At 71.5% G+C, this 56,316-nt stretch carries 52 protein-coding genes (1 of these 52 only partly in view); 28 read left to right on the top strand and 24 right to left on the bottom strand.

Going from position 1 to position 56,316, the window contains the following annotated elements; all coding sequences use genetic code 11:
- Positions 1 to 508 precede the first annotated feature (508 nt).
- Complete coding sequence (locus ABGB10_RS29090; RefSeq protein ID WP_347664188.1) at positions 509 to 1,186, bottom strand: hemolysin III family protein; 678 nt, start codon at positions 1,184 to 1,186, stop codon at positions 509 to 511.
- Between the two features lie 108 nt (positions 1,187 to 1,294).
- On the opposite strand from ABGB10_RS29090, the gene ABGB10_RS29095 reads away from it, so the two are divergent.
- The 3 genes from ABGB10_RS29095 to ABGB10_RS29105 are packed head-to-tail and all read left to right on the top strand — an operon-like array spanning position 1,295 to position 3,631.
- Positions 1,295 to 2,038, top strand: coding sequence for an allophanate hydrolase subunit 1 (locus ABGB10_RS29095; RefSeq protein ID WP_347664189.1), 744 nt, complete (start codon positions 1,295 to 1,297; stop codon positions 2,036 to 2,038).
- Entirely contained in the window at positions 2,035 to 2,898 is an 864-nt protein-coding gene (locus ABGB10_RS29100; RefSeq protein WP_347664190.1) for a biotin-dependent carboxyltransferase family protein, read from the top strand. The genes ABGB10_RS29095 and ABGB10_RS29100 overlap by 4 nt, the downstream gene beginning before the upstream one ends.
- Positions 2,882 to 3,631 (top strand): 5-oxoprolinase subunit PxpA, encoded by a 750-nt coding sequence (locus ABGB10_RS29105; protein WP_347664191.1) that lies wholly within the window; start codon positions 2,882 to 2,884, stop codon positions 3,629 to 3,631. Before ABGB10_RS29100 ends, ABGB10_RS29105 begins: the two co-directional genes overlap by 17 nt.
- A 54-nt stretch (positions 3,632 to 3,685) precedes the next feature.
- Here ABGB10_RS29105 and ABGB10_RS29110 read toward each other — a convergent pair whose 3' ends face one another.
- The 7 genes from ABGB10_RS29110 to ABGB10_RS29140 form a co-directional block, all read right to left on the bottom strand.
- The gene (locus tag ABGB10_RS29110; RefSeq protein ID WP_347664192.1) at positions 3,686 to 5,524 is read right to left on the bottom strand and encodes an NHL domain-containing thioredoxin family protein; all 1,839 of its coding nucleotides are present in this window, start codon (positions 5,522 to 5,524) and stop codon (positions 3,686 to 3,688) included.
- A 208-nt stretch (positions 5,525 to 5,732) separates the two neighbouring features.
- The gene (locus tag ABGB10_RS29115; protein WP_347664193.1) at positions 5,733 to 8,504 is read right to left on the bottom strand and encodes a hypothetical protein; all 2,772 of its coding nucleotides are present in this window, start codon (positions 8,502 to 8,504) and stop codon (positions 5,733 to 5,735) included.
- Between the two features lie 343 nt (positions 8,505 to 8,847).
- Positions 8,848 to 8,985, bottom strand: coding sequence for a hypothetical protein (locus ABGB10_RS29120; protein WP_167393602.1), 138 nt, complete (start codon positions 8,983 to 8,985; stop codon positions 8,848 to 8,850).
- 219 nt (positions 8,986 to 9,204) lie between these two features.
- Positions 9,205 to 10,692, bottom strand: a complete 1,488-nt coding sequence (locus ABGB10_RS29125; protein ID WP_347664281.1) for a dihydrolipoamide acetyltransferase family protein — start codon at positions 10,690 to 10,692, stop codon at positions 9,205 to 9,207.
- Positions 10,693 to 10,697: 5 nt separating this feature from the next.
- Positions 10,698 to 11,687, bottom strand: coding sequence for an alpha-ketoacid dehydrogenase subunit beta (locus ABGB10_RS29130; protein WP_347664194.1), 990 nt, complete (start codon positions 11,685 to 11,687; stop codon positions 10,698 to 10,700).
- Positions 11,687 to 12,862 carry a pyruvate dehydrogenase (acetyl-transferring) E1 component subunit alpha gene (pdhA, locus tag ABGB10_RS29135; protein ID WP_347664195.1) on the bottom strand — a complete coding sequence of 392 codons (1,176 nt, stop codon included), beginning with the start codon at positions 12,860 to 12,862 and terminating at the stop codon, positions 11,687 to 11,689. The genes ABGB10_RS29130 and pdhA overlap by 1 nt, the downstream gene beginning before the upstream one ends.
- Before the next feature lie 636 nt (positions 12,863 to 13,498).
- Positions 13,499 to 14,245 (bottom strand): hypothetical protein, encoded by a 747-nt coding sequence (locus ABGB10_RS29140; protein WP_347664196.1) that lies wholly within the window; start codon positions 14,243 to 14,245, stop codon positions 13,499 to 13,501.
- Positions 14,246 to 14,371: 126 nt separating this feature from the next.
- On the opposite strand from ABGB10_RS29140, the gene ABGB10_RS29145 reads away from it, so the two are divergent.
- Positions 14,372 to 14,995: a phosphatase PAP2 family protein gene (locus ABGB10_RS29145; protein WP_347664197.1), complete on the top strand. Its 624-nt coding sequence runs from the start codon at positions 14,372 to 14,374 to the stop codon at positions 14,993 to 14,995.
- A gap of 160 nt (positions 14,996 to 15,155) precedes the next feature.
- Here the strand turns inward: ABGB10_RS29145 and ABGB10_RS29150 are convergent, their stop codons facing one another.
- The 3 genes from ABGB10_RS29150 to ABGB10_RS29160 are packed head-to-tail and all read right to left on the bottom strand — an operon-like array spanning position 15,156 to position 19,960.
- Entirely contained in the window at positions 15,156 to 16,379 is a 1,224-nt protein-coding gene (locus ABGB10_RS29150) for a hypothetical protein (protein WP_347664198.1), read from the bottom strand.
- 57 nt (positions 16,380 to 16,436) lie between these two features.
- Positions 16,437 to 18,122 (bottom strand): GTPase, encoded by a 1,686-nt coding sequence (locus ABGB10_RS29155; protein ID WP_347664199.1) that lies wholly within the window; start codon positions 18,120 to 18,122, stop codon positions 16,437 to 16,439.
- Positions 18,119 to 19,960 (bottom strand): ABC transporter, encoded by a 1,842-nt coding sequence (locus tag ABGB10_RS29160; RefSeq protein WP_347664200.1) that lies wholly within the window; start codon positions 19,958 to 19,960, stop codon positions 18,119 to 18,121. Before ABGB10_RS29160 ends, ABGB10_RS29155 begins: the two co-directional genes overlap by 4 nt.
- A gap of 220 nt (positions 19,961 to 20,180) precedes the next feature.
- Here ABGB10_RS29160 and dnaK point away from each other — a divergent pair, with 220 nt between their 5' ends.
- The 5 genes from dnaK to ABGB10_RS29185 all read left to right on the top strand — a co-directional run bounded on the left by dnaK (position 20,181) and on the right by ABGB10_RS29185 (position 24,904).
- The gene (dnaK, locus tag ABGB10_RS29165; protein WP_347664201.1) at positions 20,181 to 22,043 is read left to right on the top strand and encodes a molecular chaperone DnaK; all 1,863 of its coding nucleotides are present in this window, start codon (positions 20,181 to 20,183) and stop codon (positions 22,041 to 22,043) included.
- Between the two features lie 48 nt (positions 22,044 to 22,091).
- On the top strand, positions 22,092 to 22,850 hold the full coding sequence (gene grpE, locus ABGB10_RS29170; RefSeq protein WP_347664202.1) for a nucleotide exchange factor GrpE: 759 nt from the start codon (positions 22,092 to 22,094) through the stop codon (positions 22,848 to 22,850).
- Between the two features lie 85 nt (positions 22,851 to 22,935).
- Positions 22,936 to 24,114, top strand: a complete 1,179-nt coding sequence (gene dnaJ, locus ABGB10_RS29175; protein WP_347664203.1) for a molecular chaperone DnaJ — start codon at positions 22,936 to 22,938, stop codon at positions 24,112 to 24,114.
- A 30-nt stretch (positions 24,115 to 24,144) separates the two neighbouring features.
- Entirely contained in the window at positions 24,145 to 24,585 is a 441-nt protein-coding gene (locus ABGB10_RS29180; RefSeq protein WP_347664204.1) for a helix-turn-helix transcriptional regulator, read from the top strand.
- Positions 24,586 to 24,721: 136 nt separating this feature from the next.
- The gene (locus ABGB10_RS29185; RefSeq protein ID WP_347664205.1) at positions 24,722 to 24,904 is read left to right on the top strand and encodes a hypothetical protein; all 183 of its coding nucleotides are present in this window, start codon (positions 24,722 to 24,724) and stop codon (positions 24,902 to 24,904) included.
- A 164-nt stretch (positions 24,905 to 25,068) separates the two neighbouring features.
- On the opposite strand, the gene ABGB10_RS29190 is transcribed toward ABGB10_RS29185, so the two are convergent.
- Positions 25,069 to 25,500: a hypothetical protein gene (locus ABGB10_RS29190; RefSeq protein WP_030332093.1), complete on the bottom strand. Its 432-nt coding sequence runs from the start codon at positions 25,498 to 25,500 to the stop codon at positions 25,069 to 25,071.
- Positions 25,501 to 25,672: 172 nt separating this feature from the next.
- Between ABGB10_RS29190 and ABGB10_RS29195 the strand changes: the two genes are divergently transcribed.
- The gene (locus tag ABGB10_RS29195) at positions 25,673 to 26,131 is read left to right on the top strand and encodes a GNAT family N-acetyltransferase (RefSeq protein WP_347664206.1); all 459 of its coding nucleotides are present in this window, start codon (positions 25,673 to 25,675) and stop codon (positions 26,129 to 26,131) included.
- On the opposite strand, the gene ABGB10_RS29200 is transcribed toward ABGB10_RS29195, so the two are convergent.
- The 3 genes from ABGB10_RS29200 to ABGB10_RS29210 all read right to left on the bottom strand — a co-directional run bounded on the left by ABGB10_RS29200 (position 26,120) and on the right by ABGB10_RS29210 (position 29,224).
- Positions 26,120 to 27,334, bottom strand: coding sequence for a cation:proton antiporter (locus ABGB10_RS29200; RefSeq protein WP_347664207.1), 1,215 nt, complete (start codon positions 27,332 to 27,334; stop codon positions 26,120 to 26,122). The two genes, ABGB10_RS29195 and ABGB10_RS29200, sit on opposite strands and share 12 nt — an antisense overlap.
- Positions 27,335 to 27,339: 5 nt before the next feature.
- A complete protein-coding gene (locus tag ABGB10_RS29205; protein ID WP_347664208.1) occupies positions 27,340 to 27,840 on the bottom strand; it encodes a cation:proton antiporter regulatory subunit in 501 nt (166 codons plus the stop codon).
- Positions 27,841 to 28,087: 247 nt separating this feature from the next.
- Positions 28,088 to 29,224, bottom strand: coding sequence for an epoxide hydrolase (locus ABGB10_RS29210; RefSeq protein WP_347664209.1), 1,137 nt, complete (start codon positions 29,222 to 29,224; stop codon positions 28,088 to 28,090).
- Between the two features lie 85 nt (positions 29,225 to 29,309).
- On the opposite strand from ABGB10_RS29210, the gene ABGB10_RS29215 reads away from it, so the two are divergent.
- The 5 genes from ABGB10_RS29215 (at position 29,310) to ABGB10_RS29235 (ending at position 34,816) form a co-directional block, all read left to right on the top strand.
- Positions 29,310 to 29,954 carry a helix-turn-helix domain-containing protein gene (locus tag ABGB10_RS29215; protein WP_347664210.1) on the top strand — a complete coding sequence of 215 codons (645 nt, stop codon included), beginning with the start codon at positions 29,310 to 29,312 and terminating at the stop codon, positions 29,952 to 29,954.
- 86 nt (positions 29,955 to 30,040) lie between these two features.
- Positions 30,041 to 32,632, top strand: coding sequence for an ATP-dependent chaperone ClpB (gene clpB, locus ABGB10_RS29220; RefSeq protein ID WP_347664211.1), 2,592 nt, complete (start codon positions 30,041 to 30,043; stop codon positions 32,630 to 32,632).
- 101 nt (positions 32,633 to 32,733) lie between these two features.
- On the top strand, positions 32,734 to 33,114 hold the full coding sequence (locus tag ABGB10_RS29225) for a hypothetical protein (protein ID WP_347664212.1): 381 nt from the start codon (positions 32,734 to 32,736) through the stop codon (positions 33,112 to 33,114).
- 69 nt (positions 33,115 to 33,183) lie between these two features.
- Entirely contained in the window at positions 33,184 to 34,035 is an 852-nt protein-coding gene (locus ABGB10_RS29230; RefSeq protein WP_347664213.1) for a hypothetical protein, read from the top strand.
- Positions 34,036 to 34,225: 190 nt separating this feature from the next.
- Entirely contained in the window at positions 34,226 to 34,816 is a 591-nt protein-coding gene (locus ABGB10_RS29235) for a DUF4178 domain-containing protein (RefSeq protein ID WP_347664214.1), read from the top strand.
- A 120-nt stretch (positions 34,817 to 34,936) separates the two neighbouring features.
- On the opposite strand, the gene ABGB10_RS29240 is transcribed toward ABGB10_RS29235, so the two are convergent.
- Complete coding sequence (locus tag ABGB10_RS29240) at positions 34,937 to 35,230, bottom strand: hypothetical protein (RefSeq protein WP_347664215.1); 294 nt, start codon at positions 35,228 to 35,230, stop codon at positions 34,937 to 34,939.
- Between the two features lie 450 nt (positions 35,231 to 35,680).
- Between ABGB10_RS29240 and ABGB10_RS29245 the strand changes: the two genes are divergently transcribed.
- The 5 genes from ABGB10_RS29245 to ABGB10_RS29265 all read left to right on the top strand — a co-directional run bounded on the left by ABGB10_RS29245 (position 35,681) and on the right by ABGB10_RS29265 (position 39,144).
- A complete protein-coding gene (locus ABGB10_RS29245; protein WP_347664216.1) occupies positions 35,681 to 36,442 on the top strand; it encodes a hypothetical protein in 762 nt (253 codons plus the stop codon).
- A gap of 72 nt (positions 36,443 to 36,514) precedes the next feature.
- Positions 36,515 to 37,180, top strand: coding sequence for a hypothetical protein (locus ABGB10_RS29250; protein ID WP_347664217.1), 666 nt, complete (start codon positions 36,515 to 36,517; stop codon positions 37,178 to 37,180).
- A gap of 10 nt (positions 37,181 to 37,190) precedes the next feature.
- A complete protein-coding gene (locus tag ABGB10_RS29255) occupies positions 37,191 to 38,000 on the top strand; it encodes an SDR family oxidoreductase (protein WP_347664218.1) in 810 nt (269 codons plus the stop codon).
- Positions 38,001 to 38,169: 169 nt separating this feature from the next.
- On the top strand, positions 38,170 to 38,709 hold the full coding sequence (gene pyrE / locus ABGB10_RS29260; protein ID WP_238643249.1) for an orotate phosphoribosyltransferase: 540 nt from the start codon (positions 38,170 to 38,172) through the stop codon (positions 38,707 to 38,709).
- A gap of 57 nt (positions 38,710 to 38,766) precedes the next feature.
- On the top strand, positions 38,767 to 39,144 hold the full coding sequence (locus ABGB10_RS29265) for a metalloregulator ArsR/SmtB family transcription factor (protein ID WP_030332125.1): 378 nt from the start codon (positions 38,767 to 38,769) through the stop codon (positions 39,142 to 39,144).
- A gap of 169 nt (positions 39,145 to 39,313) precedes the next feature.
- On the opposite strand, the gene ABGB10_RS29270 is transcribed toward ABGB10_RS29265, so the two are convergent.
- Entirely contained in the window at positions 39,314 to 40,138 is an 825-nt protein-coding gene (locus tag ABGB10_RS29270; protein WP_347664219.1) for a DedA family protein, read from the bottom strand.
- A 236-nt stretch (positions 40,139 to 40,374) separates the two neighbouring features.
- On the opposite strand from ABGB10_RS29270, the gene ABGB10_RS29275 reads away from it, so the two are divergent.
- Complete coding sequence (locus ABGB10_RS29275; protein WP_347664220.1) at positions 40,375 to 40,854, top strand: SigE family RNA polymerase sigma factor; 480 nt, start codon at positions 40,375 to 40,377, stop codon at positions 40,852 to 40,854.
- 2 nt (positions 40,855 to 40,856) lie between these two features.
- Complete coding sequence (locus ABGB10_RS29280; RefSeq protein WP_347664221.1) at positions 40,857 to 41,918, top strand: LCP family protein; 1,062 nt, start codon at positions 40,857 to 40,859, stop codon at positions 41,916 to 41,918.
- Positions 41,919 to 41,995: 77 nt separating this feature from the next.
- Here the strand turns inward: ABGB10_RS29280 and ABGB10_RS29285 are convergent, their stop codons facing one another.
- Complete coding sequence (locus ABGB10_RS29285) at positions 41,996 to 42,208, bottom strand: hypothetical protein (protein ID WP_347664222.1); 213 nt, start codon at positions 42,206 to 42,208, stop codon at positions 41,996 to 41,998.
- 123 nt (positions 42,209 to 42,331) lie between these two features.
- On the opposite strand from ABGB10_RS29285, the gene ABGB10_RS29290 reads away from it, so the two are divergent.
- Positions 42,332 to 42,715, top strand: coding sequence for a phage holin family protein (locus tag ABGB10_RS29290; RefSeq protein ID WP_269681659.1), 384 nt, complete (start codon positions 42,332 to 42,334; stop codon positions 42,713 to 42,715).
- A 136-nt stretch (positions 42,716 to 42,851) separates the two neighbouring features.
- Positions 42,852 to 43,877: a class II fructose-bisphosphate aldolase gene (fbaA, locus tag ABGB10_RS29295; RefSeq protein WP_124771129.1), complete on the top strand. Its 1,026-nt coding sequence runs from the start codon at positions 42,852 to 42,854 to the stop codon at positions 43,875 to 43,877.
- Between the two features lie 49 nt (positions 43,878 to 43,926).
- Here fbaA and ABGB10_RS29300 read toward each other — a convergent pair whose 3' ends face one another.
- On the bottom strand, positions 43,927 to 45,120 hold the full coding sequence (locus ABGB10_RS29300; protein ID WP_347664223.1) for a hypothetical protein: 1,194 nt from the start codon (positions 45,118 to 45,120) through the stop codon (positions 43,927 to 43,929).
- A gap of 247 nt (positions 45,121 to 45,367) precedes the next feature.
- Here ABGB10_RS29300 and ABGB10_RS29305 point away from each other — a divergent pair, with 247 nt between their 5' ends.
- Positions 45,368 to 45,796 carry a DUF3151 domain-containing protein gene (locus ABGB10_RS29305; protein ID WP_347664224.1) on the top strand — a complete coding sequence of 143 codons (429 nt, stop codon included), beginning with the start codon at positions 45,368 to 45,370 and terminating at the stop codon, positions 45,794 to 45,796.
- Between the two features lie 83 nt (positions 45,797 to 45,879).
- Here ABGB10_RS29305 and ABGB10_RS29310 read toward each other — a convergent pair whose 3' ends face one another.
- Both ABGB10_RS29310 and ABGB10_RS29315 read right to left on the bottom strand, forming a co-directional pair.
- Positions 45,880 to 48,048, bottom strand: coding sequence for a chromosome partitioning protein (locus tag ABGB10_RS29310; protein WP_347664225.1), 2,169 nt, complete (start codon positions 48,046 to 48,048; stop codon positions 45,880 to 45,882).
- A gap of 93 nt (positions 48,049 to 48,141) precedes the next feature.
- The gene (locus ABGB10_RS29315) at positions 48,142 to 49,215 is read right to left on the bottom strand and encodes a hypothetical protein (RefSeq protein WP_347664226.1); all 1,074 of its coding nucleotides are present in this window, start codon (positions 49,213 to 49,215) and stop codon (positions 48,142 to 48,144) included.
- Between the two features lie 124 nt (positions 49,216 to 49,339).
- Between ABGB10_RS29315 and ABGB10_RS29320 the strand changes: the two genes are divergently transcribed.
- The 3 genes from ABGB10_RS29320 (at position 49,340) to purD (ending at position 53,090) form a co-directional block, all read left to right on the top strand.
- Positions 49,340 to 50,629 (top strand): adenylosuccinate synthase, encoded by a 1,290-nt coding sequence (locus ABGB10_RS29320; RefSeq protein WP_347664227.1) that lies wholly within the window; start codon positions 49,340 to 49,342, stop codon positions 50,627 to 50,629.
- 174 nt (positions 50,630 to 50,803) lie between these two features.
- Positions 50,804 to 51,739, top strand: a complete 936-nt coding sequence (locus tag ABGB10_RS29325) for a type IV toxin-antitoxin system AbiEi family antitoxin domain-containing protein (protein ID WP_347664228.1) — start codon at positions 50,804 to 50,806, stop codon at positions 51,737 to 51,739.
- Between the two features lie 85 nt (positions 51,740 to 51,824).
- Complete coding sequence (purD, locus tag ABGB10_RS29330) at positions 51,825 to 53,090, top strand: phosphoribosylamine--glycine ligase (RefSeq protein WP_347664229.1); 1,266 nt, start codon at positions 51,825 to 51,827, stop codon at positions 53,088 to 53,090.
- Here the strand turns inward: purD and ABGB10_RS29335 are convergent.
- The 3 genes from ABGB10_RS29335 to ABGB10_RS29345 all read right to left on the bottom strand — a co-directional run.
- Positions 53,081 to 54,643 (bottom strand): AMP-binding protein, encoded by a 1,563-nt coding sequence (locus ABGB10_RS29335; RefSeq protein WP_347664230.1) that lies wholly within the window; start codon positions 54,641 to 54,643, stop codon positions 53,081 to 53,083. The genes purD and ABGB10_RS29335 overlap by 10 nt on opposite strands.
- 193 nt (positions 54,644 to 54,836) lie before the next feature.
- Positions 54,837 to 56,051, bottom strand: a complete 1,215-nt coding sequence (locus ABGB10_RS29340) for an acyl-CoA dehydrogenase family protein (protein ID WP_347664231.1) — start codon at positions 56,049 to 56,051, stop codon at positions 54,837 to 54,839.
- 1 nt (position 56,052) lies between these two features.
- Positions 56,053 to 56,316, bottom strand: partial view of an SCP2 sterol-binding domain-containing protein gene (locus ABGB10_RS29345; protein ID WP_347664232.1) — the 3' portion only. 189 nt of this gene lie beyond the right edge of the window; the window shows 264 of its 453 coding nt (coding positions 190–453); its start codon lies off the right edge, out of view; the stop codon is at positions 56,053 to 56,055.

Raw genomic sequence — 56,316 nt, forward strand, 5'->3', positions numbered from 1 at the left:
GCCCCGCCACGCCGCCCCGCCACGCCGCCCCGCCACGCCGCCCCGCCACGCCGCCCCGCCACGCCGCCCCGCCACGCCGCCCCGCCACGCCGCCCCGCCACGCCGCCCCGCCAAGATCCGCGCACTTTCGGTGAAACTGCTGCCTGAGGGCGCGTTGAGGTAGCAGTTTCACCGAAGCTGCGCGGATCTTGAGGGTGCGTGCCCGATGCTGGGCGCGGCGATCGGCCGGTGATCGTGCTCGATCCGGGAAACAGGGCCTTCGAGGCCTGATCGAGGCCACTGCGTCCTTGATAGAGCACGATCATGGCGGCTGCCGCCGTGACGTTTCTCGCCGAGCGGTGTTGCCGGACCAGGCAGCCGGGGTGCGTTCGCTTGGCCGCGCCTGCGCCTCGGCTGTTCGGGCAGGGCGGACAGTCTCGGCTGTTGGGCAGGGCGGACAGTCTCGGCTGTTGGGCAGGGCGGACAGTCTCGGCTGTTTGGGCAGGGCGGACAGCCCTGGCCGTTTGGGTCAGGCGAACAGCGCGAAGTAGATCGCGATGTGGTGGCAGAGTGCCGCCAGCAGGGTGCAGGCGTGGAAGAACTCGTGGTGACCGAAGACGGTCGGCCACGGATTGGGCCGCCGCAACGCGTAGAAGATCGCGCCGACGCTGTAGATCGCGCCGCCGACGATCAGCAGCACCAGCGCCGCGACACCGCCGCCGTGCAGGATCTCCGGCAACATGGCCACCGCCACCCAGCCCAGCGCCAGGTAGAGCGGCGCGGACACCCAGCGCGGCGCGTGCGGCCAGACCACCTTGAGCGCCACGCCGGCCAGTGCGCCACCCCAGACCAGGGCCAGCATCACGGTGGCCGGCCGGGGCGCGAGCAGCATCACGCAGAGCGGTGTGTACGTGCCGGCGATGAACACGAAGATCATCGAGTGGTCCATCCGGCGCATCACCTGGTAGCCGCGCTCCGACCACACTCGACGGTGGTACAACGCGCTCGTGCCGAAGAGCCCGCAGACGGTCAGGCTGTAGATGAGGCAGCTCACCAGGGGTGCCCACCCCGGGCGGGTAGCGGCGATCGAACAGAGCACGATGCCGCACACCACCGCGACGAAGAAGGCGTACGTGTGCAGCCAGCCGCGCATCCGGGGCTTACCGATGTCGACCGGCTTCAGGCGAAGCGGGGCGGAGGTGGTCACGACAACCAGGTTACGGCACCGTAGGTTACTTTCAAGTAGTCGTCTCGGTGACGACCGGCACCGTCAGCGTGAACACAGCGACCCCAGGCCATCGGCGAAGATGAGCCGATGCGGATCCGGCCCGTCGGGGCACACGCCCTGCTGCTCGACTGCACCACCGACGACGACGTGCCCGAGGTCGACCTGGTCGAAGCGTGGCGGGCCGAGCTGTGGCGGCGTCGGGAGCAGGGCGACCTGGTCGCCGTCGAGATCGTGCCGGCGGCCAGCACCGTCCTGCTCGACGGTCTGCCCGACCCGACCGCCGTGGCCGAACAGTTGACCCGGTGGGCACCCGCCGTCGTCGCCGCGACGATCCGCGCCGCCACAGCCGACGTCGACCCCGCAGGCACCGACCAAAACGCTGTCACCACAGCCGACGTCGACCCCACAGCCACCGACCATGACGCCGTCGCCAAAGCCGCAGACCGCGACGCCAGGGAAGTCGTCGTCCCGGTCTCCTTCGACGGACCGGACCTGCCTGCGGTGGCGGAGCACTGGAACGTGGACGTGCCCGCCGTGCTGCGTCGGTTGACCGGCACCCGGTTCCGGGTCGCGTTCTGCGGCTTCGCCCCCGGCTTCCCCTACCTGACTGGGCTGCCCGCCGAGCTGGCGCTGCCCCGACTGGCCACACCCCGCCCCCGGGTGCCGGCCGGCTCGGTCGCCCTCGCCGGCCCGTACGCGGGCATCTACCCGGGCACGTCCCCCGGCGGCTGGCAGCTGGTCGGCCGCACCGACCTGGTCCTCTTCGACGTCCACGCCGATCCGCCGGCCCGGCTCGGCCCGGGTACCTCGGTCCGGATGGTGGCGACGTGACCAACCCGGCCACCATCGAGGTGCTCCGCGCCGGCGCGCTCACCACCGTGCAGGACCTCGGCCGGCCCGGCTGGGCGCACCTGGGCGTACCCCGTTCCGGTGCCCTCGACCCGGCCGCCCTGCGGCTGGCCAACCGGCTGGTCGGCAACCCCGAGCACGCCGCCGGGCTGGAGATCACCCTGACCGGTTGCACGCTGCGGCTGACCCGGGCCACCACAGTGGCGCTCACCGGCACCGAGGTCACGGTCCAGGCGGGCGCTCGCCCCGCCGACACCGGGTGCCCGGTCACCCTGCCGGCCGGGACGGTGCTGCGGATCGGCCCCGCCCGACAGGGCGTACGGAGTTGGCTGGCGGTGGCCGGTGGCATCGACGTGTCGCCGGTGCTCGGCAGTCGAGCCACCGACACCCTCTCCGGGCTCGGCCCGCCCCCGCTGCGCGACGGCGACCGGCTGCCGCTCGGCGACCCGCTCGGCGCACCCGCGCCGGTGGATCTGACCGTGAGCCCCACGCCCCTGCCCGAGCTGCGATTGACACTGCGCCTCGGCCCCCGCGACGACTGGTTCACGTCGACCGCGCTCGACCGGCTGTTCGGCACCGCGTACACCATCAGCCCGGTGAGCAACCGGGTCGGCGCGCGACTCGCCGGCGCGCCGCTGCCCCGCGCGGTCGCCGGCGAACTGCCCAGCGAGGGGATCGTGCTCGGCGCGGTACAGGTGCCCGCGGACGGACAGCCCCTGATCTTCCTGGCGGACCACCCGACCACCGGCGGATACCCCGTCATCGGGGTGGTCACCGACGTGACCCCGCTCGCGCAGGCCCGGCCAGGGACTACCGTCAGATTCCATGGACCTCAACGCTGACCTGGGCGAGGGATTCGGCATCTGGCGACTCGGCGACGACGAGGCGCTGCTGAGTCTCGTCACCTCCGCCAACGTCGCCTGCGGCTTTCACGGCGGCGACCCGTCCACCATGCGACGGGTCTGCGAGGGCGCCGCGCGGCGCGGGGTCGCGGTGGGCGCGCAGGTCGGCTACCGGGACCTGGCCGGCTTCGGTCGACGGCACATCGCGTACGACTTCGCCGAGCTACGCGACGAGGTGACCTACCAACTCGGGGCGCTGAACGCGTTCTGCCGGCTGTTCGGCACCCGGGTCCGCTACCTCAAGCCGCACGGGGCGCTGTACCACGCGACCAGCACCGACGAGTCCCAGGCGGCGGCGGTGGTCGCCGCGGTCACCGGTTACGACCCCGAGCTGCCCGTGCTCTGCCTACCCGGCTCGACGCTGGCCCAGCTCGCCGTTGGCGCGGGCCTGCCGGTCGTCGCCGAGGCCTTCGCCGACCGCGCGTACCTGCCGAACGGGGCGCTGGTGCCCAGAGGCACACCGGGCGCGGTGATCACGGACCCGGAGCAGGTGGCCGAACGGGCGGTGCGGATGGCCGTCGAACGGATCGTGGTGGCGGTGGACGGCACCGTCATCCCCTGCTCGGTCGACTCGATCTGCGTGCACGGCGACACCCCGGGTGCGGTCTCCGCCGCCGAACTGGTCCGCGCCACCCTCATCGACGCCGACGTGTCCCTGGCCCCGTTCGCGTGAAAGGAAGGGCCCCTTGTTATCGGATTTTGCATAACAAGGGGCCCTTCCTAACAGCTAGGCGTCCAGGCCGCGGAGCACCAGCGGGAGCCGGGTCACCGCGCCGTCGACCACCCGGACCGGTACGCCCCAGTCCTGCCGGGTCAGGTGGCACGCCGCGTGTTCGACGTCCGCGTCGCAGGTCGCCGCCTGAGCGGTCACCTGCAACACCCCGGCGGTGACCTCGCTGTTCAGCACCAGTCGACGGGACAGTTCGGTGCCCGTGCCGGCACCGTCCACCAACAGTTCCGGCGGGGACGCGGAGACCACCAGCCGGGTCGACGGCCCGTACGTCTCGTCCAGTTTCTGCCCCGGCGCCGGGGTGAAGACGATGTCCAGGGTGACCTCACCGGCCGAGACGTCGGTCGGCTTGCGCTCGGTGCGGTGCCGGGGCCCGTCCACCGTGCTGGCACCCGCTGCCGACAGGGCACCCGGAGCGAGCCGGGTCAGCCGGTGCGCGGCCGACTCCACCACCAGCACCTCACCGGCCGGGGTGAGCACCAGGTCGCTGGGCTCCGCCAACCCGTCGGCGACCGTGGAGACCTGGTTGCTGTCCGGGTCGAAGCGGCGCACGGCCCCGTTGTACGTGTCCGCGATCAGTACCGAGCCGTCCGGCAGCGCGCACACACCCAGCGGATGCTGGAGCACCGCCGACTCCGCCGGGCCGTCCACGTGCCCGAAGTCGAACAGGCCCTGCCCGACGGCCGTGCCCAGCACACCGTTCTCGACGTAGCGGATGGCGCTGGTCTCGCTGTCGGCGACCCAGAGCCGGGTGCCGTCGGCGGAGACGGAGAGCCCGGACGGCTGCGCCATCCAGGCCTCGGCCAGCGGGCCGTCGCGCAGCGCCTCGACGGTGGTGCCCGCGTACATGCCGGCGGTCCGCTTGATCGGGTCGAACCACCAGAGCTGGTGGATGCCGGCCATCGCGATGATCAGCTTGTCGTCGTACCAGGCCAGGTCCCACGGAGACGAGAGATCCACGGCGAGCGCGTCGTGGGCGTGGTCGTCGACCTCGGCACGCCACTGCCGGCCACTGCCGGCCACGGTCACCACCTCGCCGGACTCCAGCCGTAGGCCGCGCAGCAGGTGGTTGACCGTGTCGGCCACCACCAGGTCGTAGCCGGCGACCTCGGCGACATGCGTGGGCAGCAGGCACACCCCCTGCGGCTCGGAGAACGTCGCCGCGGCAGCCGGTCCGTCGGCGCGGCCCCGCTCGCCCGAGCCGATCCGGCGCACCGGCGTCTCGCCGTCCGGAGCCACCTCGACCAGGGAGTGCCGGGCCGAGTCCGAGACCAGCAGGTTGCCGTTCGGCAGCTGCGCCGCCTTGCCCGGGAAGCGCAGCGCGGTCTCCGGTGCCGGCGGCGGCACGTACGGCCCGTCGCCCCGGTGCAGGGTGCCCTTGGTCTCGTGGGTGGCGATCAGCTCGTCGATCAACCGGGCCAGCCCCTCGGCGTGCCCCTCGCCCGCCATGGTGGCGACGACGTACCCCTCGGGGTCGATCACCGACAGCGTCGGCCAGGCCCGCGCCGCGTACTGCTGCCACATGTCCATCTCGGGATCGTCGAGTACGGGGTGGTGCACCCCGTACCGCTCGACGGCGGCGGCGAGCGCGTCCGGGTCCTTCTCGTGCTCGAACTTCGGGGAGTGCACACCGATCACGACGAGCACGTCGCCGTACTTCTCCTCCAGCGGGCGCAGCTCGTCGAGGACGTGCAGGCAGTTGATGCAGCAGAACGTCCAGAAGTCCGCGATCACGATCTTGCCGCGAAGATCCTGCAAGGTCAGATTCCGGCCGCCGGTGTTGAGCCACTGCCGGCCCCGCAGTTCGGGCGCCCGTACACGCGCTGTCGTTCCCATGCCCTCAGCCTGCCACGCCCCGCGGGCAGGATCGCCGTGACCCGGACGACAGCAGGTGTCGAGCCGTGCTGGCAGCGGCGATCGGTGGCAGCTCAGCAGTGCGGTGCTCAGCGTGTCGAGTGGCCCCGCTGCCAACGATCAGGGAGTTGACGCACCGGGTACGACGACGGCGGGGGCACGGTCGACCGTGCCCCCGCCGTCGGTGGAGTTACTTCGTGGCCGGCTTGAGGCAGAGCACCCGGTTGGTGCCGTCACCAGGCAGCACCACGTGCGGCTGCGTCGGGTCGGTGCACTTCTCCTTCGCGTCCACCTTCGACACGATCGTGAAAGCGTCCGCCTCGCCGCAGTCGGCGGCCGAAGCGCCACCCTGACCGGACTGCTTCACACAGGTGCCGACGGCCGGGTCGAAGGCCGGCGAGTCGTCCTTGCCCACCTTGCCGAGCAGCAGCAGCAGGCCGAGCGGCACCGCGAGGATCAGCACCGCGGCGATCAGCACCGCGGCCAGCACCCGACCGTTGCGTACCTTCGGGGTCGGCGGCTCCGCCTTCGGCTCGTCGGCGTCCGGCTTGAACGCGTCGAACCGGCCCTGGTCCGACTGGCCGGCCTCCTGGCCCCAGGGCGACGGGGGCTGCTGCGCAGGCGGGAACGACGGCGGGAAGTTGCTGCCCGGCGCCGGCTCGGTTGCCGGCCCGGCACCGAAGCCCGGCGCGCCGAAGCCACCGGAGCCCGGCCCGCCGAAGCCACCGGCGTTCGGTCCGTCGAAGTCCGGCCCGCCGAAGGCGGTGGTTCCGTTGACCGCGGCGGTGCCGGCGGCCGGTGACCCGGGGCCGCCGAACTGGTCGGCCGGCCGTTCGGCACCGGCGTGCGGTCGGTTGCCGTTGACCGGCCGGCTGTTGCCGGGCGTGTCGACGAAGGACGGCACACCGGGCGGGAACGCCGGCGGTGCCTCACCGAACGCGGTCGGTGCGGGCTGCCGGTCGTCGAAGCGCGGATCGGCTGCGGGCTCGCCGCCCCAGCCGGGACCGGCCTGCCGCTGCGAGTCGTCCTGCCACTCGGGCACGACAGGGCGTTGCGAGTCGTTCTGCCACTCCGGCGCGGTCTGCCGCTGCGAGTCGTGCTGCCACTCGGGTACGACCGGGCGTTGTGAGTCGTTCTGCCACTCCGGTGTGACCTGCCGCGCGGCTGGCGGTTCGGCCTGGAACGCCTCCGGCTCCGGCTCGTTCTCCGGCTCGGGCCGAGCCGGGCGGCCGTACACCCGAGGTTGTGGTGCGGCCGTGCCGGACGGCCGGACGGCCTGGTCGGTCGGGGGCATGACCCGGCTGGCCAGCGGCACCGAGGCGCTCGCCGTGGCCCGGGCCGCCGCGCCGGCTGCCGACTCGGCCTCCGACGTCGGTACGACCGCACGGCCCGCCCCGGACTCCGGAGAGGTACGCGGGGCAGGCACCACCGCGCCACTCACAGAAGCGTCCTCGGCGCGGCCCCAGCCGGCCGGCTCCGCCTCGTACTGTGCGGCGGCGTCCGGTGCCTCCCGCTCGGCGTACGCGGGCTGCTCGGGGATCGGTGCGAACTGGGCCTGGGGTGCCGCGTAGTCGGCCGGCGGGATGGCGGCCAGGCTGGCGCCCGGCACGCGCTGCTCCTGCGGGGGCAGCGGCACCGCGTTTGCCGGCGAGATGCCCGGCGCGGGCCCGGGCTGGTAGGCGGGTGCCTCGTCGCCGCGGTCCGCCTCCCAGCCGCCGCGGGACTGGGCGGATGCCTCCGCCTCCGCGCGACCCCACACCTCGCCGGGTGCCCACGGTTCGGCCTCCGGTACGGCGGGGGTGCTCGGTGCCGCGTTGTCCGGGTTGGCAGGCCAGGCGGGCGTGCCGTCGTTGCCGGGCACGCTGGCGCTGGCGCGAGCGGGGAGGCCGCTCTGCTCCGGCGGGGTCCACCCCGACGGCTCCGGCCGATCGGTCGGCTGGTCCTGGGGTGAGAGCACCCAGTCGGGCTGCTGCGGACGGCCCTCGGCACCCTGCCAGGCGGCGGGCTGCGCGGGTTGGTCCTGTCGGGCGTCGCCGCCGCCGTCGTTCCAGGCTGCGGATTGCGCCTGCTGCTGTGCGGCCCACCCGCCGGACTGCGCCGGGTCGTCCTGGCCGGGCCGGTTCGGCGCCGGCACCTGGGCTGCCCCACGGGCGGCGTTCGGCTGGGCGGCCTGTCCCCACGCGGGGGCGGGCTGCTCCGTCGGCTCGGCGGGCTGGCCCCAGGTCGGCGGTGACTGCTCGGCCGGCGTCCACACCGGCTGGTCGCCGGGCGCGGCGGCGCTGGCGGGCCAGCCGCCGTTGCCGGTCGCGTTGTCCTGCTGGGCGCCGCCGGACCAACCACCGGCCTGCGGCGGCTCGGGCTGCTGCGACTCGGCCCCGCGCCAGTCACCAGCGGCGGGCGGGTTGGCCTGCGCGGCGCCACCCCAGCCGCCGGACTGGGCCGGGTCTTCCTGGGCAGGCCAGGCAGTGGTGGCGGGGGGCACCTGTGCGGCACCTCTCGCGGCCGGCTGGGCCTGCACCCAGTCGGGCTGCTCGGGGGCGCTCGGGGTCCAGTTGGGTGCCGGTGCGCTCTGCTCCGCGGGCGTCCAGCCCTGCTGCTGCGCGGCCCACGGGCCAGGCTGGGCCGGGGCTGGTGCGCCGTCGTTGCCGGGCCAGCCGCCGGGCTGCTGCTGAGGTGGCTCGCTCGTGCCGCCGCCAGCGGCCCAGGCGGGCTGCGCCGGGTCGTTGGGTTGCGGGGCAGCACCCCAGGCGGGGGCGGGCGGCTGCTCGGGTTGGGTCGCCCATGCCGGTGTCGACGGGTTGGGCCGCGTCGGCGGCGGGGGCGCCCAGCCCAGGTCGGGGCCGGCGGCGTTGTGGCCGTTGTCCGGCTGCGCCGGGCGGTCGCCGTACGGCGCCGGTCCGCCGGCGCCCGGTGACACCTCGTCCGGCTCTTGGCCGGGACGGTGCGGGCCCTCGGACGTCATGGGTGCGCCTCCTCCATCACATGTCGGCTCGCCGGTGCCGATCGGTCTCCTCGGCGTGGCTGCCGGCGTCACCGGCGTACCGCTGTGCCGGCTCCCCGCACGGTATCGGGTAGCGGCACGGCGCGTCCAAGGAGCACCGGTCGTCACTGCGCGTGGCCGGTCGGTGTCGAGCAGCTTCTGTCGGCTCGGCCTCTGCCGGGTCGGCGGGCGGCGACCGAAGCCCACCGTACCGGGCGCTGCGGCAGGGCGGAATCCCGGTGGTGGGTGGTGGGAAACGCCGATGGCCCACCCGGTGGGCCGGGTGGGCCATCGATCTGGAGGAGGTGCGGAATGTCGTGGAGCGTCAGCTCATGTGACGCTGGGCGATGACGAGGATCTCTTCGCGAACTGCCGGCGAGTTCGCCGAGCGCAGCGCGTGCTCGATGGCACGGGCGCGGCGGTTGGCGTCGCGGTGGTTGCGGATTCGCTCGATCATGCTCATTGGTGGGTCCCCCTAGCTATTCGGTTGTCAGCCCCTGATGCATCTATTCAACCGCAGAAGCCGGCGAACTTCCATCGATTATTAGGTGAGCTGAGACACTTGCCTAACAATCAAAGGTCAACAGGCCTTCGGGCCGACGGTTCCGTTGCCCAAACGACACGGCCGGTGTGCCGGGCGTTAACCCGTGGCACACCGGCCGTGGCTGGCGTCGCGAAACGATCAGGTCCAGGCGAGCAGCGCCGCCTCCGGATCGGCGAGGAAGTCGCCGATGTCGCGCAGGAACTTCGAGCCCAGCTCACCGTCGATGATCCGGTGGTCGAAGCTCAGCCCCAGGGTGGTCACCTGACGCACCTTGACCTTGCCCTTGTGCACCCAGGGCATCTCCCGCACCGCGCCGAAGGCCAGGATCGCGGACTCACCCGGCGGCAGGATCGGCGTGCCGGTGTCCACCCCGAACACGCCGACGTTGGTGATGGTCAACGTGCCACCGGACATGTCCGCCGGCGAGGTACGGCCCGACTTGGCCGTCTGCACCAGCTCGGTCAGCGAGTCCGCCAACTCCCGTAGCGAAAGTCGACCGGCGTCCTTGACGTTCGGCACGATCAGGCCGCGCTCGGTGGCTGCCGCGATACCGAGGTTGACGTACTCCTTGACCACGATCTCGTCGCCGGCCCAGGTCGAGTTGACCATCGGGTGACGCTTCACCGCCAGCAGCACGGCCTTCGCCACCAGCAGTAGCGGCGAGACCCGTACGTCACGCCACTCCCGTCGGTTGCGCAGCCGCTCCAGAGCCTTCATCGCCCGGGTCACGTCGACGGTCAGGAACTCCGTCACGTGCGGAGCGGTGAACGCCGAGCGCGACATGTTCTCGGCGGTGAGCTTGCGTACCCCCTTGACCGGGATGCGCTGCTCGCGGTCCGCGCCGAAGCTCGCGGCGCTCGTCGCCGTCGCCGTGACCGGCTCGGCCACCACCGTGGCGCCGCTCGCCGCCCGCTGCACGTCCTCACGGGTGATCGAGCCCAGCGGACCCGAACCGGTCAGAGCGGCCAGGTCGACCCCGAGATCCTTGGCGATCTTGCGCACCGGCGGTTTGGCCAGCACTGCCCCGCCGGTCGCGCCGCCGCTCGACCCACCGCGTCGATCATGGATTTGTGGTGCCGGAATCGTGGGGGTCGCGGCTGGTTTGTCACCCACCACAACTCCATGATCGACCCCGGTAGGGGCGGCGGTCTGCGCCGGCACGCCACCCTTGCGCGGGCGGCGCTTGGCGGCGGTCGTACGCGGGCCGTAGCCGACCAGCACCGCGGTCCGCCCGCCCGGGGCCGGACCGCCGATCAGGCCGGGCTCCACCATGCCCTCGGCCGGCGCCACCTCCACCGCCGCCAGCGAAGCCGCCGACGGGGTGGGCAGGTCGCCGCTGGAGGTGGCCGTGGTCGACGGGCCTTCCAGCGGACCGGCGCCCGGGTCGGTGTCGATCGAGATGATCGGCGCACCGACCTCCACCGTGGTGCCCTCCGGGTGGAAGATCGTCTGCACCTGTCCGGCCCACTTCGCCGGAATCTCCACCGCCGCCTTGGCCGTCTCCACCTCGACGATCGGCTGGTTCAGCTCGATGGTGTCGCCGACCTTGACCAGCCAGGCCAGGATCTCGCCCTCGGTCAGCCCCTCGCCCAGGTCGGGCAGGTTGAACGTCTTGATCCGGGACATGTCGCTCACCAGCCGAAGGTGCGGTCGACGGCGTCGAGCACCCGGTCGAGGTCGGGCAGGTACTCCTCCTCCACCCGGGCGGCCGGGTAGGGGGTGTCGAAGCCGGTCACCCGCAGCACGGGCGACTCCAGGGAGTAGAAGCACTCCTCGGTGATCCGGGCGGCCAACTCGGCGCCGATGCCGATGTTGGACGGCGCCTCGTGCACCACGACCGCGCGGCCGGTGCGCTTCACCGACTCGTAGGCGGAGCTCAGGTCCAGCGGGGAGAGCGAGCGCAGGTCGATGACCTCCAGCTCCCGGCCGTCCTCGGCGGCGGCGGTCGCCGCCTCCAGGCACGTCCGCACCATCGGCCCGTAGGCCAGCAGGGTGACGTCGGTGCCGGGCCGCACGACCCGGGCCGAGTGCAGGGGGTACGCCTCGGACAGCGGCGCGCCCAGGTCGACCTGACCCTTCTCCCAGTAGCGCCGCTTGGGCTCCAGGAAGACGATCGGGTCGTCCGAGGCGACGGCCTGCTGGATCATCACGTACGCGTCCTGCGGGTTGGAGCAGGACACCACCTTCAGGCCGGCGGTGTGCGCGAAGTACGCCTCCGGTGACTCGGAGTGGTGCTCGACCGCGCCGATGCCGCCGCCGAACGGAATCCGGATCACCATGGGGATGCTGAGCTTGCCGCGCGAGCGGTAGTGCATCTTCGCCACCTGCGACACGATCTGGTCGTACGCGGGGTAGACGAAACCGTCGAACTGGATCTCGCAGACCGGCCGGTAGCCACGGATGGCCAGGCCGACCGCGGTGCCGATGATGCCGGACTCGGCCAACGGGGTGTCGATCACCCGCTGGTCGCCGAAGTCCTTCTGGAGCCCGTCGGTGATCCGGAAGACGCCGCCGAGCTTGCCGACGTCCTCACCCATGATGATGACCTTGGGGTCGGTCTCCAGGGCGCGACGCAGGCCGGTGTTGAGGGCCTTGCCGAGGGTGAGCGTCTCCGTGGCCATCAGTGTGCGCTCCCCTCGAACGACTCCATGTAGCGGCTGAACTGCGCGCGCTGCTCGTCGAGCAGCGGGGACCCGTTGGGGTAGACGTGGTCGAACATCGTCACCGGCTCCGGGTTGGGCATGGCGAGCACCCGCTCACGCAGGTGCACCGACTCGCGGCGGGCCTGCTCGTCGACCTCGGCGAAGAAGTCCGCGCCGGCGATCTTCTGCTTCTCCAGGAATGCCTTGACCCGGCTGATCGGATCCTTTGCCTGCCACGCCTCGACCTCGCTGGCGATCCGGTAGCGGGTCGGGTCGTCGGAGGTGGTGTGCGCGCCCATCCGGTAGGTGTACGCCTCGATCAGGCTCGGGCCCTGCCCGTGCCGGGCGTTGTCCAGCGCGGTGCGGGTGACCGCGTACGTGGCCAGCACGTCGTTGCCGTCCACCCGTACGCCCGGGAAACCGAAGCCGGCGGCCCGCTGGTAGAGCGGGATGCGGGTCTGCCGCTCCAGCGGCTCGGAGATGGCGTACTGGTTGTTCTGGCAGAAGAAGACCATCGGCGCGTTGAACACGCCCGCCCAGACGAATGCCTCGTTGACGTCGCCCTGGCTGGTGGCCCCGTCGCCGAAGTACGCGATCACGGCTTCGCCGTCGTCGGTGCCGGTCTTGCCGTCCATGGTGATGCCCATGGCGTAACCGGTGGCGTGCAGGGTCTGCGCCCCGATCACGATCGTGTACATGTTGAACTTGAACTCGTTGGGGTCCCAGCCGCCCTGGTCGACGCCGCGGAACAGGCCGAGCGGCATGATCGGGTCGATGCCCCGGCAGTAGAGGACGCCGTGCTCCCGGTAGGTCGGGAAGGCCATGTCCTGGGTACGCAGCGCCCGCCCGGAGCCGACCTGGGCGGCCTCCTGGCCGAGCAGACTGGCCCAGATGCCCAGCTCGCCCTGACGCTGGAGAGCGGTCGCCTCGGCGTCCAGCTTCCGGACCAGCACCAGGTCGCGGTAGAGCCCGCGATATTCCTCGTCGGTGAAGTCGACGCGGTACTCGGTGCCGTCCGGCCCGGTGACGCTGTCGATCCGTTCGCCTTCGGGGGTGAGTAGCTGCACCAGCTCAGGGTCGCCGGCCGCGCCCTTCCTGGAGCGGGATGCAGCCCGCCTGCTGCGGGTGGTGCCCCCGGGGTCGCCCTTTGCCATCGGTCTCTCCCTGTCGTGTCTGCGTCGGCACCGGGGGGTCACCCGGCCGCGCAACTCGTGCGCCTGTCCGGCTGCTGCCGGACCGGTTCCTGGCGGCCGCGCCTAGCCCCGGTGGGGGTTGCCGCGCGGCGTGAGCCGGGTTCTGGCCGAACCCGGATCGGGAGCGCCGGCGCTCAACCGCGCCTGCCGCGAGGGTGCGCGGAGGTCACGGCTGCGTTGCCGTCGTGCTCCATATTCGCAGAGCAGGTGAGCGCGCCCACAGTACGCCTGCCCCGCATCCCGACCGGCCACGCTTTGCGATCGTTTGTCGCCATCATGCCGGCCTGGGTTTACAGGGCGATCCGGCGATGATTCGTCACCGTTCGGTCAGCTCCGCGTGTCGACACGCGGTGGAGGTTGGCTTACGCAGGGTGACTAAGTAAGGCTGATTCCTGCAGGATCGCGCCTATCGGGTTATATGCCAGCTTTGGCGGGGCGTCTCTTCATCTCGTCCGACGGCTACGACAAGGGGTGTGCGGTGCACGAGCCAGGTGACGGTCCCGGCACACCGGCGCTCGGCCGGCACCGGTCCGCAGGCGGCTACCGTCGCGTGGTCGGCGTGCACCGTGCCCCCGGCGCTGGCGGCCCCACCCGGGGCTACCTGCTCACCGTCGCCCTACTGGCCGGGACCGCGTCGATGCCGATCCTGGCCGCGATCAGTGCCGGCTCGGCGACTCCGGGCAGCACCGCGCTGCCGGACAGCAGCACCCCTTTCATCCCGACCCCGTCGGTCGGGCCGGTGTTGATCCCGTTCCCGTTGACCAGCCAGCCGGGGCTCCCGCCGCCCGGCACACCCAGCGTCGTTCCGACCAGCGGCTGGCTGCCCGCCGCTCCGCGACGTTCGCCGGAGGACCCGGCCACGGCCGACCGGGGCCCCGCCCTGCGGGCGACAACCCGGCCGCTGACGCCGAAACCCACCCGGGGCACCTCTCCGGCCGCGCCCCCGCCGGTCGCGCCCCCGCCACCGACCGCTTCGCCGACCGACCCCGGCCCGACCGGTTCACCCGACCCGGACCCGACCGACCCGGAGCCCACCGGTTCGTCAGATCCGGACCCGACGGATCCGCCGGACCCGGATCCGACCGGCTCCACCGGGCCTGACCCGACCCCGACCCTGACGTCGGACCCGACGCCCACGTTCGAGCCGACCCCCACGCTGGGTCCGACCTCCACGCCGACGGACCCTTCGACCGCCACCGCCGTGCCGACCAGCACCTGGTCCGGCTCGCCCACGACGCCCGCGCCGCCGTCCACCACACCCGCGCCATCCGCGGCCCCTACCGCACCGACCAGCCGGCCCGGCCCGGCAGTGCCGTCGTCGCCGACCGCTTCCGCAACTCCCACGATCAGCCCCGTCCCGCCGGCCCGACCGACACACCCCGCGGTGCCCCCGGCGGTACGGTGACGAACAGGCGCGGCCCATCCGGTGCCGGCGGTGTTCGACGGTAGGCGCGTACCGGAGGGGGTGGCGTGGGCGGCGGTGCGGAACTCCGCCCGGTCACCACCCGACCCGGTCCGGGGCAGCGAGTCGCCCGGCTCGTCACCGAGGTGACCGCACCGGCAGTGCTCGTGTCGTTGCTCATCTTCGCGGTGAGCTGGCACAGCGCGAGCCGCCCCGGCCAGGGCCTCGTCTGGGGTCTGCTCGCCACGGTCTTCGTCACCGGCATCCCGTTCGCCTACATCGTCGGCGGGGTACGCCGTGGCCGGTTGACGGACCATCACATCGGCAGGCGGGAGCAGCGCCGGGCACCATTGCTGGTCGGCCTCGGCTCGGTCGCGGGAGGGCTCGCCCTGCTCGCCGTGCTCGACGCACCCCGCCCGGTGCTGGCGCTGGCGGTGGCCGGACTGGTCGGCCTCGTGGTCGCCGTGTCGGTCAGCCACTGGTGGAAGATGTCGATCCACTCGGCGGTGGCCGCCGGCGCACTGGTCATCCTGACGCTGACCTTCGGGACGCGCGTGGTCGCCGCCTCCCCGCTGCTGGCGCTGGTCGGTTGGTCCAGGGTGCGGTTGGGGGACCACACGGTGCCGCAGGTGCTCGCCGGCGGCGTGGTCGGCGCGCTGATCGCCGCGGCGGTCTTCGGCCCGCTGCGCTGAACGAGCCGGGCAGCCCCGGGACCGGGCCGAGGTGCTGAGGCCGGGCCGGGTCGAGGTGCGGGGGCCGGGCCGGGTCGAGGTGCGGGGGCCGGGCCGGGTCGAGGTGCGGTGCGGGGCCGGGCCGAGGCGGGCGGCATCAGGCCGCCCGCCTCGGATGTCGTCAGGCGCCGTCGTCGGCGAGGCGGTGTCGGTTCGCCTCGATCCACGCGTCCAGCGCGGCCGGGTCGTCCGGGTCCACGCCGTCGGCCATCAGTTGCGCCACGGCGGCGGTGGCGGCGCTGCGCCGCTCGCCCGTCGAGTACAGGCGCGCGAACTCCGGCACCATCTCCTCGATCGCCTCGTCGGTGCGCGTCGTCGCCGCCTCGGGCAGGCCGCGCTGGCGGGACGCGTACCGCGCCCAGGCGCGCAGCACCCGGGGCAGCATCGCCGCGTCGTCCATGTCGAGCACGGCCCGACGGTGCACCCAGTCCAGCAGGAAGAGCCCGGACACCGCCGGGCTCCAGCGCATCGGGTCGGCGTCCGGGAAGGAGGCCGAGTGGTCCAGCAGCAGGCTCAGGCAGAAGTGCAGCGAGGCCAGCTCCGGGCCGTCGACGGAGTCCAGACCGAAGCGGGTGGCCTCCGGCGCGGCGAGGAACCGCCGAACCAGGTCGGTGCGTTCGGCGGCGGAGAGCGGCTCGACCTCCGCCGGGCCGGTCGGGTCGGCCGCCGTGGGCAGCATCGCCAGCCGGGCGCCGACCAGCGCCCGGTCGGTGGCGAGGGAACCCTCCCCGGGCAACTCGCTCAGCTCGTCGGTCACCGCGAGGTGGCGGGCCACCTCACCCCGGAGCCGGGCCGGGTTCTCGGTACGGAACCAGGTCAGCTCGTCGTCCGCGCACATCTGCCGGACCTGGTCCAGGATCCGTTCCGCCGGCCCGCCCACGAAGATGTCCTTGGTGATCCCGATGTTGTGGTCCACCAGGGCCACCAGGGCGTGCTCGGAGCCCCCGGACGCGTCGTCGTACGCGAAGGTGGCGAGGTAGGAGGTCTGGTCGCCGTACACGTCTCCGTACGCCCAGGAGCCGGTGAGGTGCACCCGGCCGAGCTGACCGGTCCAGGTGGGCGCCTGGCTGCCCGGGCGGACCCGCTCGGTGCCGTCGGCGTCCGGGACGAGCGTGGCGAAGATCTGGCGGATGGTGGTCGCCGACGCGATCCGGCGGCGGGCGGTGGCGGCGAGGAACCCGGTGACGAACTCCCGTACGGCGGTGTCGCGGTCGGTCTCCGCGATCGCGTAGACACTGCCCAGCAGCGCGCTGCCGAGCATCTCGGCGTCGAGGGCGGACTCCAGCTTGGTCACGTCGCGTGCGGCGTGCAGCACCGCGTCGTAGGGGGTCTGAGGCGTGGCCATGCTTCGACCCTACGCCGCCGGGGGCGTACGCAGAGCGGTAGCGAGTCGCGTCGAACGTCAGCGGCGGCCGGCGTCCCGCAGCGCGTCGCGTGCCTGCGCGTACGAGCCGAGCACGATTCGCACAGGTGCGAGCACGTACTCCTCGCCCACCTCGGCGACCCGGACCGTCAGCCGTTGGCGAGCACGGGCCCGCGCCCTCCGGGCTGCCCAGCGCACCACCGGTCGGGTCAGCGCGGCCGTCAGCAGCCCGGCCAGCAGGCCGCCGAGCAGCAGCACGGTGGGCATCGGCACCTGCCCGACCATCGGGTTGTCCAACGCGGGCAGGCCGAGCGCCCGTAGCGCGTAGCCGAGCACCAGCCAGCCCAGGCCGACCACGGCGGCCAGGGTGACCAGCCACTGCACACCACCGACGACCCGCCACCACACCGGCTGCCGGTTCAGGCCGAGGTCGGTGCCGGCCATCGCGCGGTCCAACGCGTCCGGCAGGTCGTCGAGGCGGGACCGGGCCGCGGAGGTCACCGCCGTCGGCCAGGAGGCGGGCAGGCCGCTGGCGGCCCGGTCGGCCACCGCGCGGATCGCCAGACCCAGGGCAGAGCGCTGCGCGACCGTCGGGTCCGGCACCGAGGTCGCCGCCACCAGGCTCTCCGACGGGTCGGCGTCCGCGGCGGCCGGGCCGGGCAGGTGCAGCCGACGCAGCGGGTCGGGCCGCAACCGCCGCCAGCCCCGGACCACCGGCCAGCCGGTGGTCGCGCCGGCCCGATGCCGGTACGCCCGCTCCACCGCCTCGCTCACCGCCGGCACGCCGGCAGCACCGGCCAACGCACGGTTCAACCCGGCGACAGCCGCGTCGTCCGGCCCACCGGCGGGCCGGGCCGAGCCGACCTGTTCGTCCATCGCGACGACGACCGTGTCGACGTCACCGGCGAGCCGACGTAGCGCGGCCTGCCGCTCGGCGACGGTCCGCTCCAGCGCGTCGCGCAGCCCGACCATCCCGGCCGGGTCGATGGCGGTGGTGGACAGCAGGGGCACCCCGGTCAGCCCGTCCGTGTCGAGCAGCCGGCGTAGGTCGTCCAGGACCCGGGGCAGCTCGGCCGGGGGCAGCCGGTCGGCCTGGTTGAGCACGACGACTGTGACGTCCCGGTGCCGGTGGAACTCGCGCAGGTAGTTGTCGTGGATGACCCGGTCGGCGTACTTCTGTGGGTCGACCACCCAGACCACCTGGTCGACCAGGCCGAGAAGGCGGTCCACCTCAAGCCGGTGGGACCGTTGCACCGAGTCGAAGTCGGGCAGGTCGAGCAGGATCAGACCGTGCAGCGCGGTCTCGTCGTCCGCGTCCAGGGCGCTCTCCCGGACGAAGCGGTGTCGGGGCAGCACGCCGGTCCAGTCGAGCAGACGGTTGGCGCCCTCCAGTGGCCCCCACACGCAGGCGTGGGTGACGCCGGTGGTGGGCCGGCGGACTCCGACCGGTGAGAGCTGGAGCTGGGCCAACGCGTTGAAGAGGCTCGACTTGCCGCTGCCGGTGGCTCCGGCCAGGGCGACCACGGTGTGGTCCCGGGACAGTGCGAGGCGGGTGCCAGCCCGCTCGACCAGGGTGTGCGCGGGCACGAGTTCGGCGTCCGGCAGCAGGCCGTCCACCGCGGCCAGGAACCGGCGTACCGCGTCCAGCCGGGCGATCAGCGCGTCGGCGTCGACCCGCTGGTCACCGCGGAACGCCTCGCGTACCCGACCGGTGATGTTCGTCACCGGAAACCCTCCTCGTCGGCGACCGGCCGGGTGTCGCCACCGGCGGACAGGCCGCTGCGGTGTCGGGCCAGCTCGACCCGACCTGCGGCCCGGCGTAGACCGTCGCCGTCGTCCGCGGCGGGGCGGGCGTCCGCGGTGCGAGTCAAGAAACGGTCGGCCTCCGCGTCGAGCAGCGTCCGCACCCGGCTCAGCAGGTCGGCGCGGGCCTTGGCAGCGAGGGTACGCACCGCCTGGTCGCCGAAGATCGCCTGGAGTACGGCTTGCGCGGCGACCGTGGTGCCGGCCCCGGTGGCCACCTCCAACCCGGTGGGGATGAACGCGGTGGAGGCGAAGACGGCGATCATCACGGCCAACCCGGTGGCGTTGACCGCGTACGCGGCGGTGCGGGCCACGAACCGTTTGTCGCCGCCCTCGACCCGGACCAGCTCCAGCACCCCGCGCTGCCAGTCCCGGACCATCCGTTCGGCACGTTCCGGCAGGTCGTCGCTCGGGTGGGCGAGCGCGGGGTCGAGCAGCCCGGCACCGGCCGGGTGCGCCTTCCACCCGGTGTACGCGGATTCGGCGGCCTCCGAGGCCACCCCGCGCAGCAGTGTCACGAGCTGTGACTCGATGGCGTTGCGAAGTTCGGCGGCGGGTGCCGGCCGCCCGGTGACAGCGGCCACGACCCGGTCCCGTAGGCGGCCGATCCGTGCCTCCAGGGTGCGGAACAGCTCGCCGGTGCCGACGTACTCCTGCCAGCGGGCGAGCACCTCACCCCGGAGCAGCCGACCGTCCTGGAGCCCCTGCTCGGCGGTGCGCTCGGCACCCCGGTACGCGGCCCGGACCCGTTCGTCCAGCGCGTCGGCGGCGGCGACCTGCTCGTCGGCGGCGTCGGCCAGCTCCTCGATGGCGGGGTGCAGCGCGGCCAGCGCCCCGTCAAGCGTCTGGCGGACCACCGCAGCACGGGCGTCCGCGTCGGCGGCCAGCCGCGCGAACCAGTCGGCCAGCGCCGCGGTCACCCCCTCGGGCAGCAGCCCCTGCCCGTCGACCCAGGTCTCCGGCAGCACGAACAGCGGTGCCTGGCCGAGGCCCTGCTCGGCGAGCATCTCGGCCAGATGCGCGGCGATCTCGTCGATGGCCTCGGCGGGCACCCGGTCCAGCACCATGGCGATCACCGCACCTCGCGCCCGGGCGCTGCGCAGCAGCTCCCAGGGCACCGCGTCGGCGTACCGGGCGGCGGTGGTGACGAAGAGCCAGAGGTCGGCGGCGGCCAGCAGTTGGGTGGCGAGCGCCCGGTTGGCGTCGACCACCGAGTCGATGTCGGGCGCGTCGAGGAAGGCCAGCCCGGCGGGCAGGGCCGGCGCGGTGACCAGGTGCAGGGCGCGCGGATCTTCGCTCGGCTCGGTGGTGCGGGTCAACCCGGGCAGCAGGTCACCCTGTCGGAACCAGGCCGCATCGGACGGGTTGCAGACCAGCACCGGGGAGCGGGTGGTCGGCCGGAGCACGCCAGCGGCGCTGACCCGGGCCTTGACCAGGCTGTTGACCAGGGTCGACTTGCCCGCTCCGGTGGAGCCGCCGACCACCACGAGCAGCGGGGCGTCCAGCCGGGCGAGCCGGGGCAGGAGGTAGTCGTCGAGTTGGTCGGTGAGGGCGGTCGCGGTGTGCCGGGCAGCGCTGGCGGAGGGCAGCGCGAGAGGATAGCGGGTCGCGCCGATCGCCTCCCGGAGGCCCGACAGCGCGCCGGGGAGGCTGTCGTCCCCGGTCGTGGCGGACGGCTCCTCCGCGGTGTCCGGCGGGCCGGTGCGGGTGGCGACGGCGGGCGCGCCGGAACGGGTGGCGGGATCGCCGTGCGTCGTCACCGCTAAAGCGTGCCCGACCGATGCAAGGGAAGACAACCAGACGGTAATAACGGGTAGGTTGCGTCGGGTCGACTCAACTCAACTTGACGATTCGCTGGCGCGTGGCACTATTGAGTCAAGTTCACTCAACTTGTGGTGGGGCCCGCTCCGGGCGGTGCTCGCCAGGCAGCCGCGGGCAGTGCCCGTCACCTGCACAACCTTACGAAGCGAGGAAGCGAAGATGGCACGTGCGGTCGGTATCGACCTCGGCACGACGAACTCCTGCGTCAGCGTTCTCGAGGGCGGTGAGCCCACCGTCATCGCCAACGCTGAGGGCTCGCGGACGACCCCGTCGATCGTCGCGTTCGCCCGCAACGGCGAGGTGCTCGTCGGTGAGGTCGCCAAGCGTCAGGCGGTGACCAACCCGGACCGGACGATCCGGTCGGTCAAGCGCGAGGTCGGCACGAACTGGTCCGTCGACATCGACGGCAAGAAGTACACCCCGCAGGAGATCTCGGCCCGGACCCTGATGAAGCTCAAGCGGGACGCCGAGGCGTACCTGGGTGAGCAGATCACCGACGCGGTGATCACCGTCCCGGCCTACTTCAACGACAGCCAGCGCCAGGCCACCAAGGAGGCCGGTGAGATCGCCGGCTTCAACGTGCTGCGGATCGTCAACGAGCCGACCGCGGCCGCCCTGGCGTACGGGCTGGACAAGGGCTCCAAGGAGCAGACCGTCCTGGTCTTCGACCTCGGCGGCGGCACCTTCGACGTGTCGCTGCTCGAGCTGGCCGAGGGTGTCATCGAGGTCAAGTCGACAAGCGGTGACAACCACCTCGGTGGCGACGACTGGGACCAGCGGATCATCGACCACCTGGTCAAGACGTTCCGTGGTGAGCACGGCATCGACCTCGGTCAGGACAAGATGGCCCTCCAGCGCCTCCGCGAGGCCGCCGAGAAGGCCAAGATCGAGCTGTCCGCCGCCACCACCACCAACATCAACCTGCCGTACATCACGGCCGGCGCGGCCGGCCCGCTGCACCTCGACGTGACGCTCAGCCGCGCCGAGTTCCAGCGGATGACGCAGGACCTGCTGGACCGCTGCAAGGGCCCGTTCGAGCAGGCCGTGAAGGACGCCGGGATCAAGATCTCCGACGTCGAGCACGTCATCCTGGTCGGCGGTTCGACCCGGATGCCCGCCGTGACCGACCTGGTCAAGCAGCTCACCGGGCGCGACCCCAACAAGGGCGTCAACCCGGACGAGGTCGTCGCCGTCGGCGCCGCCCTGCAGGCCGGTGTGCTCAAGGGTGAGGTCAAGGACGTCCTGCTGCTCGACGTGACCCCGCTGAGCCTGGGCATCGAGACCAAGGGCGGCATCTTCACCAAGCTGATCGAGCGCAACACCACCATCCCGACCAAGCGCTCCGAGGTCTTCACCACGGCGGACGACAACCAGCCGTCGGTGCTGATCCAGGTCTTCCAGGGTGAGCGTGAGATCGCGGCCTACAACAAGAAGCTCGGCACCTTCGAGCTGACCGGTCTCCCGCCGGCGCCGCGCGGCGTGCCGCAGATCGAGGTCGCCTTCGACATCGACGCCAACGGCATCGTCAACGTGCACGCCAAGGACCTGGGCACCGGCAAGGAACAGAAGATGACGATCACCGGCGGCTCGTCGCTGCCGAAGGACGACATCGAGCGGATGCGTCGGGACGCCGAGGAGCACGCCGAGGAGGACAAGCGCCGCCGCGACGACGCCGAGACCCGCAACGTGGCCGAGGCGCTCCAGTGGCAGACCGAGAAGTTCCTCGCCGAGAGCGGTGACAAGCTGCCCAGCGAGAACCGGGAGCAGCTCAACGAGGCGCTCGGCGAGCTGCGCGGCGCCCTCGGCGGTCAGGACATCGAGAAGATCAAGTCCGCGCACGAGAAGCTCGCGCAGGTCTCCCAGCAGGCTGGTTCGCTGCTCTACTCGCAGCAGGCCGAGCAGGGTCAGCAGCCGGGTGGCGAGCCCGGCCCGGGTGCGACCGGCGCGACCGGCGGCACGCAGGCCGGTGCGGCCGACGACGTGGTCGACGCGGAGATCGTGGACGAGGACGGCAAGAAGTGACCGTCGGCCTCCGACACGTATCCACGGCGAAGGGGATGAGGTAGCCGCATGACGCAGAAGCCACGAGCCGCCGACCCGGGCGAGACCGGGTCGACGCCGGGTGGCTCCGCGCCCACGGAGCCGACCACCGGCGACGGGGAGCGGGTCGTCATCCGCAACAACCGCAAGCTCGTCGACACGTCGGAGCCTGAGGGCACCGCCGCCGACGCCGAGACCGGCGTACCGGCCGAGGGCCTGGTCGAGGACGCCGAGGTGGTGGTCGACGAGATCGAGGTCGAGGTCAACGCCACCGACGGTCCGGAACCATCCGGCCCGGCGGTGGTCGACGCCCCGGCGCAGCCGGTGGACGGCGGCGGCACGGGCACCTCGCTCGGCGCCGAGCTGGAGGCGCTCCGGGCCGAGCTGGACGAGCGCACCAGGGATCTGCAGCGGGTGTCGGCGGAGTACGCCAACTACCGCAAGCGGGTCGACCGGGACCGCAGCCTGGTGCAGGAGCAGGCGACCGGTTCGGTGTTGGCCGCGCTGTTGCCGATCCTGGACGACCTGGACCGCGCTCGGGAACACGGCGACCTGGTCGGGCCGTTCGGGACGGTGGCGGAACAGCTCACCACCGCGCTGGGCAAGTTCGGCCTGAACGCCTTCGGCGAGCAGGGCGACCCGTTCGACCCGACCCGGCACGAGGCGGTCGCGCACCAGACCTCGGCCGACGTCACCGAGCCGACCTGCGTGCAGGTCATGCGGCGCGGCTACCAGCTCGGTGAGCGGCTGCTGCGCCCCGCGCTGGTCGCGGTCGCGGATCCGGAATAGTGCGAGACAGTGACCGGGCCGTCCCGCCCACCACCCAACGGGGGGCGGGACGGCCGGGCCACGAGGGTCGAGAGGAGGTGGACCGGTGAGTTCCAAGGACTGGATCGAGAAGGACTTCTACGCCGTGCTCGGCGTGGACAAGGCCGCCTCCGCCGATGACATCAAGAAGGCGTACCGCAAGCTGGCCCGCGAGTCGCACCCGGACCACAACCCCGGTGACGCCAAGGCCGAGGAGCGGTTCAAGGCCGCGTCCGAGGCGTACAACGTGCTGTCCGACACGGGTCGTCGTCGTGAGTACGACGAGATGCGCTCGCTGTTCGGCTCGGGAGCCTTCCGCCGCAACGCACGGGGCGGGGGCCAGCCGGGCGGTATGCCGTTCGACGTCTCCGACATGTTCGGCGGTGCTGGCGGCGACCGTCGTTTCGGAGGCGCCGGCTTCCAGGACCTGTTCAGCTCGATCTTCACCGGTGGTCAGGGCGGTGGTCAGGCCGCACCGCGCGGTCCGGCCCGTGGCCGGGACGTGGAGACCGAGGTGGCGCTCGACTTCGGTGACGCCGTACGTGGCGTGACGCTGCCCCTGACGCTGCGCGCACCGGGAGTCTGCGAAACCTGCCACGGCAACGGGGCGAAACCGGGCACGCAGCCGCGTACCTGCCCGGTCTGCCACGGCGCCGGGGTGACCACCCGTGACCAGGGGGCGTTCAGCTTCTCCGAGCCGTGCCGCAACTGCCAGGGCGTCGGCACCGTGGTCGAGGAGAAGTGCCCGGAGTGCCACGGCAGCGGCGGGGTCACCAAGACCCGCACCATGAACGTGCGGTTCCCGGCGGGGGTGGCCGACGGTCAGCGCATCCGGTTGGCCGGGCGCGGTGAGCCGGGCGAGCGCGGCGGCCCGGCCGGCGACCTCTTCGTGCACGTCAAGGTTCGACCGGACGAGCTGTTCGGGCGTACCGGTGACGACCTGACGCTGAGCGTGCCGGTCACCTTCGCGGAGGCCGTGCTCGGCACGGACCTGCGGGTGCCCACGCTCGACGGCGCGGTGACCCTGCGGGTACCGCCGGGTACGCCGAGCGGGCGGGTGCTCCGGGCGCGGGGCAAGGGTGTGGTCCGCCGCGACGGCCAGGCCGGTGACCTGCTGGTCACGTTGGACGTGGTGGTTCCGGCTCGGCTGTCGGACGAGGCGCGCGCAGCGTTGGAGGCGTTCGCCGAGCAGAGCCCGCCAGCGGCCCGGGAACATCTCGACGCTCGGGTGCGTCGGGTCAGTTAGTCCGATGGAATGGACGCGGAGGTGAGCGGGATGTCGGGCGAGTTCCTCGGTTCGGGTGACCCTGCCTACGAGGCCAAGGTGCTGATGATCTCGGTTGCGGCTCGGATGGCGGGGATGCACCCACAAACCCTGCGCCAGTACGACCGACTCGGGCTGGTGCAGCCCGGCCGGGCCGCTGGCGGGGGTCGCCGGTACAGCGTCCGTGACGTGGTGCTGCTGCGCGAGGTGCAGCGGCTCAGCCAGGACGACGGGATCAACCTGGCCGGCGTCAAGCGCATCATCGGGCTGGAGCGACTGTTGGAGCAGGCGCAGCAGCGGGTGGCCCGACTGGAGGCGGAGCTCGACGCCGCGTACCGCCGGGTTGCCGAGCTGGAGTCGCTGGCCCGCTTCCCGGGCCGGGATCTGGTGCCCACCAACCGCACGTCCACCGCGCTGGTGGTCTGGCGACCCCGCCGCACGCCCGGTCGCTGACCCGCCGCTCACCCGGATCTGTTCCTCGGCCCGGGCCGTACCGGATTTCCCGGCGCGGTCCGGGCCGCTTCGGTTAGCCTGTCGATAAGGGTCCAATCGGATTAATCCGGACCTACCGGCATGGCGAGGGGGAGCGATGGCGGAGCCGGCGAAGAACGTGGCCCAGCAGACGGAGGACCGGTTGGAAGACCTGGCCGAGACCGTCCGCGAAAAGTTCGACAAGGTGACCAAGGGGACCTACCGGGACCGGGTCACCGGGGGCAGGTTCGCCGAACCGGGCGACCGGGGCCGACCTGAAACGGGCCAGAAGCAGGACTGACCGGTGACCACGAACGGGCCGGGACCCACGGGGGGTCCCGGCCCGTTCGCCGTGTTCGGTGCGGGCCGGGACGCGGGGATGCCGTGGCGGGGGTCCCGGCCTGTTCGCCGTGTTCGGTGCGGCCTGTTCGCCGTATTCAGTGCGGGCCGGGACGCGGCCTAACCTCAGCCGAGGCGGCGGTTTTCGCGGACCAGGCCGCCCTCGCACCAGTCCCGGTAGACGAAGAGATCCGGTCGAGCCAACAGCACCCGGCCGTTGTGCGCCCAGATCTTCATCAGCTCGTCGCCGTCCCGCTCGGCCTGTTCGACGAGCTTGCGGAAGCGGCGCTTGGGGTGGGCGCGGAAGTTCGTCCGGATGCCGTCGGCCGCGTAGATGTAGAGGCAGTGCAGCGCGAAACGCCGGGCCGGGCAGGTTGGATCCATCGCTAATTCGAAGAGCGTCAACACCAGCCGATCACCGGAGACCAGCAGGTCCCAGTCGGGTGGCATCGAGGCCAACGGCACCGAATCGGGCTTGTACGCCCAGGCTCGCAACTCCGCCGGAGTCGGATCGACGGGGTTGGCGAAGCCGTGGAACGTCGATTCCTGCACGCTCACCGGCCAACCTTCCGCTCTCGCCCGCGTCTGGCAACGCTGCCTGCGGACCCTGGCTGCTGGGGCGAAACGGTAACCCGCCGTCGGGTGCTGCGGTAGTACCCGTGGGGAGCAATTCCGCAACCGTTGGCACGGGCGGGCCTATTGCATCGACAGCGCGGCCGATGATGCTGCTATGACAATCCAGGTTCGACGGTTCCAGCGAGGCGCCGAGGCCGAGTTCGTCATGGGGCTGGAGTGGCTTTTCGCCCCTCCTGGTAGCCGTCCCGTGGATTGGGACCGCGACCGCGCCGTCGAGCGGACCGCGCAACTGCTCACCCACGAAGACGTCGCACTCTTCGAGGCGCGATCGGACGAAGGCCAGTTGGTCGGCGTGGCCAGCGTCTACGTGGACATCCTCTCGGTGCGCTTCGGCCGTCGGGCTTCGATCGAGGACCTCGCCGTGCACCCCGGTTGGCGCTCCCGGGGTGTCGGTTCCAGCCTCCTGGCGGCGGCCAGGGCGTGGGCGCACGAACGGGGTGCCAACTACGCCTTCCTGGAGTCCGGCCTCGCCCGAACCGAGGCGCATCGCTTCTACCTCCGGGAGGGTGCGACCCACGCCGCCGCGGCGTTCAGGTGGAGCTCAGTGCAGTGAGTCGACGACCGGGGTCGGCTCCCGCCGCTGGGCCGCCGCGCGGTTTCGCAGCCACCGCTTGAACCACGGGAAGTCCGGCAGCCGGGCCAGGATCGGTCCGGTCACCACGGTGATCAGGACGTACGTCGCGGCCAGCGCCGCCAACCGAGGCTCGACGCTCCCGGCGGCCACCGCCAGACCGGCGATGACGATGGAGAACTCACCTCGGGGTACGAGTGCCAGGCCGGCCCGCCATCGACCGGGTTCCGCGATACCGACCCGGCGGGCCGCGAGGTAGCCGGTGAGCGTCTTCGTCGCCATGGTGACCACGGCCAGGGCGAGCGCCGGCAGCAGCACCGGCGGGATGTCCCGGGGGTCGGTGACCAGGCCGAAGAAGACGAAGAACACAGCGGCGAACAGGTCCCGCAGCGGCGAGAGCAACTCGGTCGCGTGGTGCGCCACCGGACCGGAGAGCGCGATACCGACCAGGAACGCGCCAACCGCCGCCGACACCTGGAGCTTCGCCGCGATGCCCGCGACCAGCACCGTCAGACCGAGTACGCCGAGCAGTAGCGCCTCCGGGTCCTTCGCCGACAGCGCGGAGGAGATCAGGTGGCCGTACCGGATGGCGACCACGAGCACGATCAGCACCGTACCCACCGCGATGGTGAGCGCGATGCCACCGCCGAGCAGGCCGCTGCCTAGCAGCACGGCGGTGACCAGCGGCAGGTAGAGCGCCATCGCCAGGTCCTCGATCACCAGCACCGAGAGGATCACCGGGGTTTCCCGGTTGCCGAGCCGTCCCAGGTCGGCGAGGACCTTGGCGATCACGCCGGAGGAGGAGACCCAGGTGATGCCGCCGAGCACCAGGGCGGCGACCCAGTCCCAGCCGAGCAGCAGCGCGAAGGCCGCGCCGGGCAGCGCGTTGAACACGCCGTCGATCAGCCCTGCCGGGGCCGCCGAGCGGAGGTTGCCGACCAGTTCGTTGGCCGAATATTCCAGGCCGAGCATCACCAGCAGCAGGATGACGCCGATCTCGGCGCCGACCGCGAAGAACTCCTCACTGGCATCGAGCGGCAGTAGGCCGCCGTGCCCGAACGCGAGCCCGGCGAGCAGGTAGAGGGGGATGGGAGAGATGCCGAAACGCCGGCTGAGCCGGCCGAGGAGCCCGAGCAGCAGCAGCAGCGCGCCGACTTCGACGAGCAGCGTTTTGAAATCGTGCATCCGCCTCAGCCGTCCGGGTCACTGTCGGCGAGGATGGCGGACACGCCGTCGAGACCCCGGCGGGTCCCGACGACGACCACCACGTCGCCGGCTGCGAAGCGGAAGGAGGGGAGTGGCGAGACGATCACTTCGCCTTCGCGCAGCACCGCCACGATGGAGGCGCTGGTGCGGGTACGCGCCTTGGTGTCGCCGAGCTTGCGGTTGACGTACGGGGACCCGGCCGTGATGGCGATCTGCTCGGTGAGCAGCCCGGCCGCCTGCTCGCGGAGCCCGGAGAGCTGTCCGAGCATCAGCGACGCGCCGAGGATGTCGGCCAGAGCCTCAGCCTCGTCGTCGGTCAGCGGAATGTCCGCCTGGCAGGCATCGGGGTCGTCGCGATCGTAGAGGACGAGATCACGGCGGCCATTGCGGTGGGAGACGACGCCCAGGCGGCGTCCGGACTCCGTCACCAGATCGTGGCGTACCCCGATCCCGGGTAAGGCGGTCTGCTCGACACGTACTCGCACCCTGCAAGGCTACCGCTTCGTAAACAAAGCGCAGATCTTGGAAGGACAGCGCCCCCGGCCCTTGATCCACTCGACATTGCCGATGTGGGGGTTTCGAGTCGGTGGGACACCCCGATATCGGCGATGTCGTGTCGATCACGAACCGGCCGGCGAAGCCGAGCCGTGAGCCTGCTTCCGGAAGGTCGGGCGCCCGGGATGCGGCCGTGCCCGCCCCGAACCAGCGGGGCGGGCACCGGGGTCTCCACCGTCAGCGGAGGCTGGCGAAGAACTCGCGGATGTCGCCGACCAGGACCTCGGTGGCCTGGTGGGCGGCGTAGTGGCCGCCAACGTCGCCGCGGCCCTCGACGTCGCTCTCGTACGCCGTCCACCGGACGATGTTCGCGTGGTCCCGTTCGGCGAAGCGGCGGATGGACTGGAAGTCGCCGGGGAACATGGCCAGCGCGGTCGGCACGGTGGTCGGCTCGGCGGGCTGCTGGTCGGCGTGGGCGTCCTCCCAGTAGAACCGGATCGCCGACGCGGCCGTGCCGGTGAACCAGTAGAGCGCCACGTTGCCGAGGACGAAGTCGGCGTCCAGGCTCTCGTCGAAGAGTTGGGCGTTCCAGGCGAGCAGCCCGACCGGCGAGTCCGCCAGGCCGAACGCCAGGGTCTGCGGCTGCTGGCTGTGCACCTGGTTGAAGGAGAACTTGTTCTCGTAGAACCACTGGAGGTGCCCCAGCGCCGCCTGGTCCGCCTCGGTCAGCTCGGCGAACTCGGCCGGGTCGCCGGAGGGGAACGAGAAGAGTTGGGTGACGTGGACGCCGAGCACCCGTTCCGGATCGATCCGGCCCAGCTCCGGCGCGACCATCGAGCCGGCGTCGTTGCCGACCGCGCCGTAGCTGTCGTACCCCAGGCGGTTCATCAGCTCGGCCCAGGCGCGGGCGGTGCGGAAGCGGTTCCAGCCGGCGCTGCGGGTCGGGCCGGAGAAGCCGAAGCCGGGCAGTGACGGGACGACCACGTGGAAGGCCGGCGAGTCCGGGTCGGTCGGCTCGGCGAGCGGCGTGATCACGTCGAGGAATTCCAGCACCGAGCCGGGCCAACCGTGGGTGAGCACCAGCGCGGTGGCGTCCGGCCGGGACGACCGGACGTGCAGGAAGTGGATCTGCTCGCCGTCGATCTCGGTGACGAACTGCGGGTAGGCGTTCAGGCGGGCCTCGACCGCACGCCAGTCGAAGCCGTTGCGCCACCGGTCGGCCAGGGCGCGGACGCGGTCGTCGCTCATCCCGTAGGTGTCGCCGGCTCCGGGCAGGTCGGCGGGCCAGATCGTGCGGTCCAGGCGGGCGGCCAGATCGTCGAGTGCGGTCTGCGGGATCTCGACGCGGAACGGGCGGATCGCGGTGCCGGTCATCTTGGAACTCCTTCGGAACGGAATGTTTCGTTCTGCAATCACAGTAGCAGACCGGAACGATCCGTTCCACTGGTAGTCTGACGTCATGCCGACCTCTTCCGAAAAGACGCTGGGTGGCCGCCGCGCCCAGGCCGCCCGCAACGACGAGGTGATCCTCGAAGCCGCCCGCGCGGTCTTCCTGGACGACCCGAAGGCGCCGATCGCCGCCGTCGCCGAACGCGCGGGGGTCGGGATCAGCGCCCTCTACCGGAGGTATGCGAGCAAGGAGGACCTGCTGCGCCGGCTCTGCCACGACGGGTTGCGCCGATACATCGCCGAGGCCGAGGCGGCGCTCGCCGAGCCGGACGACTGGACGGCGTTCAGCACCTTCCTGGCCGGGGTGGTCGACGCCGACGTGCACTCGCTCACCGTCCACCTGGCCGGCACCTTCACTCCCACCGAGGAGATGGGCCGGGACGCGATGCGCGCCGGCGAGTTGGCCACCGTCCTGTTCGAACGGGCTCGCGCCAGTGGTCGGCTGCGCCCGGACGTGGTCGTACAGGATCTGGGGTTGCTGCTGGAGGCGTGCGCTGCGGTGCGCGTACCCGATTCGCGGCGGACCGGGGAACTGCGCCGCCGCCAACTCGCGGTGCTGCTGGCGGGCCTGTCGGCCGGGCCGGCCACGGACCCGCTACCCGGTCCGGCGCCCGCTGCGGGCGAGTTCGACTGGCGGTGGCGGCGTCGGGAGTGACGGGCGTCACAACGCTAAGGTTGAGCGGAATACGCTCAACTCTGGTTGTGTCCAACCCAGTGGACAACGCCGATCCGGGGGAGCCCATGAACACCGAAAGACTCACCACCAAGAGCCGCGAAACCATCACGGGCGCTGTCGCGCTGGCCAACCAGCGTGGTCACGCCACCGTGGAGCCCTGGCACCTGCTGCTGTCCCTCCTGGACACGGACGGCTCGACCGCCACCGGTCTGCTGCGCGCCGTCGGGGCCGACCCGACCGAGCTGCGCCGGGCCGCCCAGCGCGCCGTCGACGCCCTTCCGGCCGCCCGGGGCTCCAGCATCGCCGAGCCGACACTGGCCCGGGAGTTCGTCAACGCCATCGGCGCCGCCGAGCAGATCGCCCGCCCGTTGGGCGACGAGTACACGTCCACCGAGCACCTGCTCGCCGGTCTGGCCCGGGTGGGCGGCGCGGTGACCGGCGCGCTGAAGACCGCCGGTGCCACCGAGGAGGCCCTGGTCGCGGCCTTCCCGACCGTTCGCGGTGGCGACCGCCGGGTCACCACCGCAGATCCCGAGCAGACCTATCAGGCCCTGACCAAGTACGGCGTCGACCTCACCGCCAGCGCCCGGGACGGCAAGATCGACCCGGTCATCGGCCGGGACTCCGAGATCCGCCGGGTCATCCAGGTGCTCTCCCGGCGCACCAAGAACAACCCGGTGCTGATCGGCGAGCCTGGCGTGGGCAAGACCGCGATCGTCGAGGGCCTGGCCCAGCGGATCGTCACCGGTGACGTGCCCGAGTCCCTGCGCGACAAGAAGTTGATCTCGCTGGACCTTGGCGCGATGGTCGCCGGCGCGCAGTACCGGGGCCAGTTCGAAGAGCGACTGAAGTCCGTCCTGGAGGAGATCAAGAACTCCAACGGGCAGGTCATCACGTTCCTCGACGAGCTGCACACAGTCGTCGGTGCCGGCAAGGGCGAGGGCTCGATGGACGCCGGCAACATGCTCAAGCCGATGCTGGCCCGTGGTGAGCTGCGGATGGTGGGCGCCACCACGCTGGACGAGTACCGCGAGCACATCGAGAAGGACCCGGCTCTGGAGCGCCGCTTCCAGCCGGTGCTGGTCGGCGAGCCGACGATCGAGGACACCATCGGGATTCTGCGCGGGCTCAAGGAGCGCTACGAGGTGCACCACGGCGTACGGATCACCGACGCCGCGCTGGTCGCCGCCGCCACGCTCTCCGACCGCTACATCACCGACCGGTTCCTGCCGGACAAGGCGATCGACCTGGTCGACGAGTCCGCGTCCCGGCTGCGCATGGAGATCGACTCCCGACCGGTCGAGGTCGACGAGATCGAGCGCGCGGTCCGCCGGCTGGAGATCGAGGAGATGGCGCTGGCCAAGGAGCCGGACGCCGCCTCCGCCGAGCGGCTGGAACGGTTGCGTAAGGAACTGGCCGACAAGCGGGAGCAGCTCACCGTGCTCTCCGAGCGGTGGCAGACGGAGAAGAGCCACATCACCAAACTCTCCACCGCGAAGGAGGAGTTGGAGCGCCTCGGCGGCGAGGCCGAGCGGGCCGAACGCGACGGCGAGCTGGAACGCGCCGCTGAGCTGCGCTACGGCCGGATCCCCGCCCTGAAGGTCGAGCTGACCCAGGCGGAGGAGGAGCTGGCCCAGCTCCAGGCCGACGGCGCGATGCTCAAGGAGGAGGTCGGCGCGGACGACATCGCCGCGGTGGTCGCCTCCTGGACCGGCATCCCGGCCGGTCGCCTGCTCGAAGGCGAGACAGCCAAGCTGCTCCGGATGGAGGAGTCGCTGGGCGGCAGGGTGGTCGGCCAGACTGAGGCGGTCGGCGCGGTCTCCGACGCGGTACGTCGCGCCCGCGCCGGAATCGCCGACCCGGATCGCCCGACCGGCAGCTTCCTCTTCCTCGGCCCCACCGGTGTCGGCAAGACGGAACTCGCCAAGGCCCTCGCCGAGTTCCTCTTCGACGACGAGCGGGCGATGGTCCGCATCGACATGAGCGAGTACGGCGAGAAGCACTCGGTCGCCCGCCTGGTGGGTGCCCCGCCCGGTTACGTCGGCTACAACGAGGGTGGCCAGCTCACCGAGGCGGTGCGCCGTCGGCCGTACTCGGTGGTGCTGCTGGACGAGGTGGAGAAGGCCCACCCGGACGTCTTCGACGTGCTGCTCCAGGTGCTGGACGACGGTCGGCTCACCGACGGCCAGGGCCGCACGGTGGACTTCCGCAACGCGATCCTGATCCTCACGTCCAACCTCGGGTCATCGGTGATCGGTGACCTGACGCTGGCCGAGGAGCAGCGCCGGGAGGGCGTCCTGGCCGTGGTCCGGTCGCACTTCAAGCCGGAGTTCCTCAACCGGCTGGACGACATCGTGGTCTTCGCCTCGTTGCGGGGTGACGATCTGCGCTCCATCGTCGACATCCAGTTGGACCGGATGCGGCGGCGGTTGGCCGACCGCAGGCTGGGCCTGGAGATCACCGACGCCGCCCGCGACTGGCTCGCCGAGCACGGCTACGACCCCATCTACGGTGCTCGCCCGCTGCGTCGTCTGGTCCAGACCGCGATCGGAGACCAGTTGGCGAAGTCCCTCCTGGCGGGCCAGATCCGCGACGGCGACACCGTGCGGGTAGACCGTGGAACCAACCCGAACACCCTCGAGGTAAGCCCCGCCTGAACACGGTGATCAAGAGGTTTGCGTCAGGGAGTTGTCTTCTCATGACGCAAACCTCTTGATCAACAGGGTGGAGCGCGGGTGGGCGGGGAAAAGGTGGGGGCATGTTTGGTATCGGCAAGAAGTGGGAGCGGGAACTGGAGTCGGCCGTTGACGCCTTGGTCACGGCGGACACGCTCGCCTTCGGTGGGGTGGGCATCGCCGGGACGTTGTTGCCGGTGACCGAGGCGTACCACCGGGTTGCGGCCACCCTCGACGAGCACCCCGCGGAGGTACGCCGACAGCTCGACCGGGTGCTCGCCGACGGCACACCCGCCGGCCGGGCGTACGCGGCGACGCTGCTGGAGCGGATCGACCCGGCGGCGGCACGAGCGGCCTGGACGTCGCTGCGGGACGACCCGAGCGAGTTCACCACCTTCGTCGGCTGCGTGATGGACCGCGAAACCCTTGGCAACTACGCCACCCAGCGACTCGCCGCAGCGTGATCCATTCGCCGATCGGTGCTGCCCGATCGGTCCTGCCGGTCGCCGTCGCCGCGCCGTACGTTGCGAGCCATGAGCCCGCCCGCCACCGCGCCGCGTCCGCCTCGCCCGGTCATCGTGACCGTCGCCTTCTGGCTGCAACTCGCCGTGGTGCTGGCGCTGCTCGGCCTGGCCGCGCTGGCGGTGGTCGAGGCGGTGCACTTCGACGGCCAGATCGACCGCGCGGTGCGACTGGTGCCGGACGCCGACCCGGACGAGGTGGCTGGCGAGCGGCAGGGCAACGTCGCGATGACGCTGATCCTCGGCGTACCGGCGGTGTTGCTCGCGGTCTGGCTGGCGGTCACCGCCGTCCCGGTCCGGCGGGGCGCCAACGTCGCGCGGATCCTGGTCTTCGTCGCCAGCGGCGCGCAGCTGGTGGTCTGCTTCGCGCAGTGCTGCTCCGCAGGGTTCCTCGTGCCCCTGCTGACCACGCCGGAGTTCGGGGCGGAACCGCCACCGGAGTGGGAGGAGTGGGAGACCTCGCCGTTCTTCGACACGCTCTACGCCGGCACCGATCCCTGGGACGACCTGTTCTTTCCTGCGGCGGGGCTGGGCGTGCTCACCGTTCTGACACTGTCCGGGGCCGTGGTCCTGCTGCTGGCGCTGCCGCCGGCGCACCGTTGGTTCGTGCCCGGTGCCGCGAAGGAGACGCCGCCCGGCCCGGCCTGGTTGATGCCCGGTCCCAGCTACGCCACGACCGGCTACGGGTATCCGCCAGTTCCGCTCGTACCGGGCTTCCTGCCGCCGGGCCAGCCGCTCCCACCCGGCTACCTGATCTGCCCCGACCCGGCCGCGCACCTGACACCGGGCGCGCCCGGCACGATGCCAGGGCCGACCGGACCGTCGCCGATGCCACCGGAGGACGAACCCGACGGTCCCCGTTAGCGAGGTGGCGGCGTCCCTGGCCGGCCTGCCGCAGGCTCAGACGACGGCCGCCCGCCAACGCCGCCCGGACTCCGCTTCGGCTCGCCCGAAGACTTTGGCACGCCTCGGCTGAGCTGTCGGCCACAGCACGGGCCTTCCGGGTGCCGAAGGTTGTTACCGTCTGCGCCGACGTACCTGGGGAGGTGGTCGGGTGGACGCGGTGACGACGTACCTGGTGGCGGCAGTTGCCGTACTCGCGGTGGTCGCGATCCTCGTGCGGGCCCGCCGGCGGGCGACGAGCCGGACCGACGGCCGGTCGGTAGCGCCGCCGCCCGCCGGCCCGCTCCGCCTGGCGCTGCACGACCGCGTCCGCATCCGCGACCGGGAGTACGCGGTGAGCGGCACCATCCGCCTCGTCGAGGGGGACTGGAGTTGGGTGCAGCACCTGCTCGACGACGACTCCGGCACCCGCCACCGGCTGTCCGTGGAGGACGGGCCTGAGGTGGAGTTGGTGCTCTGGACGGCTGAGCCGGGCGCGACAGTCACCCCGGGCGCCCCGACCATCGAACTCGGCCGGCGGCGCTACACCTGGACCGAGACCGGGCAGGCGCGCTACACCGCCATCGGGGAGACCGGGCTGCCGTCGGCCGGAACGATGCGCTACCACGACTACCAGTCGGGTGGTGCCGCGCGACTCTCCTTCGAGGCGTACGGCGAGGAGGGTTGGCGGGTGGCCCGCGGCGACCTGCTCGACCCCGCCGATCTGGTAATTCACACCGGCGGCGACACCCAAGCGAATTAAATGGTGGGCGGACTGGGCGGAGGTTCGATCATCGTGCAATTGCAATTGCAATTGCTGCGCCGCAGCCGAGTCGACCATTCGAAACTGAGCCGACCCGGCCGCAGTGCAGCTAATTAAAAATTAAGCCAACAGCCCAATGAGGGTGTGCGGCAGGCTGGTGGCGCCGAAGAAATTGGAAACGCACCCGAAGTTGCTGAGCGTTCCGTTGTTCGTGAGGCGCACGCCTTCGGCGATGCAGGCGGCGAGATTGGGGTAGACGCCCCACGCCGGCCAGCCCATAGCCTGGAAATCCCCTGCGACGCTGGACACGGGAGCTGGTGAAACGGTCGGGGCAGCCTGCGCCGGTGCGGCCAAGGCGAGCGAGCCGACAGCGAGCGCGCCGGACAAAGCCGCAGCGCGAACAAACTTTTGCATCCTTGCTCCTTCTGAGCGTCTGACATTCCCTGTCTTAGACAGGTCGGCTGCCCAAGACAGCTTGCAAACCCCCCGCGGGCCCACGAAGCCACGTCGACAACCAATTGCTGGGCGTCAACGCCCGTCTATGGGACCATGCTCTGGCTTGGCTGGCAACCCCGATCACCGTGTCCGCTCACGTTTTTGCAGTTCAAAGGCGTATCAAATATTTGCGAACTGTCCTTTGGCGCAGGCAACCGTCGAAGTTGACTGGCCTTTCGCCCGAAGGTCCCCCGTTGGCGGCGACGAAAACCCCTCACGAGCGGACGCGCCAGGCGACGGTGCGACGCTCTGCCCACAGTGGCCCCGCGCTGCGGATTGCACCCGCATCCCGGCCTGGCTCTCTGTCCCTGAACTGTCGCTCGTAGGGCGGTGTCGATACGGTGTCATCCTGATCACATAAGGAGAGCCATGGCCAATCCTCTCAGCAAGCCGACTCCGGTGCGCCCAGGCGTCGTGACGATCTCGACGTATCTGGTGCTGCTGTTCGCGTTCACTCAACTGCTCAGCCTGATCATGGTCATCAGCGTGAGTGGCAGCATCCGGCAGGGCTTCCAGGATGCGTACGAGGGCACGGAAGATGTCGAAACCATTGGAACGGTCGCCGTCGCCTTCGCGGTTGCCTCCGTCGCAGTGCTCCTGGTGCTCGCGCTCGTTCTGGTTGTGCTGGCGATGTTCAACAACCGTGGACGCAACGGAACCCGGATCACCACTTGGGTGGTTGGCGGCATCCTGGTCTGTTGTGTCGGTGGCTCGGCCATCAGTGGTGCGGCCGGAGCTTCCCCGGGTGCTTCGGGCGGCGGCGCCAACGCGCCGAGCGGCGAAGAGATTCAACGCAGCATGTCCGACGCCCTGCCCTCCTGGTATGGCCCGGCCAACACCGCGGTGAATATTGTGGGACTCCTGGCACTGCTCGCGGCGTTGATCCTGCTCGCGTTGCCGAAGTCGAACGAGTTCTTCCGCAAGCCCACCGCAGCCTGGGAGCCGCCCACCCCGGGCGCCAGCTACCCGGGGCAGCCGCAGGCCTCGGGGCAGCCCGGTTACCCGCAGTCGACGGGTGAGCCCGGCTACCCGTCGAGCGGCGAGCCGAGCTACCCGCCGCCGGCCACCAACCGGCCGGACGACACGCCGCCTGCGGACCGTCCCGGGTCGACTCCGCCGTCGACGAGTTGACCGAGGGATAAGCACGACGCCGACGATCCCTCCGAGTAGGTTGCAACCCGACACCTACCGGAGGGATTCGTCGTGTCGTACCCGGAATCGGCACCGGCCCGCCGGCCCGCCGTCGTCCTGACTGCCTCGGGCGCGCTGCTGGTGATGGCGGTCGCCGCGCTCGCGTACGCCGTGGTCGACCTGGTGGTGCTGGGCGGAACGGTCGACGCGTTCCGCTCTGCGGCCCGGGACACCTCGGCCAGTCCGGAGCAGATCGCCGACGTGGTGACCCTGCTCCGGGCGTCCGTCGTGCTGTCGGCGGTGGTGGCCGCGCTCTCCGCCCCGGTGCTCGCCGGCCTGGCCCTCGGGCTGTTGGCGGGTCGCAACGGCGCGCGGGTGGCCACCTGGGTGGTCGGCGGGCTCGGCCTTCTCGCGGGCTGTTGCAGCGTGGCGGTGCTGATCGGTGAACGAGCCGCGCCTCTGCAACTGGGCTCCGGTGAGCAGGCTGTCGCCGAGTTGCTGGGGCTGATCGGCGACGCGTACCCGTCGTGGTGGATCCCGTTGAACGCCGGGCTTTCCGTCGCGCAGGGGCTCGGTTACCTTGTAGTAGCTACGCTGCTGGCCCTGCCGGCGGCCAACGCCTGGTTCGGTCGCCCCAGCTCGACCGCGCCGACCATGCCGTCCGCACCACCCGCGTTCACGCCCGCCCCGCACCAGTCCCCGTCGGCGCCACCCGCGCCCCCGTACCCGCCCAGGTGAGGAACCCGCCGTGCCGCTCGATCCCACGACTGCCGAGCGCCGGGCTCTGATCACCGGGGCCACTGCGGGCATCGGCGCGGCGTTCACCCGGAGGCTCGCTGCCGACGGCTGGCATCTGGTCCTGGTCGCGCGTGACGCGGCCCGGCTGACCGAGTTGGCCGACGAGCTGGGCTCGACCCACGGTCGTGTCGTGGAGACGATCCCGGCGGATCTGTCCACCGACGACGGCTGCGCCGTGGTGGAGCGGCGGATAGCCGAGGGTAGCCCGGTGCACCTTCTCGTCAACAACGCCGGCATCAGCCTGAACAAGCCGTTCCTGCGCTCCACGGCGGAGGACGAGGCCCGCCTGTTGCGGCTCAACGTGCACGCGGTCATGCGGTTGACGCTGGCGGCGCTGCGGCCGATGACCGAACGGCGGGATGGGGCAGTGATAAATGTCTCTTCGGTCGCCGGGTTCGGCGCGGCGATGCCCGGCTCGACATACTCGGCCAGCAAGGCGTGGGTCACCAACTTCAGCGAGTCGGTAGGCCTTTCGGCACGACCATTCGGTGTCCGGGTGATGGCTCTCTGCCCCGGCTACACCCGCACGGAATTCCACCAACGGGCCGGCATCAACATGTCCAAGACGCCGGAATGGCTGTGGCTGCGGGCCGAGGATGTGGTCGACGAAGCCCTGCGTGACCTGCGCAAAGGCAAGATGGTCAGCGTCCCGGCGTGGAAGTACAAGATGGTCGTCGCCGGCATGCGGCATGCGCCGCGCAGGTTGCTCCATGCTGTCGCGAAGGACACTCGCGGTCGCATCGGTCGCGACGAGCGCTGACCCTCGACAGGCCCACCACACCCCATCGGTGGCCGAGTCGCCGTTGGCGCGCCGCTGTCAGCCCAGTAGCTGAGCGTAGTCGAACATCGCCAACCATCGGTCCCCCACCGGGTTGGTCAGGGTGGACCCCACACACGGCGTTCAGACTTGAGCAGTAACCTCTATCGCCATGGGGGACCACGACGACCTGCGTAAATTCATTACCGACCTGGCTGTGGTCCACGGACGGGTCGTGCTCTCCTCGGGGCGTGAGGCAGACTGGTACGTGGATCTGCGGCGCGTCACGCTCCATCACCGGGCCGCTCCTCTGGTCGGTCGGGTGTTGCTGGACCTCACCGCCGACTGGGAGTACGACGCCGTCGGCGGCCTCACTCTGGGCGCGGATCCTGTCGCGCTCTCGATGCTGCACGCCGCAGCTCCGACCGGTCGGGCCCTGGACGCCTTTGTGGTGCGCAAGGCGGGCAAGGCACACGGTCTACAGCGGCGGATCGAAGGACCGGAGGTGGCCGGCCGCCGGGTGTTGGCGGTGGAGGATACGTCCACGACGGGGGGAAGTGTGTTGACCGCTGTCGAGGCACTTCGCGAGGCCGGGGCGGAAGTCGTGGGCGTGGCGGTTATTGTTGATCGAGGCGCCGGCGACGCGGTGCGAGCCGCCGGATTGCCGTACCGGGCGGCCTATACGTTGGCTGACCTCGGCCTTGTGGCGTAAAAGTTTGCCGATTCGGATCTGCTGATATGCAGGCGGATCGATGCTGCTGGTGGAAGGATGGAATACGTGGGAACTGCGTTGGCCGAAATGACTATGCCTCAGATCTCGCCGCTTAACGGCGAGCCGATCGAACGTGCCGATGCCGAGCGTCTCGCCGGGGTCCTCAAGGCCCTTGCCGATCCTGCTCGGTTGCGGCTGCTCAGCCTGATCCAGTCGGCCCCCGAGGGCGAGGCGTGCGTCTGTGACCTGACCGCGCCGCTCGGCCTCTCTCAGCCGACGGTCAGTCATCACCTGCGTATCCTCACCGAGGCCGGTTTGCTGCAGCGGGAGAAGCGCGGTGTCTGGGCGTACTACAGCCTGGTCCCGAGTGCGATCGCGACGATCGCCGACCTGCTGACCCCGCCGCGTAAGCGAGCCACCAAGAAGGCCCGCTGACGTAGGCGCAACACGCCGTCCTGCGTCGGGGCGGCATCCGGTGATGAGCCAGGGGTGGCGTCACCGGTGGGTGATACCTGCTCGTCCCCGGTCGCACCACCGGAGGCCGGGTACGACATGCCGACGGCCGACCCCCTCGCCAGGGGGCCGGCCGTCGTCGTACGCCGGGTCAGCGATCCTGACCGTGCTCCGGGCGCGGGCGGTCGTGCTGGTGGCGTCCGTCGTGGTCGAAGGCCTCACGGGCCGCCTCCACCGCGCCGGCGGCGCTGGCCGCCGCGACCACCGCGACCGCCTCGCCGCGCTTACGAGCCCGCCGGTCGCGAAGGAACTCGAAGAAGATCGGCAGCACCGAGATCACGATGATCAGGGCCACCACCGGCAGGATGTAGTGGTCGATCTTGTCGCCGATGGCCTGGTAGATCTGCTCCGCCAGCAGGTAGCCGATCAGCAGGATGCCGTCCACCCAGAGAATCGCGCCGACGATGTTCCAGAGCAGGAACTTCCGGGCCGGCATGCCGAGCGCGCCCGCGACCGGGTTGAGGAACGTCCGGACGATCGGGATGAAGCGCGCCAGCACCACGGCCTTCGCCGGGCCGAACTTCTGGAAGTAGTACTCGGCCTTCTCCACGTACTCCTTCTTGAAGAGCCGGGAGTTCGGCCGCTCGAACATCGGCCGGCCATACCGGGCACCGAGCCAGTGCCCCAGCTGGGCGCCGACGATCGCGCAGATGGGCCCGCCGATCAGCAGGCCGGCCAGGGAGAGGCGGGTGCCGTCGCCGAAGATCGCGTCCGCCACCGGCGACGAGGCCACTCCGGCGAGGAACAGCAGCGAGTCGCCAGGGAAGAAGAAGCCCACCAGCAGGCCGGTCTCGGCGAAGAGGATCACCCACACGCCGATCAGCCCGAAGGTCTGCAGGAGTTCCTTGGGATCGAGCGGGTTCAGAGCGACGCTCTCCCCGAGAGCGCGGATGTTCTCAGCTGTGTCCACGGCCACAAAGGGTACCGAAGCCCAGGTCTCGTGCCGCGCCGGACCGGCTCCTCACCACCCACCCGCGTAGTGGGGCCCAACGACGGTGCCCCGCCGACCGGCAAGGTCGGCGGGGCACCGGTGGTGCGGGGTGGATCAGGCGACGAAGCGGGTCCGGCGGCGAACCGAAAGGTTGATCAACGGCACTGCAACGTTCGGTCGGTGCGCTCCCGTCATCTGAGGCAGGAGCCCCGGGAGGTGCAGTGACGTACGAGGAGTTCGCGGACACGCGGCTGGCCCCGCTACTGCGGTACGCGGTGATGCTCAGCGGCGATCCGCACCAGGCTCAGGACCTGGTCCAGGAGACCATGGTCCGGGTCCAGCTCAACTGGCGACGGGTTTCCCGGGCGGACTCGCCCGAGCGTTACGTACGCCGGATGCTCACCAACCAGTACGTCGACTGGCGGCGTGGCTCCTGGGTCCGCCGGGTGCTGTTGCGCGGGGAGTCCGACGCGTCGGTGCCGGCGCTCACCGATCACACCCAGTCCGCCGTCGACCGCGACCAGATCTGGTCCTGGTTGTCCCGGCTGCCGCGTCGCCAACGCGCCGCCCTGGTGCTGCGCTACTACGAAGACCTGCCCGACGCCGAGATCGCCGACATCCTCGGCTGCGCCGTCGGGACCGTCCGTTCGTCCATCTCCCGGGCCCTGGCCACGCTCCGGGCCGAGTACGTGGAGGCGTGAACATGATTGAGGACGACCTGCGTGCCGCCTTCGCCCGGCACGAGCCGTTGACCCCGTCGACCGGCCCACTGCGGGCCGCGATCGACCGGCTCGCCGCCACCCGCCGTCGCCGTCGGCAGCGGTTCCAGGCCGCCGGCGTCACGCTCGCCCTGCTCGCCGCGCTCGGAGTCGGGGTGCCGCAACTACGCCCCGATCGGCCGGTGGAGGGCTCGTTGTTGCCGGGTCGACCGGCTGACGTTCCGACCGAGGCGCTGAATGTCCTGCTGCTCGGCGTGGACGGCTTCGGCGAGGAACCGTCGTACCGGTTGGCGGACTCCATCCTGCTGGTACACATCCCTGCCGACCGGAGCCGGCCGTACCTCATCTCGTTGCCCCGCGACCTGGAGGTGTCGATCCCCGGCCGGGGGATCGACAAGCTCAACAGCGCGTTCTTCAGCGGTGCCGACGAGACCCGGCCCGACCTGGACGCCGGCTACGACCTGACCCGCCGGGTGGTCACCGACCTGACCGGGGTACGCGTCGACGCCGGCGCGGTGCTGACCTTCGCGGGGCTACGGCGGATCACCGACGCCGTCGACGGGGTGGAGGTCTGCCTGCCGAACGAGGTCCGGTCCTGGCACACCCGTCGGATCTTTCCGGCCGGGTGTCAGCAGCTCGACGGAGCAGCCTCCGTGGATCTGCTGCGGCAACGGCGGTACCTGCCCGACGGCACGTTCGACCGGGACCGAAACGCCCAGCGCTACGTCGCCGGTCTGATCCGGCGAGCGGCCGCGCAGGACGTGCTGAGCAACCCGGTCCGACTCGCCGCGCTGCTGTCGGCCGCCGGCAAGGGTCTGACGGTCGACGACGACGGCCTGCCGCTGACCAGCCTGGTGGCGGTGCTGCCCAAGCTGAAGAGCGTCGACCCGGTGGGGCTCAGCCTCCCGGTCGGCCCACCGGCGGGCAACGCTTCGCGGCTGCAGTTGGACCCGAAGCAGGGCCCGGCGTTCCTCGCCGCGCTGGGCGAGGATCGGTTGGCGCGGTGGGTGGAGCAGCACCCGGAGCAGGTCAACCGCACCCGCTGACGGACGAGGAGTTCGCGGAAACCGACCGGCTCGGGTCAGGCGCTCTGTCGCAACGGGCAGTCGGCCCTGCGACGGGGTCAGCGGTAGTCGTCCTCGTCGCCGGTGACCACCCGGGCCTGCTCCATCGCGTCCCAGTCGTCGACCTCCAGGCCACGGTGCGGTTCGCCGTCGACGTCCTGCGGGCCGACCGCGGTGGCCTGCTCGACCGCGTCGGCCGGATCGGCCTCCGGGTCACGCTCGTCCGGGGCGAGGTTGTCGCCGGGCGTGAAGTCCTCGTCGGGCTGACCCATCGTCCCTCCCGGGGGTCTCGGGGCACGGTTCCCACCCACCGTACGGGCTGAGACGGCGCCGTGCCCGGAAGCGAGTAGGCGGAATCAGCCCTCGACGACGCGACCCGGTGCCAGGATGGTGCCGTGGGCTTCCTCATCCGACTGGCGATCACTGCGGTCGCGCTGTGGATAACCACTCTGATCGTGCCCGGAGTGGACGTGCATGGTCGCTCGGGCGGCAACACCGTCCTCACCCTGATCGTGGTGGCGCTGATCTTCGGCGTCATCAACGCGGTGCTCAAACCGGTGATCAAGGTCGTCGGCTGCGTGTTCTACCTGCTGACCCTGGGTCTGTTCGCGCTGGTGGTCAACGCCCTGCTGTTCCTGCTCACCGACCGGATCGCCCGCGGCCTCGACCTGCCGTTCCAGGTGGACGGTTTCTGGGCGGCGTTCTGGGGAGCCATCGTGATGACAGTGGTCACCTGGTTGATCAGCGTCATCGTGCCGGACAACCTGGACCGCCGGTGAACGGCTGACACCCGGGTCGGTTGTTCCGGCGCACGCCACCTACGGGATACTGCCGGGCGGAGGACAGCGCGGTCCGGCGCACAGATGAACAACAGCGGCCAGCACGGCCGAGAGTGGTAAGTAAGGAGCGCATCACATGCCCATCGCTTCCCCCGAGGCCTACGCGGAGATGCTGGACCGCGCCAAGGCTGGCCGGTACGCGTACCCCGCGATCAACGTGACCTCCTCCCAGACGCTGAACGCGGCGCTCAAGGGCTTCGCCGACGCGGAGAGCGACGGCATCATCCAGGTCTCCACCGGTGGTGCCGAATACCTCTCCGGCCCGTCGATCAAGGACATGGTCACCGGCGCGGTGGCGTTCGCCGCGTACGCGCACGAGGTGGCCAAGAAGTACTCGGTCAACATCGCGCTGCACACCGACCACTGCCCGAAGGACAAGCTCGACAAGTTCGTGCGTCCGCTGATGGGCATCTCGCAGGAGCGGGTGAAGCGCGGCGAGGAGCCGCTGTACCAGTCGCACATGTGGGACGGCTCGGCCGTACCGGTCGCGGAGAACCTCCAGATCGCCGCCCAGCTCCTCGACGAGGCCGCCAAGGCCAAGATCGTCCTTGAGATCGAGGTCGGCGTCGTCGGTGGCGAGGAGGACGGCGTCGAGAACGCCATCAACGACAAGCTCTACACCACCACCGAGGACGGCCTGGCCATGGTCGAGGCGCTCGGCCTCGGCGAGAAGGGCCGTTACATGGCGGCCCTGACCTTCGGCAACGTGCACGGCGTCTACAAGCCGGGCAACGTGAAGCTCCGCCCCGAGATCCTCAACCAGATCCAGGAGGCGGTCGGCGCGAAGTACGGCAAGGACAAGCCGCTCAGCCTGGTCTTCCACGGCGGCTCGGGCTCCCTGCTGAGCGAGATCCGCGAGGCGCTGGACTACGGCGTGGTGAAGATGAACATCGACACCGACACCCAGTACGCCTTCACCCGGCCCGTCGCGGACCACATGCTCCGCAACTACGACGGCGTGCTGAAGATCGACGGCGAGGTCGGCAACAAGAAGCAGTACGACCCGCGCGCCTGGGGCAAGGCCGCCGAGGCTGGCCTGGCTGCCCGGGTCGTCGAGGCGTGCGAGCACCTGCGCTCGACCGGCACCACGATGACCAAGTAACGACGTACCACCGGCGGCCGGCTCCCCTCGTGGGGGCCGGCCGTTGTCGTCAGGCGGTCAACAAACGGACGGCTTCGTGGACGTCGTCGGTGAGGTGGATCGACGCCGACAGGTCGCCGAACGGGGACGCGGCCAGCAGCGGACGCAGCAACGACTCCACCGGCAACTCAGCGGTCCAGTAGGTGCGGTCCAGGAAGATGTACGCGCCGCTGGCACCGTCGGTGCCGTAGTAGGTCTTGGTGGCCGCCTGGAACACCTCCTGCACCGTTCCCGCCCGCCCGGGAGCGAAGACGATGCCTCCCCGGGCGAGTCGCAGGATGGTGTCCTCCCGGATCGCGTTCGAGAAGTACTTGGCGATCCGCCCGGCGAACAGGTTCGCCGGTTCGTGCCCGTACAGCCAGGTCGGGATGGCCAGCCCACCCGCTCGCGCCCAGCCCAGGTCGTCACCCCGCTGCCGGGGTACGCCCGCGTACCGCTGCCGGACCGTCAGCGCGGTCGCCGTGTAGCGGTGGTGGTCGGTGAAGTCGGGCGCGGTGGCCAACAGGTCGATCGCCGCCGTCACGTCGGTCGCCGGCCGGTCGGCCAGGTACGCGCCGAGGTTCGCCGCCTCCATCACACCGGGACCGCCGCCGGTCACCACCAGGCGGTCGGCCCGTGCCAGCTCCCAACCCAGCACCGCCGCCATCCGGTACGCGGGACTGCCGCGCCGTACCGCGTGGCCACCCATGATGCCCACCACCGACTGGGGACCATGTCCGGCCAGCCACGCTCGGGTCGCGTCGGCCAGCGCGTTGTCCACACCGTGATCGTGCAGCCGCTGACCCAGCGCCTCCCTGACGTCCGGCAGCGCGCCGCCGTGCGCTCGGTAGTGGTCGTACACCCGGGTGTCGTACATCCCGGCGAACCCGCCCTCGGCGAACCCGGCGGCCAGGTCCTCCGGGGTGTAGAGGTGCGTCGGCTGGGTCGGGTACGGCAACCCCGAGAACGGCGGAACCACGTTCGCGCCGCGCCGGACCAGGTCGGCGCCGACGTCCCGGGACGCGAAGCGGCAGCCCACGAAGAGGGTGCCGGCGACGTCGATCCCGGTCAGGTCGGGCACCGGCGCGAGGTCGAGCCGCAGGCCCTGCACGGTCAACCCGGTCAGTCGGCCGGTGGCCAGCTGCCGGTGCAACTCGTCCGGGGTCTGGATCTCGCCCGCGTGCAGGTGCGGCTCGATGACGTCGGTGGGAGGTGGGGTCGGCACCGAGCCATCCTGCCCCTTTGCCGGGGCCGGCCAAACCTCGGGCCCGGACGAAACGACAGGAGCCCGGTGACCGTGGCCACCGGGCTCCTGCGTTACCGGTTCCTGGGGAGGCTCCGGACCATTAGTTGTAGTGGAAAACACCTGGCGGCGGCATAGGCCGCAGGCGTGACCAACTCCTCAGCCGTTCAGCGGAACGTGTCGGCCGACCCGCTCGCGTGTCGGCCTGTCCAGCGGGTTGAATGGGGCGATGCAGAACCTTTTGCCAGAGCCACCGGCTACCCGCCTGCCCGCGAACGACGAGGCCGACGCCGCCCTGGCCGCCGCCGACGAGGCCGGCACCGACGAGGCGTTCGCCAGCGTGGCGGCCGGCTTCCCGACCTTCAGCGCGGCCTGGGCGGAGCTCGCGGCGCGGGCGTTCGCGCAGGATCAGGTGGTCACGGCGTACGCCTACGCGCGCACCGGCTACCACCGGGGCCTCGACCAGCTGCGTCGCAGTGGTTGGAAGGGGCACGGCCCGGTGCCGTGGTCGCACGAGCCCAACCGGGGCTTCCTCCGCTGCCTCTACGTGCTGTCCCGGGCCGCGGACGAGATCGGCGAGGCCGACGAGGCGGCCCGCTGCGCCCAGTTCCTGCGCGACTGCGACCCGGAAGCAGCGGACGCGCTGGCGAGCAACTGACCCACTCCGACGGCCGGCCCGACACCCGGGCCGGTCGTCGTCCGGGCCCGCCGCAGGCCGGCCAGGGGCTGTGACGCCGGGCCCTACAGCCCTTCGGCAACCGCCGCGGCGATCTTCAGCCAGGCGTCCCGGGTGGCGGAGGAGAGCCCGCCGTAACGGATCGGCTCGCCCGTGTCGATGAGGCGTTCGTAGGGGGCCAGCAGCACCGCCCGGGTACGGGCCGCGAAGTGCTCCTGGATGGCTGGTAGGTCGATCTCCTTGCGGGACGGCGGCATGGACACCACCGTCACGGCCTGGCGGACCAGTCGTTGCCGGCCGCTCTGCTCCAGGTGGTCGAGCATCCGGGCGGCGGTCTCCGCCGAGTCGTTACGGGCCGACATGGTGACCACCAACTGGTCGGTGGCGTCCATCGAGGCCTGCCAGTTCTGTGCCCGGACGTTGTTCCCGGTGTCCACGAAGATCAACTTGTAGAACCGGCTGACCACCTCGCGGATCTCGGCGAACGCGGCAGCGGTCAACATCTCGCCACCCGTGGCCGACTCGTCCGAGGCCAGGACGTCGAACATCCCCTCGCCCTGCGAGCGCACGTACTGCGACAGGTCGCCGACCCGCCCGTGCGCGCCCTGGAACTGCCCGAGGTCACGCAGCATGTCCCGGACCGTGCGGGAGTGGAAGTCCTGCTGGGCGCGCATCCCCAGGGTGCCCTGGGTCTCGTTGTTGTCCCAGGCCAGCACGTAACCGCCGCGCTTCTGGCCGAACGTCATCGCAAGCAGCAGGATGGCCACCGTCTTGCCGGCACCGCCCTTCGGATTGACCACGGTCACCTGCCGCAGCCCGCCGAAGTTGCGGCGCACCATCTCGATGTCCCGCTTGAGCTCCTGCTCGTGCCGGCCCGGGGAGAGCCGGAGCAGCCCCATCTTGTTGACCACCGCGCGTACACCCATGGTCGCGACCGGGTCGGCGGGCCGCACCTGCCGGCGTCGGCTGAAGTCCTCGGCGGTCGGCACCGGCGTGGACTCCGGAGTCCAGCTCGCGTCCGGGTAACCGGTGGCGTCCGGGTATCCGGTGGCCGGCACCCGGGTCACCCCCTCGGCCTCCTGGTAGGGCTGACCAGGCGGGACACCGGGCGTGCCCTGCTGCCACGGCGGCGGGTACCAACCAGGGGAGGGTGGGTACGGCCCGGGCGGCGCGGCCGGCTGAGGAGCCTGCTGCGGCGGGTTGCCGAACTGCGTCAGGTCGGGCGGGGGCGGGATCGACGCCGGGCTGACCTGACCAGGGATCGCCGGGCCGACCGACGGTCCGGCCGGACCGGGGCCGGCCTGCGCGACGCCGGAGTGTGGCCCCGGCGGAGCGGGGATCGGGGGCGTCGCCGCGGCCTCGTCGTGGGCCGGTGCCCCCGCTGGGCGTTGCGGCGGGTACGCCCACGGCGACTCGTTGGCCGGCCGTGCCGCCGCACCGGCGGACGCGTCGTCCCCGTTGCCGTCAGCCGAGGGCGTCGGCGCGGAGTCTGCCGGCGCGGGATCTACAGCGCTGCCGCGGCCGGTGGGCGTGGCAGCCCCCGTAGGGCGGTCGGTGGGCGTGCCAGCCGCGGTGGGGCGGTCCAGGGTGAAGGGCAGGTCCAGGTCGACGCCGCCCGGGGTGCTCGGCGGGGCGGGGACGGCGGCCGTGCCGCGATCACCGGTCGGCACCTGCGCCACTCCGGCCGCGGTGCCCGTCGACTCGGGTCGGCTGTCCGGCGCGAAGGCCGTGGTCGGTGTCGCCGTGCCCGCGGCAACCCCGTTGCCGCCCGGGACGACGTTGTTCGCGGGAGGGTCGCCCGCCTGCGGCGTGCCGGTCGCGGGCGGACCGGGTGGCGTCGACGCGGCGGTCGGATCGGCCGGTGGCGGCCAACTCGGCTGCGCTGGCGCCCATGCAGACCCGGCGCCGGACGCGCCGCTGGCCCCCCAGGCCCCGGGCGGTGGGACGGCGCCGCTGAGCGACGGGTAGTCGGACGGGGACGGGGGTGGCAGCGGCGCTGCCCCGGGCTGGCCGGGGACCGGAGGCCGGCTGATCGGCGGCGCGGCCACCGGCGGTGTCACCGGCCCGGACGCGACCGGCGGCGGCGCGCTGCGCTGCTCGGCGACCGCCGCCCACGGCGGTACGACCTTCCCCGCGCCCTGGTCGGTCGGATCCGGTGGCCAGAGTGGTTCGATGTCCCGCTCCGGCGCCGGCTGCTGGCCGTGCACCTGTGCCCGGTCGGCGTTCTCGTCCATTACGGCCCTCCCCAGTCCTCCTGCGAGGATAGGCGCAACCACCCACGGAGGGCGGTCGGCGCAGCCGAGGTCGGCCGCTCCACACGGCCGAGGTCAGCTCGACCAGACTGCCCAGGCGCCCGGCTCGACCCACCAGGAACGCTTCCGGGTCAGCTCGCCCTCGACACCATCGTCGAGGTACGGCACCTTCCCCTCCCGTGGCAGCACCGAAACCGCCCGGCCGCGGGCCCGCCGGACTTCGAGGCGTACCCGCTTGCGGCCCAACGCCGAGCGGACGACCACCGGCACGGCGACCGCGACCTCGATCTGGCCGTCGGCCGGGTCCGGCGCGGTCAGCAGCGTCACGTCGTCGAGCGTCGCGTACCCGCCGGCGTTGCCGACCGCACACGCCAGCAGCGGTTCGTCACCGTCGGTGAGGATGGTGTCGTCCACCTCCACCCGGGCGCGCCACTGCAACGGCCGGCCGGCGTCGTCGGCTGCGCCGAGCAGCGCGCCGTCCAGCGTCACCGAACCAGCGTCGTTGCGCAGCAGATCCAGTCGGCGCGGCGTGCCGTCCAACACCGCGGCGGCCACCGCCGCCGGGTCACGGGGCAGCCCGAGCTGCGCGGCCAGGTCCCGCTGGGTGCCACCACGGGCCGGATCGAGCGGGAGTACGGCCACCGGGGGCAGGTCGGGCAGGGTCCGGTCGCCGGGCAGATCCGCCGGACGCCGGCTCGGCGCTGGGGCGTACCGCCGCACCAGCCGGCGCAGCACGGCCCGCAGCTGCCCGTCGCTGGCCGTCGCGACGACCAGTCGGGTCTTGCCGTCCGGATCCGGCCAGGTCAGCCCGTCGGGGCGGGCCGGACCGTCGAGCCGGGCCAACACCGCGTCGATCTCCGCATCGGAACGGGCGGTGACCATCTCCACCCGGGCACCCCGCGTGTTCAGCGCATCGGCGCAGGCCAGCACCGGCACCCGTGGGCGCTCGGTGGTGCAGCGCTCGGTGTCACCGTCGACCTGGTCGGTGTCGACCTGGTCGGTGTCGACCTGGCTGGTCGGGCTGGTGTCGGTCTGGCTGGTCGGGGCGGTGTCGGTCTCGGCCGCACCGCCGCAGCAGGCCCCTCCGCTGCCACAGCCCCCGGGAGCATCCCGCTCCGAACCGAGGGTGAGCAGCACCACGTCGTACACGGAAGGAGCCTCCTGCCTCTCGACGTGACCCCTGCCGGCCGCGCCGTTACTACTTGTTAACCTGACACCCCGGGCTCGCCAACCGGTCGCCACCTGGCACCCGAGCCTTCTGGAGGCGGAAAAGATGCCAGCGATCGTGCTCCTCGGCGCCCAGTGGGGCGACGAGGGCAAGGGCAAGGTTACCGACCTGCTGGGTGAGCGGGTCGACTACGTCGTGCGCTACTCCGGCGGCAACAACGCCGGGCACACGGTGATCACCCCGGACGGCCAGAAGTACGCACTGCACCTGATGCCCTCCGGAGCGCTCTCACCGAACGCGATGATCGTCATCGGCAACGGTGTGGTGGTCGATCCGAAGGTGCTGCTCGCCGAGATCGACGGCCTGGCCGAACGCGGCGTCGACGTGTCGCGGCTCCGGATCTCCGGCGACGCGCACCTGATCATGCCGCACCACCGGGCGTTGGACCGGGTGATCGAGCGCTACCTCGGCTCGTCCCGGATCGGCACCACCGGTCGGGGCATCGGCCCCGCGTACGGTGACAAGGTCGCCCGGATCGGGATCCGACTGCAGGACCTGCTCGACCCGGGCATCCTGCGCAAGAAGCTGGAACTCGCCCTGCGCGAGAAGAACCAGATCCTGTTCAAGGTCTACAACCGCAAGGCGATCGACCTTGAGGCGACCGTCGAGGAGTACCTGGAGTACGCGGAGCGGCTCAAGCCGTACATCGCGGAGACCCGGGCGATGCTCTGGAACGCCCTGGACCAGGGTGAGACGGTGCTGCTGGAGGGCGCACAGGCCACCATGCTCGACATGGACCACGGCACGTACCCCTTCGTGACCTCGTCCAACCCGACCGCCGGTGGTGCCTGCGTGGGCGCCGGCATCCCGCCGACCGCGATCAGCAAGGTGATCGCGGTGAGCAAGGCGTACACGACCCGGGTCGGTGCGGGGCCGTTCCCGACCGAGCTGTTCGACGCCAACGGTGACCACCTGCGCAAGATCGGTGCCGAGTACGGCACGACCACCGGACGGGAACGCCGGTGCGGGTGGTTCGACGCGGTCGTCGCCCGGTACGCCTGCCGCCTCAACGGCGTCACCGACCTGGTCATCACCAAGCTGGACGTGCTCACCGGCATGCCCAAGGTGCCGATCTGCGTCGGCTATGAGATCAACGGCGTGCGGGTCGACGACATGCCGATGAGCCAGACGGACTTCCACCACGCCAAGCCGGTCTACGAGGAACTCGACGGCTGGTGGGAGGACATCACCAAGGCCCGCAGCGCCGAGGACCTGCCGGAGAACGCCCGCCGCTACATCGCGCGGATCGAAGAACTCTGCAACACCAAGGTGAGCGTCGTAGGCGTAGGCCCCGGCCGAGACGAAAACGTCATCCTGAACCCCCTCCTCCCCTAACCTCTCCGGCCCCTGTGGTTGATCACCCTCCGCCTCGGTGATCATGGGGTTGACGGGGTATTCGATCTACAATGGTCCCGTTAACTCCATGATCACCGAGGCGCGGGCACACTGCTGTCCACAGGGTTATCCACAGGTCTGGTGGTTGGCTGGTGGAGCGGTCAGCGTGGGCTTGTGGATCGTGCAGAGATTGTTCGCTCGATTGCTGCCGGGCAGGATGACCTGATCACCCGAGCGCAGGCGCTGAACGCCGGCTTCAGCCGGCACGACATCGACCATCTGGTGGCCGTAGGCCGTTGGCGACCACTCGCGCGAGCGGTCTATCTGACTCGCTGCCGGCACGGTGAATCACCTGCTCGTCGGTGTCGCGTTCGTGCCGCCGTGCTCTCGCTGGGCCCGGATGCTCATGCAGTGTTCGGCACCGCAGCTGAGTTGTACGGCATCGCCGGACTGCCGCGTCGGGACGAGATTCATGTGGCGCTGCCGGGCAGGGCAGCAAAGCTGGCGCGGCTTTCGGATCCCGCGATCGTGCTGCACCAGCTCGAACACCCTCCGGGCACGGTGGTCCGGGTGAACGGGATCGCGGCTACCGAGCCACGGCTTACCGTTTCCGAGATCATCCTGCGGGAGCGCCGGTACGCGGCGGTCTCGGTGCTCGACTCCGCCCTCAGCCGGGGGCTACTCACGCCCGAATGTCTGGCAACCATTCCGGCGCTGATTCGAGGTCGGCGCGGTGCGGTCGCCGCACGCGGCTACCTCGCCGAGGCGGATGGCCGGGCGCAGTCGCCACTGGAGACCCGCTCGCGGCTGCGATGCGTTGACGGGGGAGTTCCGCCAGATGCGCTACAGCTGGAAGTGCGTGACGACGACGGATATCTGCTCGGCATCGGCGACCTGGGTTGGCGTGGCGCAAGGGTGATCGCGGAGGCGGACGGCCGAGATGCGCACAGCACCCCAGAGGCTGCCTACGCCGACCGTCGTCGGCAGAACCGCCTGGTCAACGCCGGCTGGGCCATCCTCCGTTTCACCTGGCAGGACACCCTTCAGCCCGACTACATCCCCCACACGGTCCGTGAGGCGATCGCAGCCCTTCACCCCCGTCGATCATGAGGTTGACGGGCTAGTGGATCAATACTTAGGCCGTCAACCTCATGATCAACGGGAGGGCACGGAAGGGGGCAGTAGGATGCCGGGCGTGCGGGTTCTTTTGGTGGGTGGTGGCGGGCGGGAGCATGCGCTTGCGCTCGGGCTGGTGGCGGATTCGGGTGTCTCTGCGCTGATTGCCGCGCCGGGCAATCCGGGGATCGCTTCGCTTGCTGAGCTGCGGACGGTGACTCCGACAGATCCGGCGGCGGTGGCGGCGTTGGCCGTGGAGACCGCAGCTGACCTGGTGGTGATCGGGCCGGAGGCGCCGCTGGTCGCCGGGGTGGCCGACGCGGTCCGTGCCAAGGGCATCGCTGTGTTCGGTCCGTCCGGCGCGGCCGCCCAGCTTGAGGGCTCGAAGGCGTTCGCCAAGGACGTGATGACCGCCGCCGGTGTGCCGACCGCCCGGGCGTACGTCTGCACGGACGACGAGAGCACCGCTCGGGCGTTGGACGAGTTCGGTGCCCCGTACGTGGTGAAGGACGACGGGCTCGCCGCCGGCAAGGGCGTGGTGGTGACCGACGACCGGTCGGCCGCGCTGGCGCACGCCCGCGAGTGTGGACGGGTCGTGGTCGAGGAGTTCCTCGACGGCCCGGAGGTCAGCCTCTTCGTGGTCACCGACGGTGAGGCGGCGTTGCCGCTGCTGCCGGCCCAGGACTTCAAGCGCCTCGGCGACGGCGACACCGGGCCGAACACCGGTGGCATGGGGGCGTACGCGCCGTTGGCCTGGGCCCCGTCGGGCCTGGTCGACGATGTCATGCGCGACGTGGTCCACCCGACGCTGGCGGAGATGCGCCGCCGGGGCACCCCGTTCGCCGGCCTGCTCTATGTCGGGCTCGCGATCACCACGGCCGGTCCTCGGGTGATCGAGTTCAACGCGCGCTTCGGCGACCCGGAGACCCAGGTGGTGCTCGCGCTGCTGGAGACCCCGCTGGGCGGGCTGCTGCACGCGGCTGCCACCGGCACGCTGGCCGAGCACCCGCCGCTGCGGTGGCGCGACGGCAGCGGGGTCACCGTGGTGCTCGCCTCCGAGGGTTACCCAGCCGCGCCGCGTACCGGCGATGTCATCACCGGCGCGGACCGGCCGGGCATCATCCACGCCGGCACCGCCCGCCGGGCCGGCGACGGCGCGTTGCTCTCCGCCGGCGGTCGGGTCCTCTGCGGTACGGCCGTCGGCGCCGACCTGGCCGGGGCGCGGGACGCCGCGTACGCGCTGGTGGACGGGGTGGAGTTGGCTGGCTCGCAGCACCGCACCGACATCGCCGCCGCCGCGATCGAGGGTCGGATCACCGTCCCCGGCGGGGCACCTCAGGCGTAGTAGCGGCGTAGTTCGCGGGCGAGCACCTTGCCGGTGGCGTTGCGGGGCAGGTATTTGACGTAGATCACGTCCCGGGGCACCGAGAAGCGTGCCAGGTAGTGCCGGACGTACTCGCGTACCGCCTCGGGGTCGAGCGTTTCGCCGGGGTGTAGGGCGAGGAACGCGGCCAGGCGCTGGCCGTACTCCGGGTCGGGCACTCCGATCACGGCCACTTCGCGGACCTGGGGCAGTTGGGCGAGCAGGTCCTCCACCTCGGAGGGGAAGACGTTCTCCCCACCGGAGACGATCATGTCGTCGGCCCGACCGTCGACGAAGAGCAGGCCGTCCGCGTTGAGCCGGCCGAGGTCGCCGGTGTCGAGCAGGCCGTCGTGGGTTTCCCGGCTGGTACCGGAGGTGTAGCCCTCGAAGAGCATCTCGTTGCCGACGAAGATCCGCCCGACCCGTCCGTGCGGCACCGGCTGGCCGTCGTCGTCGAGCATCTCCAGCCGGGTGCCGTGCGGTGGCCGACCGGCTGTGGTGGGTGCCTGGCGCAGGTCCTGCGGGCCGGCGATGGACGCCCAGGAGACCTCGGTGGAGCCGTAGAGGTTGTACAGGACGTCGCCGTAGGCGTCCATGAACTTCGGTGCGAGGCCGCCGGGCAGGGCCGAACCGCTGACCGCGACGACCTTGAGCGGGGGACGCGGGTCCGGCGGGGGCACCTCCATCAGCCGCTGCACCATCACGGGTACGGCGAACAGCGCGTCGCACCGGTGCGCCGTCAGGGCGGCGAGCGTGGCGGCGGGATCGAAGCGTCGGTGCAGCACGATGGTGGCCCGCAGTGCCAGGCACACCTGGAGGGCGGCGAATCCCCAGGTGTGGAAGATCGGCGCGGCGATCATCACCCGGTCCCGGGCGTGCAGGGGAATGCGGTCGATGATGGACACCAGCGGGCCGAAGCCGCTCGGTGTGGGCCGGCGGGCGCCCTTGGGCGTACCGGTGGTGCCGGAGGTGAGCACGATGATCCGGCCGTCGCGCTCCGGCGGGTGCAGGTCACCCGGCAGCGCTCCGGCGACCAGGTCCTCGCGGGCGCGTTCGTCGAGCCGGGGCAGTTCGGCGGGGAGACCGAGGACCCGCTCGGCGAACTCGTCGTCGTGCACCAACAGGCGCAACCGCTGTTCCTCGGCGACGGTGCCCAGTTGGGCCGCGGAGAGCCCGGTGTTGACCAGCACCGCGTCGACACCGAGCAGGGTGGCGGCGACGATCGTCTCGATCAGACCGTGGTGGTTGCGGCAGAGCACGCCGATCCGGTCACCCGTCTGCACGCCGAGCCCGGCCCGCATCGACCGGGCCATCCGTTCCGCCCGGTCGAGCAGGTCGTGGTAGGTCAGTTCGACGCCGTCCTCGTCGATGACCGCAGTTCGGCCGGGGTCCCGGGCAGCCGCCTGACGCAACTCGCCCGCCAGGCTCCATCCCCACGTACGCAGGGCGTTGAGCTGGGAGGCGACCCGGATCGGGCTGCCGGGGGTCAGCAGTCCGCGACGGGTCAGCGTGGCGACGACGAACGGCAGGTCCATGCCGCAGACCTCCTAGGGGTGGTGCGCGGACGGGCAGCGGCCTGCCCGTCCATCAGGGCTTCTTTCCTTGATCATGCACTGGGCGCGGCTGAAGGCCCAGTTGGCGTCGGCGCGGGGTGACGAAGACGGCACGGATCGTGGAATCCGGGCCGCCGCCGGCCTGACCCGTGGAAAGGGGCCGGGCCGGCGGCGCTCAGCGGATCTGCATCCCGGAGATCGCCCGGGAGATGACCAGTCGTTGGATCTCGGAGGTGCCCTCGAAGATGGTGTAGATCTTGGCGTCCCGGTACCAGCGTTCGACCGGGTGGTCGCGCAGGAAACCGGCGCCGCCGAGCAGCTGCACCGCCTTCTCGGTGACCGACACCGCCACCTCGCCGGCCTTGAGCTTGGACATCGAACCCTCGCCCGCGGTGAACGGCCGGTTGTTGCGGCCCATCCACGAGGCCCGCCAGACCAGCAGCCGCGCCGCGTCGATCTCCATCCGCATGTCGGCCAGCGCGAACGCGACCGCCTGGTTCTCGATGATCGGGCGTCCGAACTGGACCCGGTCCTTCGCGTAGTCCAGGGAGTATTCGTAGGCGGCCCGGGCCACGCCGAGCGCCTGCGCGCCGACTGTCGGTCGGGACAGTTCGAAGGTGCGCATGGCGGCCTGTCCGGTGGCCCGTTGCCCGGAGCGGGCGCGGGCCAACCGCTCGTCAAGGGCGTCCTTGCCGCCGAGCAGGCAGCGGCCGGGCACGCGTACCCCGTCGAGGAAGACGTCGGCGGTGTGGGACGCGCGGAGGCCGAGTTTGCGCAGCTTGCGGGTGGCGGCCAGGCCGGGGGTGCCGGGCGGTACGACGAACGCCGCCTGGCCCCGGGAGCCGAGCGTGGGGTCGACCGAGGCGGTGACCACGTGCACGCCGGCGATTCCGCCGTTGGTGGCGTACGCCTTCTGGCCGGTCAGCACCCACTCGTCGGTGGCCTCGTCGTAGACGGCGCGGGTGCGCATCGCGCCGACGTCGGAGCCGGCCTCCGGCTCGCTGGTGCAGAACGCGGCGACGGCCGGCGAGTCGGCGTCGCCGAAGCACTGCGGCACCCACTCGACCATCTGGTCCGGGGTGCCGGCGCCGTAGATGGCGGCGACGGCGAGCGAGGTGCCGAAGATGGAGAGGCCGATGCCGGCATCACCCCAGAAGAGCTCCTCGCTGGCGATCGGCAGGGAGAGCCCGGTCGGGTCGGCCCAGCAGGTGGCGAGGAACTCGAAGCCGTAGAGGCCGACCTTGGCGGCTTCCTGGATCACCGGCCACGGGGTGTCCTCGCGCTCGTCCCACTCGGCGGCGGCCGGGCGCACGACCTCGGCGGCAAAGCCGTGCACCCAGTCGCGTAGATCCCGCTGTTCCTCGTTCAGGTCGAGCGAGAACTCAGCCATGTCAGGCCTTGGGGATGTCGAACAGGTTGGCGATGTTGGCGGCGAGGCCGAGGTCGCCCTTCGCCTTCAGCTTGCCGGTCATGAACATCATCACCGGGTTGGCGCCACCGGAGACGATCTTCAGGAACTCGACCGGGCCCATGGTCAGGCTCAGCTTCGGGTCATGCTGCGGGGTCTCGTTCACGACGCACGTGCCGTCGGCGATGACCACCTCGTAGGTGTCGCTGCCGCCGTCGGGGCGGCCGGTGATGACCCAGTGGATGAC

It is taken from the genome of Micromonospora sp. B9E7, from assembly GCF_039871815.1.
Classification (GTDB): domain Bacteria; phylum Actinomycetota; class Actinomycetes; order Mycobacteriales; family Micromonosporaceae; genus Micromonospora.

What these genes read in the sequence shown, in the direction of transcription:
- ABGB10_RS29095 (WP_347664189.1), top strand. Translation starts at nt 1,295, where the DNA reads ATGCGGATCCGGCCCGTCGGGGCACACGCCCTGCTGCTCGACTGCACC.
- ABGB10_RS29105 (WP_347664191.1), top strand. Translation starts at nt 2,882, where the DNA reads ATGGACCTCAACGCTGACCTGGGCGAGGGATTCGGCATCTGGCGACTC.
- ABGB10_RS29110 (WP_347664192.1), bottom strand. Translation starts at nt 5,524, where the DNA reads ATGGGAACGACAGCGCGTGTACGGGCGCCCGAACTGCGGGGCCGGCAG.
- ABGB10_RS29115 (WP_347664193.1), bottom strand. Translation starts at nt 8,504, where the DNA reads ATGACGTCCGAGGGCCCGCACCGTCCCGGCCAAGAGCCGGACGAGGTG.
- ABGB10_RS29120 (WP_167393602.1), bottom strand. Translation starts at nt 8,985, where the DNA reads ATGAGCATGATCGAGCGAATCCGCAACCACCGCGACGCCAACCGCCGC.
- ABGB10_RS29125 (WP_347664281.1), bottom strand. Translation starts at nt 10,692, where the DNA reads ATGTCCCGGATCAAGACGTTCAACCTGCCCGACCTGGGCGAGGGGCTG.
- ABGB10_RS29130 (WP_347664194.1), bottom strand. Translation starts at nt 11,687, where the DNA reads ATGGCCACGGAGACGCTCACCCTCGGCAAGGCCCTCAACACCGGCCTG.
- pdhA (WP_347664195.1), bottom strand. Translation starts at nt 12,862, where the DNA reads ATGGCAAAGGGCGACCCCGGGGGCACCACCCGCAGCAGGCGGGCTGCA.
- ABGB10_RS29150 (WP_347664198.1), bottom strand. Translation starts at nt 16,379, where the DNA reads ATGGCCACGCCTCAGACCCCCTACGACGCGGTGCTGCACGCCGCACGC.
- dnaK (WP_347664201.1), top strand. Translation starts at nt 20,181, where the DNA reads ATGGCACGTGCGGTCGGTATCGACCTCGGCACGACGAACTCCTGCGTC.
- grpE (WP_347664202.1), top strand. Translation starts at nt 22,092, where the DNA reads ATGACGCAGAAGCCACGAGCCGCCGACCCGGGCGAGACCGGGTCGACG.
- ABGB10_RS29180 (WP_347664204.1), top strand. Translation starts at nt 24,145, where the DNA reads ATGTCGGGCGAGTTCCTCGGTTCGGGTGACCCTGCCTACGAGGCCAAG.
- ABGB10_RS29185 (WP_347664205.1), top strand. Translation starts at nt 24,722, where the DNA reads ATGGCGGAGCCGGCGAAGAACGTGGCCCAGCAGACGGAGGACCGGTTG.
- ABGB10_RS29195 (WP_347664206.1), top strand. Translation starts at nt 25,673, where the DNA reads ATGACAATCCAGGTTCGACGGTTCCAGCGAGGCGCCGAGGCCGAGTTC.
- ABGB10_RS29200 (WP_347664207.1), bottom strand. Translation starts at nt 27,334, where the DNA reads ATGCACGATTTCAAAACGCTGCTCGTCGAAGTCGGCGCGCTGCTGCTG.
- ABGB10_RS29210 (WP_347664209.1), bottom strand. Translation starts at nt 29,224, where the DNA reads ATGACCGGCACCGCGATCCGCCCGTTCCGCGTCGAGATCCCGCAGACC.
- ABGB10_RS29215 (WP_347664210.1), top strand. Translation starts at nt 29,310, where the DNA reads ATGCCGACCTCTTCCGAAAAGACGCTGGGTGGCCGCCGCGCCCAGGCC.
- clpB (WP_347664211.1), top strand. Translation starts at nt 30,041, where the DNA reads ATGAACACCGAAAGACTCACCACCAAGAGCCGCGAAACCATCACGGGC.
- ABGB10_RS29225 (WP_347664212.1), top strand. Translation starts at nt 32,734, where the DNA reads ATGTTTGGTATCGGCAAGAAGTGGGAGCGGGAACTGGAGTCGGCCGTT.
- ABGB10_RS29230 (WP_347664213.1), top strand. Translation starts at nt 33,184, where the DNA reads ATGAGCCCGCCCGCCACCGCGCCGCGTCCGCCTCGCCCGGTCATCGTG.
- ABGB10_RS29240 (WP_347664215.1), bottom strand. Translation starts at nt 35,230, where the DNA reads ATGCAAAAGTTTGTTCGCGCTGCGGCTTTGTCCGGCGCGCTCGCTGTC.
- ABGB10_RS29245 (WP_347664216.1), top strand. Translation starts at nt 35,681, where the DNA reads ATGGCCAATCCTCTCAGCAAGCCGACTCCGGTGCGCCCAGGCGTCGTG.
- pyrE (WP_238643249.1), top strand. Translation starts at nt 38,170, where the DNA reads ATGGGGGACCACGACGACCTGCGTAAATTCATTACCGACCTGGCTGTG.
- ABGB10_RS29265 (WP_030332125.1), top strand. Translation starts at nt 38,767, where the DNA reads ATGGAATACGTGGGAACTGCGTTGGCCGAAATGACTATGCCTCAGATC.
- ABGB10_RS29280 (WP_347664221.1), top strand. Translation starts at nt 40,857, where the DNA reads ATGATTGAGGACGACCTGCGTGCCGCCTTCGCCCGGCACGAGCCGTTG.
- ABGB10_RS29285 (WP_347664222.1), bottom strand. Translation starts at nt 42,208, where the DNA reads ATGGGTCAGCCCGACGAGGACTTCACGCCCGGCGACAACCTCGCCCCG.
- fbaA (WP_124771129.1), top strand. Translation starts at nt 42,852, where the DNA reads ATGCCCATCGCTTCCCCCGAGGCCTACGCGGAGATGCTGGACCGCGCC.
- ABGB10_RS29305 (WP_347664224.1), top strand. Translation starts at nt 45,368, where the DNA reads ATGCAGAACCTTTTGCCAGAGCCACCGGCTACCCGCCTGCCCGCGAAC.
- ABGB10_RS29310 (WP_347664225.1), bottom strand. Translation starts at nt 48,048, where the DNA reads ATGGACGAGAACGCCGACCGGGCACAGGTGCACGGCCAGCAGCCGGCG.
- ABGB10_RS29320 (WP_347664227.1), top strand. Translation starts at nt 49,340, where the DNA reads ATGCCAGCGATCGTGCTCCTCGGCGCCCAGTGGGGCGACGAGGGCAAG.
- ABGB10_RS29335 (WP_347664230.1), bottom strand. Translation starts at nt 54,643, where the DNA reads ATGGACCTGCCGTTCGTCGTCGCCACGCTGACCCGTCGCGGACTGCTG.
- ABGB10_RS29340 (WP_347664231.1), bottom strand. Translation starts at nt 56,051, where the DNA reads ATGGCTGAGTTCTCGCTCGACCTGAACGAGGAACAGCGGGATCTACGC.